This window comes from Microbacterium sp. Leaf203 (assembly GCF_001421275.1).
GTDB classification, from domain to species: Bacteria; Actinomycetota; Actinomycetes; order Actinomycetales; family Microbacteriaceae; genus Microbacterium; species Microbacterium testaceum_A.
Map to the genome: position 1 here is coordinate 1 of NZ_LMKF01000031.1, position 57,671 is coordinate 57,671.

A 57,671-nucleotide genomic window follows, 5' to 3' on the forward strand; every position below is an offset into this window, starting at 1 on the left:
AACGGGTCCGGGGGACTACCACATCGCCGGCACCTCCCTCTGCGTCCCCGGCGACGCCGCCGAGATCCGCAAGCAGGACAACGGCTGAACATCTCACGGCGCCCGCCGAAGCTCCGCTAGGCTGACCCCACAAGTCCACACCGGCCCCATGACCGATGCGGGAGAGCCCCGGCGAACGCAGCCGGGCACCGAAGGAGCAAGCCTCCCCGCCAATCTCTCAGGTACGCGTACCGCGTCGATCGGGCCACTCTGGAAAGAGGTTCGGGATGCCACGTCCCCGGACCCGCCGACGGTGAAAGCCGCGCGATCCGCGCGGTGAAACTCTCAGGCCCATGACAGAGGGGGAGTTCTTCAGGCGCCGTCCGGCGTCTGTCCGTCATCGCGAACGGCAGAACTCATGACCAAAACCCCCGCTCTACCGCGCACCTCCCCGCTGAATGATCGGCACGAGGCCCTCGGCGCCTCGTTCACCGACTTCGGCGGCTGGAACATGCCCGTGCGCTACACCTCCGACCTCGCCGAGCACCGCGCCGTGCGCGAGGCCGCGGGCCTGTTCGACATCTCGCACATGGCCGAGTTCCGTGTCGAGGGAGAGAAAGCGGCCGCGTTCCTCGACTACGTGCTCGCCGGCCGTCTGTCGACCATGAAGGTCGGCAAGGCCAAGTACTCGCTCGTGCTCGCCGAGAGCGGCGGCATCGTCGACGATGTCATCGTCTACCGCCTGGGGGAGCAGAGCTTCCTCGTCATCTCGAATGCCGGCAATCGAGATGCCGTGGCCTCGGCCTTCGACCTGGCCCAGCGCACGTGGGTCGCCATGTCGAGCGAGGTCCCGGAGCCTGTCGAGGAGGCCGGAACCCTCGCGGTCGCCGACGTCACCGACGACTACGCCCTCATCGCCCTGCAGGGCCCCGAGGCCCGCCGCATCCTGAACTCCATCCCCGGAGTCGAGATCACCGGCATCGCCCTCGACGAGCTCGGCTACTACGCCTGGACCGAGGGCACCTTCGACGGGGCGCCACTGTTCGTCGCCCGCACCGGGTACACCGGCGAAGACGGCTACGAGCTCATGATCCCCACCGCGCAGGCCGCCGCCCTGTGGGATGCCGCTCTCACCGCGGGCACCGACCGGGGCCTCGTGCCGTGCGGTCTCGCCGCGCGCGACACCCTGCGCCTCGAGGCCGGCATGCCGCTGTACGGCCACGAGCTCTCGCGCGACATCGTCCCCGCGCAGGCGGGTCTCGGTCGCGTCGTCGCCGTCGACAAAGAGGTGTTCGTCGGCAAGGACGGCCTGTCGTCCGGCCCCGCCGACGCCCCCGTGCTCGTCGGCCTTGTCTCGGAGGGACGTCGTGCCGGTCGCGCGGGCTACACCGTGCTGCACGGCGACGACACCGTCGGCGAGATCACCAGCGGCGCCCTCAGCCCCACCCTCGGCCACCCCGTGGCCATGGCGTTCGTCGCACCCGCGGCATCCGCCATCGGAACCGAACTGTCCATCGACGTGCGCGGAACCCGTATCCCCGCGACCGTCACCGCCCTTCCCTTCTATCGGAGAAACGCATGACCGACCTCACCGCCCTCAGCTACACCTCCGAGCACGAGTGGATCGCCCTCGAGGGCGACATCGCCACCGTCGGCATCACCGACTTCGCCGCCGACAAGCTCGGTGACGTCGTCTTCGTCGAGCTGCCCGGCGCCGACTCGGCCGTCTCGGCCGGCGACGTCTGCGGCGAGATCGAGTCGACCAAGTCGGTCGGCGAGCTCTACGCGCCCCTGAACGGCACGGTCGTCGAGGTCAATGACGCCGTGGTCGACGACCCTTCGTTGGTGAACGCCGAGCCCTTCGCCGGCGGGTGGCTCATCAAGATCCGCGTCGAGGGCGATCTTCCCTCCGACTTGCTCGACCGCGCCGCCTACGAGGACCTCACCGCATGACCTCCGTCCTTCCTCCCCGCACGGATGCCGGGACCCCGGCCGCCTTCACCGACCGCCACATTGGCATCGGTGCCGACGCTCAGGCGCACATGCTCGAGGTGGTCGGCTACGACAGTGTCGAGGCGCTCGTCGAGACCGCCGTCCCGGCCTCGATCCACGTGCAGGCCCGCGCCACGAGCGCGATTCCGACCGCGGCCACCGAGGCTGAGGCGCTGGCGGAACTGCGGGGGCTGGCATCCGCCAACCGCTCCGCCCGCCCCATGATCGGTCTCGGCTACTACGACACCTTCACGCCGTCGGTGATCGCGCGGAATGTCCTCGAGAACCCGTCGTGGTACACCGCGTACACGCCGTATCAGCCCGAGATCTCGCAGGGCCGGCTCGAGGCGCTCATCAATTTCCAGACGATGGTGACCGATCTCACCGGGCTCGCGACGGCGAACGCGTCGATGCTCGATGAGTCCACCGCCGTCGTCGAGGGCATGCTCGTCGCCCGCCGCGCCTCCAAGGCCAAGACCGACGTGTTCCTCGTCGATGTCGACGCCCTGCCGCAGACCAAGGCGCTGCTGCACCACCGCTCCGCGGCCGTCGGCATCCGCATCGTGGAGACCTCGTTCGAGGGCGATCTGCCCGAGGCGTTCGGCGCCTTCGTGCAGTACCCCGGTGCGACCGGTCGCATCTGGGACTTCTCGGCCGTGGCCGAGACGGTGCATGCCGCGGGCGGCCTCGTCGTGGCCGCCGCCGACCTGCTCGCCCTGACCCTGCTGCGCTCGCCCGGCTCGATCGGCGCCGACGTCGCGGTGGGCACGACCCAGCGTTTCGGCGTGCCGCTCGGCTTCGGTGGACCCCACGCGGGCTACATGGCCGTGCGCGCGGGCCTCGAGCGTCAGCTGCCCGGCCGCCTGGTCGGCGTGTCGCAGGATGCCGTGGGCGCCCCCGCCTACCGCCTGTCGCTGCAGACGCGTGAGCAGCACATCCGCCGAGAGAAGGCGACGTCGAACATCTGCACTGCGCAGGTGCTGCTGGCCGTGATGGCGGCGATGTACGCGGTGTACCACGGTCCCGACGGACTCCGCGCGATCGCGACGCAGGTCGCGCGCAGGGCCGACGCCCTGGCATCCGCTCTGCGCTCCTCCGACCTGACTCTCGCGAGCGACGCCTTCTTCGACACCGTGCGCGTCCACGTGCCGGGGCGCGCGCAAGACGTGGTCGACCGCGCCCGCGAGCGCGGCTACCAGCTGCTCTGGGTCGACGACGCGACGGTGGGCGTCTCGGTCGATGAGACGACGACGGATGCCGATGTCTCGGTCATCCTCGACGCCTTCGGCCTCGCCGCGGACACGCTGCCCGAGGGCGAGGCGCTGCGCGGGATCGATGCGGCCCTGCACCGTGACGACGCCTTCCTCACGCACCCTGTCTTCCACGCGCACCGCAGCGAGACGGCGATGATGCGGTACCTCAAGACCCTCGCCGACCGCGACTACGCGCTCGATCGCGGCATGATCCCGCTGGGCTCGTGCACGATGAAGCTGAACGCGGCCACCGAGATGGCGGCGGTGTCGTGGCCGGAGTTCTCGCGCGTGCACCCGTTCGCGCCCGGGGCCGACGTGCACGGCTACCTCGAGATGGTCGAGCAGCTCGAGCGTTGGCTCGCCGAGGTGACCGGCTACGACGCGGTGTCGCTGCAGCCGAACGCCGGGTCGCAGGGCGAGCTCGCGGGCCTCCTCGCGATCCGCGGTTACCACCTCGCGAACGGGGACACCGAGCGCACGGTGTGCCTCATCCCGTCGTCGGCGCACGGCACGAACGCCGCCTCGGCGATCCTCGCGGGCATGAAGGTCGTCGTCGTCGCGTGCGACGAGGCCGGCAACGTGGATCTCGGCGACCTGCGCGCGAAGATCGCGCAGCACGCGGCGGAGCTCTCGGCGCTCATGATCACGTACCCCTCGACCCACGGGGTGTACGAGCACGACGTGCTCGAGATCACGCAGGCCGTGCACGACGCCGGCGGACAGGTCTACGTCGACGGCGCCAACCTGAACGCGCTGCTGGGATTCGCCCGCTTCGGCGACCTCGGCGGCGACGTCTCGCACCTGAACCTGCACAAGACGTTCGCGATCCCGCACGGCGGTGGCGGACCCGGTGTCGGTCCGGTGGCGGCGAAGGCGCACCTGGCCCCGTACCTGCCCTCGCACCCGTTCTCGCAGCGCGCGGATCACGCCGGTGGCGTGTTCGACGGGGGGCCGGTCTCGGCCGCCCCGCACGGCTCCGCCGGCATCCTGCCGATCTCGTGGGCCTACGTGCGCATGATGGGCGCTGAGGGCCTGCGCCAGGCCACGGCCGCCGCGGTGCTCTCGGCGAACTACATCGCCACGCGCCTGCGCGAGCACTACCCGGTGCTCTACGCCGGTGAGGGCGGTCTCGTCGCGCACGAGTGCATCCTCGACCTGCGTCCCCTCAAGGAGCAGACCGGCGTCACCGTCGACGACGTGGCCAAGCGCCTCATCGACTACGGCTTCCACGCCCCGACGATGTCGTTCCCCGTCGCCGGCACCCTGATGGTCGAGCCGACCGAGAGCGAAGATCTCGCCGAGTTGGACCGGTTCGTGGATGCCATGATCGCGATCAAGCACGAGGCCCTCGCGGTCGCGGCGGGGGAGTGGCCCGCCGACGACAACCCGCTGGTCAACGCTCCGCACACCGCCGAGACGGTCGTGATGGGCGAGTGGGATCACCCGTACTCACGCGAGACCGCGGTATACCCCGTGCGCTCGCTCATCCGCGGCAAGTACTGGCCCCCGGTGCGCCGCATCGACCAGGCGTACGGCGACCGCAACCTGGTCTGCTCGTGCCCGCCGCCTGAGGCGTTCGCCTGACCCTTGCCCCTCCCTCGACGAGACGGCATCCCTCCGACGTCCCTTCCGCTCCGCGCGGGGGCTGAGCGGGATGCCGTTTCGTCGTTGTAGGGGGACGCGCAGCGGACCGGGAGATCCTCAGGGGGCGTTTAGTAAAGTGCCCCTGTGCACCACGGGCTGAACGACGTTCCTCGACCGCTTCGACGCCGTGGCGGCCCGGGACGGGTGATCGCCCTCCTCGTCGCCGCCGGTCTCGCGTTGGCCGGTTGTTCGGCGACCGACCCCGCGCCGGTCCCCGCGAAAGAGCAGCGGACGAGCCTGACAGTCGGTGTGGTCGGCTCGCTCACGAGCTTCAACGCCGCCAGCGCGACCGGGGACACCGCGGCGAACCGCGCGGTGTCGGCCCTCCTCGACGAGAAGCTCGGCTCCCTCGACGGAAACCTCCAGGTCGTGCCCAACAACGGTCTCGGGCGCATCACGCGGGTCGAGGGCGACCCGCTGACCGTCAGCTACGAACTCTTCTCCGACCGCGTCTGGTCCGACGGCGCCCCGGTGACCCTCGACGACCTGCTGTTCGGGTGGGCGGTCACCTCCCACTTCTTCGACGACGCCACCTACGACGCCAACGGCCAGCTCGTGTCGGGTACGCGGTACTTCGACACCGCGCTCCCCGCCGACCCCAACGCCCGCACGACGCGTCCGCGCCTCGACCGGGCGAACGACACCCTCATGCTCACCTATGACCAGCCCTTCGCCGACTGGAACCGGCAGTGGCTGCTCGACCGCCCGGTCCACGTCGTCGCGCAGCGGGCGGGCGTGAGCGTCAAGGATCTGCTCACCGCGATTCTCACGGCGCCGGAGGGCGACCCTCAGGCTCCGGCGGCTCCGAATCCGGTGCTGGCTGCGGCCGCGCAGGCGTGGAACACCGGTTTCGATGTCGCTCCGGGAACGACGCCGGACCCGGCCGGTGTCGTGTCGTCGGGCCCGTGGACGGTCTCGGAGATCACGGCCGACACGCTCCAATTGGCCCGTCGGGACAGCTACCAGGGGGCGCACTTCCCGGGTCTCGAGGGGCTGACGGTCCGGTTCTTCCCCGATCGCGCGGCGCAGCTGTCGGCGATCGAAGCGGGAACGGTCGACGTGGCCAATGTCGGCGATCTCGATGTCGCGGAGCGGAAGACCCTGACCGATGCCGGGTTCAACGTCCAGGTCGGGCCCACCTCCGAGACGCTTCAACTCCGGTTCGCCACGACGACGGCATCCGATCTCCGTCAGGCGACGACGCTGTCGCTCGATCGGGCCTCGCTCGTCCAGGACGTGCTGGGCGCCGTGCGTCCGGACGCCCAGCCCCTCCAGTCGTTCCTGTCGTCTCCGGCGACCGGGCAGCTCTACAACGACCTGGTCTCGGGGAACGGCGCTCCCGGCACGGGGGCCGACGTGAACGGCGCGCGCTCCGCGCTGAACGACCGGGCGGCCGTGCTCCGCGTCGCCTACGACACGACCGATCCGACGGCGTCGCTGGTGTTCCCACGCCTCGTGTCGATGGCCGCCAAGGCCGGGATCGCGGTCCGCGCCGCCACCGCGACGGAGATTCCGGATGCCACCCTCTCGTGGGTCGGCGAGGATGAGAGCCTCTACCGGTCGGCGCGTGACCGCATCGCGGAGGGGATCGACGGCGGCGACACCGAAGAGCTCTTCGACGACCTCACCACGCACACCGACCCCGTCGACGTGTTGTCGGAGGCGAAGCTCATCGACCGCTCGCTTTTCGCCGCGTACGCGGGTGTGCCGCTGCTCGAGCGCACGGGCGCCGTGGTCAGTGCCGCGGGCGTCGAGGGAGTGACGTACACCTCCGAGCCCAACGGGCTGCCCCCGGCGTTCTGGACCTGGTCGCCGCCCCAGTCCTGACGGTCACGACGTCGGCGACGGCGCAGGGGTCGGGGCGAAGATCCCCGGCCACCAGGCCGCGGCGAGCGGGTACCCCACGAAGGCCACGATGTCGATGACCGTGTGTGCGATCACCAGGGGCATCACCCGCCCCCATCGCTTGTAGCACCAGCCGAAGACGAGCCCCATGACGACGTTGCCCAGCGCCGAGGGCCACCCCTGATACAGGTGGTAGCTGCCGCGCAGCAGGGCGGTCGACACGATGATCCACGTCCACGACCAGCCGAGCCGGCGGAGACGGTCGAAGAGGAATCCGAGGAAGATCACCTCTTCGGTGAGGCCGGCGCGCAATGCCGCGAGGACCAGCAGCGCGATCACCCACCACGACGAGTCCAGGGGAGCGGGGATCACCGCGATGCTCTGCCCGAGAGCGCGGCCGATCGCGTAGACACCGATACCGGGCGCGCCGATGAGGACGACGAGCAGGAGTCCCCGCGCGGAGTCACCTCCGAAGCGGCGGAAGTCCAGCCCGATGCGGCGGAGCGCGTTGTTCGTCGGCTCCCACAGCAGGTAGACCGCCAGCGCCACGAGGGCCAAGGAGAAGAAGATGTCGAGGAACTGGTAGATCGCGTCCCACACCGGCTCGGCGCTGCGCGACGGATTCAGCTGCGTCTGCTGTTGCGAGATGGGTGCGCGGGTGGCGGCGCGGACGAACGAGACCACCGAGTAGATCGCCGACTGACCGACGCTGACGAGCAGCACGATCCCGATCTCCCAGCCGAGACGGCGGCGGGGGTAGGTGTCCGAGCGCTTCAGCGTCGGAGGATACGTCCAGTCCGCTGGGACCTGCAGCCGGGTGCGCTTGTCAGATTGCTCCATCGAGAGCCTCTCGAGTAAATGCTGTGTAACGTTTTTCAGAGGAGTTTGGGGCACCTGGGTAAACGTGCCTAGTGTGTTCTCATCCTGCCCGACGGATCTTTCACGCGCCTTGTGCTGCGCGAAAGCCCTGCGCGGGCGACGATCATCCCTTCCCTGGAGGAACTGTGAAGCGCAACAAGATTGCCCTCTCCGGTCTCGCCCTGCTGGGAGCCGTCGGGCTTATGCTCGCCGGCTGCTCGGGCGGCGGAGACAACGGCGGCGGCTCGTCATCGGGCGGCGACGCCACGGCGATCATTCGGACGAACGGCTCCGAGCCGCAGAACCCGCTGATCCCGACCAACACCAACGAGGTCGGTGGAGGAAAGATCCTCGACTCGATCTTCGCGGGTCTGGTCTACTACGACGGAACCGGCGCTCCGGTCAATGACATGGCCGAGTCCATCGTCACGAACGACCCCCAGAACCTCACGGTGACCCTGAAGAAGGGCCAGAAGTTCACGGACGGCACCGAGGTCAAGGCCGACAACTTCATCAAGGCGTGGAACTACGGCGCCCAGCTGTCGAACAACCAGGTGAGCAGCTCGTTCTTCGAGGACATCGTGGGCTTCAGCTACGACGCTGACTCCGAGCTCACCGGTCTGAAGAAGGTCGACGACTACACCTTCACGATCGCGCTCTCCAAGCCCGCCGCCGACTTCGCGCTGCGACTGGGCTACTCGGCGTTCTTCCCGCTGCCCGACGTCGCGTTCACCGACATGGCTGCGTTCGGCGAGAACCCGATCGGAAACGGCCCCTACAAGCTCAAGGGCGAGGGTGCCTGGCAGCACAACGTCCAGATCGACCTCGTCAAGAACGATGACTACCAGGGCGGTCGCACGGTCGAGAACGGTGGTCTTTCGATCATCTTCTACGCCACGCAGGATGCCGCCTACGCCGACCTCCTCGGCGGCAACGTCGACGTGATCGACAGCGTTCCCCCGTCCTCGCTGGCCACGTTCCAGTCCGATCTGGGCGACCGCGCGGTCAACCAGCCGGCCGCGATCTTCCAGTCGTTCACGATTCCCGAGCGTCTCGCGCACTTCAGCGGCGAAGAGGGCACGCTCCGTCGCCAGGCCATCTCGATGGCCATCAACCGTGACGAGATCACCAAGACGATCTTCCAGGGTTCGCGCACCCCGGCCAGCGACTTCACCTCGCCGGTCATCTCGGGCTGGTCCGACTCGCTCTCGGGCGCCGAGGTCCTGAAGTACGACGCGGACAAGGCGAAGCAGCTGTGGGCTCAGGCCGACGCCATCTCGCCGTGGAGCGGCTCGCTTCAGATCGCGTACAACGCCGACGGTGGACACCAGTCCTGGGTCGACGCTGTCACGAACTCGCTGAAGAACACCCTCGGTATCGACTCCTCGGGTGCCCCGTACCCGACCTTCAAGGAACTGCGCTCGGCGGTCACCAACCGCAGCATCGAGACCACGTTCCGTTCGGGCTGGCAGGCCGACTACCCGGGTGCGTACAACTTCCTCGCGCCGCTGTACGCGACCGGGGCATCGTCGAACGACGGCGACTACTCGAACCCCGAGTTCGACGGACAGATCTCGGCCGGTATCGCCGAGACTGATCTGGACGCGCAGAACGCGGACTTCGCCAAGGCTCAGGAGATCCTGCTGAAGGACCTTCCCGCTATTCCGCTGTGGTACCAGAACGTCACCGGTGGCTACGCCGAGGGCGTGAACAACGTCCAGTTCGGCTGGAACTCGGTTCCGCTCTACTACGAGATCACGAAGTAACCCTTCCGATCTCACCCGCGAGGCGGTGACGGATTCGTCACCGCCTCGCGGTCTGCCCGCCAGGCCTCATCACGACGTGTGATAGAACGGCACGGGTCTCTTTCGACCCACGCCCCCCATGAAACGTCTGATGAGGCGTTTCCCACGTTCGAAAAGAGAGCGGATGCTCGGCTACATCCTCAGACGTCTGCTGCAGGTGCTCCCCGTGTTCTTCGGGGCCACGCTGCTGATCTACTTCATGGTCTTCGCCATGCCGGGGGACCCGATCCTCGGCCTCTTCGGCGACAAGACCCCCGCGCCCCAGGTCGTCGAAGCCCTGCGGGCCCAGTACCACCTCGACCAACCCTTCATCGTGCAGTACTTCCTGTACCTCGGCGGGATCTTCCAAGGCGACCTGGGAACGACTTTCTCCGGTCAGTCCGTCAACGAGGTGCTCGCCCGAACCCTCCCCGTGACGGCGCGCCTGGCCGTGATGGCTCTGGCGATCGAGTTCGTCCTCGCCATCGTCATCGGCACCATCTCGGCGATCCGCAAGGGCAAGCTGTTCGACAACGTCGCGCTCATCGTCGCCCTGCTGTTCGTCGCACTGCCGATCTTCGTGGCGTGCTTCCTCGCGCAGTACTTCCTCGCCATCCAGCTGGGGTGGTTCCGTCCCACGGTGGGGGCGCAGAACAACTGGGGTGATCTTCTGCTGCCGGCCATCGTGCTCGGCTTCAGCCTGTTCGCGACGAGCATGCGCCTGATGCGCGGGTCGGTCATCGACACCCTCAACCAGGACTGGGTGCGCACCGCGTACTCCAAGGGCCTCTCACGCCGACGCGTGATCCCCGTGCACGTCCTGCGCAACTCGCTCATCCCCGTCATCACGAACTCCGCGACGAACTTCGGTGTGCTCCTCGTCGGCGCCACCGTCACCGAGGGCATCTTCAACATCCCCGGTGTCGGCAACACGCTCTACCAGGCGACGATCCGCGGTGAGGGCCCCACGGTCGTGTCGTTCGTGACCGTCTTCGTCATCATCTACGTGCTGGTCAACCTCGTCGTCGACCTCCTGTACGGCCTTCTCGACCCGAGGATCCGCTATGTCAAGTAGTCAGTTCCCGGCGCCCCACTACGTCGCGCCGATCAAGACCGAGACCATTTCAGTCGACGCCGTCCGCGTCGCCGCCCGCAAGAGCAACTTGTGGCTCGACGCGTGGCGCGACCTCCGTCGTCGCCCCACGTTCTGGATCGCCCTGGTCGTCATGGCCATCGTGATCCTGATGGCCGCGTTCCCGACCCTGTTCACGCAGGTGCCGCCGGACAACGACTGCCAGCTGTCCAACAGCAACGGCGGTCCCACGGCGGGACACATCCTGGGCTTCACGTTCCAGGGCTGCGACACCTTCTCGCGCATCGTGTGGGGTGCCCGCACCTCGCTGTCGGTGGGTCTGCTGGCCACCGCGATCGGCACGATCATCGGCCTCGTCATGGGCGCGCTGTCGGGCTTCTACGGCGGATGGCTCGACGCGGTCATCTCGCGCGTCGGCGACATCTTCTTCTCGATCCCCTACATCCTCGCGGCCATCGTCGTCATGAGTGTGTTTTCGCAGTACCGCAACGTCTTCACCCTGGCCTTCGCGATCGGCGGGTTCGCCTGGGCCTCGACGGCCCGTGTCGTGCGCGCCGAGGTTCTGCGCGTGCGCCAGGCCGACTATGTCGCGGCCTCTCAGGCGCTTGGACAGTCGCGTTTCCGCACGCTGCTGACTCACGTCATCCCGAACGCCATTGCTCCGCTCCTCGTGGTCACCACGATCAGCCTGGCCGCGGCGATCGTCGCGGAGGCGACTCTGTCGTTCCTCGGCGTCGGCCTCGGCGGCAGCACCATGTCGTGGGGTAACGACATCAGCCAGGCGCAGCAGTCGCTGCGCATCGCGCCGATGGCGCTGATCTGGCCGTCGATCGCCCTGACCGTCACGGTTCTGGCCTTCATCCTGCTGGGCGAGCTCATCCGAGACGCCATCGACCCGAGAGCGAGGGCCCGCCGATGAGCGACGCCACCCAGACACCGCTTCTGTCCGTTCGCGACCTCAAGGTCGCGTTCGAGGGACAGGGTGGCACGCGCGAGGTCCTCCACGGAGTCAGCCTCGACGTCTACCCCGGCCAGACCGTCGCCATCGTGGGCGAGTCGGGCTCCGGCAAGTCCACGACCGCCTCGGCGGTCATCGGCCTGCTCCCCGGTACCGGTCACGTCACCGCCGGCAGCATCACGCTCGACGGGCGTGAGCTGACCGATCTCAGCCAGACGCAGTTCGAGTCGGTTCGCGGTCGCGACATCGGTTACGTCCCGCAGGACCCGATGTCGAACCTCAACCCGGTGTGGAGCATCGGCTTCCAGGTGAAGGAGGCGATCCGCGCGAACGGCATCGCCACCGGTCGCAAAGAGGTCGAGAAGCGCGCGATCGAGGTGCTGAAGCAGGCTGGTCTCGCCGACGCTGAGCGTCGCCTGCACCAGTACCCGCACCAGTTCTCGGGCGGAATGCGTCAGCGCGCGCTGATCGGAATCGGCCTCGCCGCCGACCCGAAGCTGCTGATCGCCGACGAGCCGACCTCGGCCCTCGACGTGACCGTGCAGCGCGTGATCCTCGATCACATGGCATCCCTCACGCGTGAGCGGGGGACCTCGGTGCTCCTCATCACGCACGACCTGGGTCTGGCCGCCGAGCGCGCCGACACCATCGTCGTGATGAACCAGGGCGAGATCGTCGAGTCGGGTCCCAGCCGCGAGATCCTCGAGAACCCGCAGCACCCGTACACGCAGCGCCTCGTCGCCGCCGCGCCCAGCATCGCTTCGCAGCGCATCCAGGCGAAGGTCGAAGACCGCGGCATCCTGCGCGAGTCCGACATCGACGCTCCCGCGACGGTCAAGGTCACCGACCTCGTCAAGGAGTACAAGATCCGCCAGGGCGGATTCCGCAGCGAGCAGTTCCGCGCCGTCGACGGGGTCTCGTTCGAGATCCCGCGCGGCAAGACCCTCGCGCTGGTGGGGGAGTCGGGCTCGGGCAAGTCGACGATCGCGAAGATGGTCCTCAAGCTCGAGGATCCGACCTCGGGCTCGATCGAGGTCGACGGTGTCAACACCGGCAAGCTGAGCGCGAAGGACACGTTCAACCTGCGCCGCCGGATGCAGCCCGTCTTCCAGGACCCGTACGGGTCGCTCGACCCGCTGCGCAGCATCGGCAACCTCATCGCCGAGCCGCTCAACATCCACAAGGTGGGCGACAACGCGTCGCGTCGAGCCCGTGTGGAGGAGTTGCTCGAGCAGGTCGCGCTTCCGCAGGAGCTGGCATCCCGCTATCCGAACGAGCTGTCCGGCGGACAGCGCCAGCGTGTCGCCATCGCGCGCGCGCTCGCGCTCAAGCCCGACATCCTCGTGCTCGACGAGGCTGTCTCGGCCCTCGACGTGCTGGTGCAGGCGCAGATCCTCCAGTTGCTGGCGGAGCTGCAGTCCGAGCTCGGTCTGACCTACCTGTTCATCACGCACGACCTCGCCGTCGTCCGCGTCGCCGCCGACCTGGTGTGCGTCATGGAGCGCGGCAAGCTCGTGGAGCAGGGAACGGTCGACGAGATCTTCGCGCAGCCCTCGCAGGAGTACACGCAGCGCCTGCTCGACGCCATTCCCGGCGCCTCCCTCTCGCTGGGCGGCGCGTGACGCGCGACGAGCGCTTCCGGGGCACGGAACACCCGCGGGTGTTCCGTGCCCCGTCGTCGATCTTCGGCCTGATCCTGGGTGGGGTGCTCGCGCTGGTGCTCTTGGGGGATGCCGCGCTGCGCGCCGGGCTGGGCGAGATGCTCCTGCTGGCGCCCTGGGTGCTGTTGGCGCTGTGGGCGGTCTACGCCCTGCTGTTCGCGCCGCACGTGCGCATCGACGCCGAGGGCATCCGCATCCACAATCCTCTGCGCATCGCGGACATCGCGTGGGCGCGCGTCGCCGACATCGACATGCGCTGGCAGCTCGAGGTCCGCACCGACGAACCCCGCGTCGTGAAGGCCTTCGGTGGCCCCGTCGCCGGTCGTCCGGGTCGTCCGCCGATCCGTCGTGACGATGAGCGGGGGCGTCGCGAGCCTCCCGCGATTCGTGACCTGCAGCTCATCCAGGAAGCATGGGAGACGGCGCGGCCGACCGCGTCGAAGACCGGTGTCGTCCGCCGGTCGTGGGACATTCCCTCGGTCATTTCCCTGCTGGTTCTGATCTGCTGGGTTATTATCGCTTTGTTCATCTCAGGCGGTCTCGGCTGAGCGCGATGCTGCGCTCGACGGAGACCGCGGTGGCAAAGCGCCATGTAAGAGCTTTGTTACGGTCGTGAAAAGTGTGTTCCCCCGGCGCACGTTTCATGGGAAGCCGACGTAGGGTCGCTGAAGATCCTTAGCCAGGCAAACGAATAGGCGGGGATCTCGAAGGCGAGAGGACCACCATGACGCACATCCCCGACGTGTTCCGGACGGGCCCGCGCACCTCATGACGCTGTACGTTCTGCGACGGTTCCTGAACTACGCCGTCCTGAGCCTGTTGGCGACGTGCCTCGCGTACGTTCTCGGCAGCGCGCTGTTGCGACCCCAGGACCGCTTCTACGGCATGAATCCCCGGCCGCCGCAGGAGTCGATCATCGCGAGCCTCGATGCCCTCGGTGCCAACCCCGACCTGCCGATCCTCGTCCGCCTGTGGAACTGGCTGGTCAATCTGTTCACGAAGTTCTCGCTCGGCACCACCATCGGCGGCCAGGACGTCATGACCGAGATCGCGACGCGCGCCGGCACGAGCCTGCGCCTGCTGCTGATCGGCTCGCTCATCGGCGCGATCGTCGGCGTGCTCATCGGCGTGTGGGGTGCGGTGCGCCAGTACCGGGCTCCCGACCAGGTGACCACGTACGCCTCGTACCTCGTCTTCGCGACCCCCACCTTCGTCATCGGCGTGCTGCTGATGATCGGCGCGACCAGCCTCAACAACGCGGCCGGAACGCAGCTCATCCGCTTCACCGGCGAGTACACCGCCGGTGTCGAGGGGTTCTGGCCGATGATCGCCGATCGGGCGGTCCACCTGCTGCTGCCGACGCTGGCGCTCGTGCTCATCAGCGCCGCGTCGTATTCGCGGTACCAGCGGAGCATGATGCTCGACGTGCTCGGTGCGGACTACATCCGCACCGCCCGCGCGAAGGGACTGCCCCGCACGCAGGCGCTCTTCCGCCACGGCGTGCGCATCGCCCTGATCCCGATGTCGACGTTCTTCGCGTACAGCTTCGGCACGCTCATCGCCGGTTCCACCATGCTCGAGATCGTCTTCTCGTGGCGGGGCATGGGGCAGTTCCAGCTGAACGCCGTTACTCAGCAGGACATCAACGCCGTCGCCGGATCGACGCTCTTCGTCGCCGTGCTGGTGCTGTTGTCATCGACCCTGTCCGAGGTGCTCTACGCCGCACTCGACCCGAGAGTGAGGAGCTGACATGACCATGCAGGAAGAAGCCCTCGACGGAACGCTCGTCGCCACGAGCCCTGTCACCCGCGACCGCAAACCGCTGTCGCGCGGAGCGCTGGTGCGCTCGCGGCTGCGCAAGATGCCTCGCTTCTGGGTGGGCGCGAGCATCCTCGTCTTCATCGTGCTGTGGGCCTTCATCGGGCCGCTGCTTTACCCCTACGACTCGACCCAGCGCGACTTCCTGAACGTGGGCCTGGGACCGACTCAGTTGCACTGGTTCGGGACGAACGGCATCGGGCAGGACATCTACGCGCAGACGCTCGTGGGTCTGCAGAAGTCGCTCATCATCGGCGCTCTGGCGGGCATCGGCGCCACCCTCATCGCGGCGGCCGTCGGATCCCTCGCCGGCTACCTGGGCGGCAAGATCGACGCGGTCATCGGGTGGCTCATCCACCTTCTGCTCGTCATCCCGTCGTTCTTCATCCTGGTGCTGCTGAGTCCGCTGACCCGCGGACTGTCGTGGCTCGCCCTCACGTTCTTCCTCGCGGTGTTCAGCTGGATGATCCTCGCTCAGGTCGTCCGCAACCAGACCCGGTCCCTGCGCAACCGCGACTTCGTGCGCGCGGCGCGGTACATGGGCATGCCGACCCGGCAGATCCTCGGCCGCCACATCATCCCCAACATCGCGTCGCTGCTCATCATCGACGCGACCCTCGGCATCGTCGCGGCCATCATGGCCGAGACCTCGCTCAGCTACTTCGGTTTCGGCGTCCAGGCGCCCGACGTCTCGCTCGGCACGCTGCTGGCGTCGGGGACGTCGGCCGCGGTGACCCGCCCGTGGCTGTTCGTGTACCCCGCCGGCGTGCTGATCGTGCTGCTCCTGGCCATCAGCCTCATCGGCGACGCCCTGCGCGACGCCATCGACCCCACCTCGGGAGCGAACCGTGACTGACACCCGATCCGCCACCCTGCTGTCCTCGACCGGCCGCTCGCCGCTGCTGTCGGTCCGCGACCTCAGCGTCACCTTTCCGCAGCGCGACGGTTCTCCCGTCCGCGCCGTCCGCGGCATCTCGTACGACGTGCACGAGGGGGAGTTCCTCGGCATCGTGGGCGAGTCCGGCTCCGGCAAGAGCGTGTCGTCGCTCGCCGTGATGGGGCTGCTGCCCTCGAACGCGCAGGTCGAGGGCGACATCCTCTACGACGGTCGTTCGCTGCTCGGCATGAACGACGGGCAGCTGTCGAAGATCCGCGGCGCCGAGCTCGCGATGGTCTTCCAGGACCCCCTGTCGGCGCTGACCCCGGTCTACACCGTCGGCGACCAGATCTCCGAGGGACTGCGTCTGCACGACCGCGCCCTAAGCGCACAGGCTGCGCACGCCCGCAGCGTCGAGCTGCTCAAGCTCGTCGGCATCCCGGATGCCGAGCGTCGGGCGCGCGCGTATCCTCACGAGTTCTCGGGCGGTATGCGACAGCGCGCGATGATCGCCATGGCGATCGCCAACGACCCGCGCGTGATCATCGCCGACGAGCCGACGACCGCCCTCGACGTCACCATCCAGGCGCAGATCCTCGAGGTGCTGCAGAAGGCCCGCGAGGTGACGGGCGCCGCCGTCGTGCTCATCACGCACGACCTCGGCGTCGTCGCCGGCCACGCCGACCGCGTCGCGGTCATGTACGCGGGCAAGCTCGTCGAGCGGGGCACGGTCGACGAGATCTTCCACGACCCGCACATGCCGTACACCGTGGGGCTGCTGCGCTCGGTGCCGAACATGCAGACCGCGGGCTCGCACCGACTGGTCCCGCTCGAGGGGCGCCCGCCGTCCCTCGCCTCGCTGCCCAAGGGATGCCCCTTCGCCGCGCGCTGCCCGATCGCGATCGACGCGTGTCACGACATCGAGCCCGTGCTCGAGGTGCACGGAGCGGTGCCCGACCACGTCGCGGCGTGCATCCGCTCGGGCGAGATCGCCTCCGGTGCCCTCGCGCGGCCCGATATCTTCCCGCGGCCCGAGGCTCTCGGCGAGATCCCGCCGCTCCGCCCCGACGCGACCCCCGCGGTCGAGGTCACCGATCTCGTGAAGCACTTCCCGCTGATGAAGGGCGCGGTCTTCCCGCGCCGCGTCGGCACGGTGCGCGCGGTCGACGGGATCTCCTTCTCGATCCAGCCCGGTCGCACGATGGGACTGGTGGGGGAGTCCGGCTGCGGCAAGACGACGACGATCCTCGAGATCATGGAGATGGTCGCCCCGCAGAGCGGCAGCATCCGCATCAACGGCACCGACGTGGCCACGGTGAGCCGTAAGGACAAGGCCGTGCTGCGCAAAGGCATCCAGATCGTGTTCCAGGACCCGATGGGCGCGATCGACCCGCGCCTGCCGGTGGGCGAGGTGATCACCGAGCCCCTGCTGGTCCAGGGCGTGCCGCGTGCGGAGCGCGACCGCAAGATGCGCGAGCTGCTCGATCTCGTCGGGCTGGACCCGAACATGTCGGACCGGTACCCGCACGAGTTCTCGGGCGGTCAGCGTCAGCGCATCGGCATCGCCCGCGCCCTGGCGACCGACCCCGCCGTCGTCGTCCTCGACGAGCCGGTGTCGGCCCTCGACGTGTCGATCCAGGCCGGCGTCATCAACCTGCTCGAAGACCTCAAGGAACGACTCGGCCTCTCGTTCCTCTTCGTGGCGCACGACCTCGCCGTGGTCCGCCAGATCGCCGACGACGTGTCGGTCATGTACCTCGGCCGCATCGTCGAGCAGGGTCCCGTCGACGAGGTGTTCGACGACCCGCGGCATCCCTACACGAAGGCCCTCATCTCGGCCGCGCCCATTCCCGACCCGCGCATCGAGCGGGCGCGAACGCGCATCCTGCTCGACGGCGACCTCCCGAGCCCGACGCAGGAGATCTCGGGATGCCGTTTCCGCACGCGATGCCCGCTCTACCGCCTGCTGCCCGACGCCGACCGGCGCCGGTGCGACAACGACGACCCGGGCTTGCGCTCCCAGGCGCACTCCCAGGTGGCGTGCCACTACGCCGAACGGTCCGACCTCGTCCTCGAGACGGTGTCGGCCGGCTCCCCCCGAACGTCCCCGACCGACGGCACCATGTCGCCGGGGGCCCTCCCCGATCACCAACGAGAGGATTGATCACATGAGAATGCGTAAAGCGAAGGCCCTCAGCGCTCTCGCGCTGCTGAGCGCCGCCGCCCTGGCGATCGCCGGGTGCGCGCCGGGCAACACCGCCGCTCCGTCGGCGAACCCCGAGGATCAGAACTCGCTGCCGTCGACCGCGTGGGTGCGCGCCGATGCCGCAGACGTCAAGGACGGCGGCACGCTGACTCTCGCGGTCGACTCCATGCCCGTGAACTGGAACAACTTCCAGATCGACGGCAACGAGGCCAACACGAACAACATCGTCGCCGCGATGCAGGGTGGGCCCATCCGCATCGGCGAGGACGGCAAGCCGATCGTCGACCAGAACTACGCCTCTTCCGTCGAGCTGACCAGCAGCGACCCCCAGAAGGTCGAGATCAAGCTCAACCCGGATGCCAAGTGGGAAGACGGCACGCCCATCACGGTGGCCGACTACCAGGCGACCTGGAAGGCCAACAACGGCAGCAACCCCGCGTACGTGGTCATCTCGACCACCGGGTGGGACCAGATCTCGTCCGTCGAGCAGGGCACCGACCAGTTCGACGTCGTCATCACCTTCTCGTCGGTCTTCGCCGACTGGCAGAGCCTCTTCGGCCAGGTCCTGCCCGCGAGCGTCGCCAACGACCCGAACACCTTCAACACCGGCTATCTCACGAAGGCGCTTCCGTCATCGGGACCCTTCAAGCTCGCGAGCTTCGACTCGACGGCCGGTGTGGCGACGCTCGAGCCGAACCCCAACTGGTGGGGCGCCAAGCCCAAGCTCGACTCGGTCGTCTTCCGCGCCGTGAGCCAGGCCCAGCAGGGCACCTCGTTCAGCAACGGTGAGATCGACGCGCTGAACATCAGCTCCAACGCCGACCTCTACCAGACGGCCCAGAACGTCCCGGGTGCCGAGATCCAGGCGTCGAACGGTCTGACCTGGACGCACATCACGATGCGCGCCTCGAGCGGACCCCTCGCCGACGTCAACGTCCGCAAGGCGATCGCATCCATCGTCAACCGCAGCCAGATCGCCACCAACGCGAACTCGCCGGTCGGCGTCCCCGCCATCACGCAGGGCAGCTACATCTTCATGCCCGGCCAGGACGGCTACACCGACGACTCGCTTCCGTACGACGTCGACGCGGGCACCAAGTACCTCGAGGCCGCCGGCTACACCAAGGACGGCGACTCGTGGACGAAGGACGGCACCGCGCTGTCGTTCAAGGTGACGGTCCCGGCCGACACGACGACGAACATCCAGCGCGCCGAGCAGATCCAGGCGGACCTCGCCGAGGTCGGCATCCCGGTCGAGCTCGTCTCGGTTCCCGTCGGCAGCTACTTCTCGGACTACATCATCAAGGGTGACTTCGAGATGGTGACGTTCTCGTGGCAGGGCACCGCCTACCCGATCTCGTCGAGCCGTTCGCTGTTCACGCCGGTCGACTCGGCGCAGAACTACACCGGCATCGCCGACCCGCGCCTGGACGCCCTGTGGGAGAAGGCCAACTCCGAGCTCGACCCCGCCGCGCGTCAGCAGACCGCGCAGGAGATCAACAAGGTGCTCTGGGAGTCCGTGCCGATCATCCCGATCGCGCCGCTGCCGAACGTCTACGCCGTCAAGCAGGGCCTCGTGAACTGGGGAGCCACCCAGTTCGAGACCATCGACTGGACGATCGTGGGCTTCGCGAACTCCTGATCCACTGATGGAAAGGGGCGGGATCCTGCGGGATTCCGCCCCTTTTCCGTGCGTTCCCGTTACCTGTGCGTCTCCTGCCCGGGAGTGTCGTAGGCGCCCGGTAGACTAGGGACGCCCGATTCCGGGCATCACCCCGAATTTTCCTGGAGACCCTCCATGGCGCACGCCCTTCGTCCTGACCTCCGTAACGTCGCGATCGTCGCGCACGTCGACCACGGCAAGACGACCCTCGTCGACGCCATGCTCCGCCAGACCGGCTCGTTCGGCGACCACGCGCACGTCGAAGAGCGCGCGATGGACTCGAACGACCTCGAGCGCGAAAAGGGCATCACGATCCTCGCCAAGAACACGGCGATCACCTACAACGGCGTGCACAGCGACGTTCCGGTGACGATCAACGTGATCGACACCCCCGGCCACGCCGACTTCGGTGGCGAGGTCGAGCGCGGCCTGTCGATGGTCGACGGCGTCGTGCTGCTCGTCGACGCGTCCGAGGGCCCGCTGCCCCAGACGCGCTTCGTGCTGCGCAAGGCCCTCGAGGCCAAGCTCCCCGTCATCCTGCTGGTCAACAAGACCGACCGCCCCGACGCGCGCATCGCCGAGGTCGAAGAAGAGGCGCACGACCTGCTGCTGGGCCTCGCGTCCGACCTGGTCGACGACGTGCCCGACCTCGACGTCGACGCCCTGCTCGACGTGCCGGTCGTCTACGCCTCGGGCCGCGCGGGTGCCGCGTCGCTCAACCGCCCCGACAACGGCTCGCTGCCCGACAACGAAGACCTCGAGCCGCTCTTCGGCGCGATCCTCGAGCACGTTCCAGCTCCCGCCTACGACGACGAGGCGCCTCTGCAGGCCTGGGTCACCAACCTCGACTCCTCGCCGTTCCTCGGTCGCCTCGCTCTGCTGCGCGTGTTCAACGGCACGCTGAAGAAGGGCCAGACCGTGGCCTGGGTGCGCGCCGACGGCACCACCAGCAACGCTCGCGTGACCGAGCTGCTGAAGACCCGCGCCCTCGAGCGCTACCCGGCCGAAGACGCCGGCCCCGGTGACATCGTCGCCATCGCCGGTTTCCCCGACATCACCATCGGCGAGACCATCGCCGACCCCGAGGACGTGCGCCCGCTCAAGGCGATCACCGTCGACGACCCGGCCATCTCGATGACCATCGGCACCAACACCTCGCCCCTCATGGGCAAGGTCAAGGGCCACAAGCTCACCGCCCGCATGGTGAAGGACCGCCTCGACCGCGAGCTCATCGGTAACGTCTCGCTCAAAGTCGTCGACATCGGACGCCCCGACGCGTGGGAGGTCCAGGGCCGCGGCGAGCTCGCGCTGGCCATCCTCGTCGAGAACATGCGTCGCGAGGGCTTCGAGCTCACCGTCGGCAAGCCCCAGGTGGTCACCAAGCGCGGCGAAGACGGCAAGCTCAAGGAGCCCTTCGAGCACCTCACCATCGACGCCCCCGAAGAGCACCTCGGTGCGATCACGCAGCTCATGGCCGCCCGCAAGGGCCGCATGGACAACATGACGAACCACGGCACCGGCTGGGTGCGCATGGAGTTCGTCGTGCCCTCGCGCGGCCTCATCGGCTTCCGCAGCGAGTTCCTCACCATCACGCGCGGCACCGGCATCGCGAACGCGATCTCGCACGGCTACGACGACTGGGCCGGCTCGATCACGACCCGCCAGAACGGCTCGATCGTCGCCGACCGCATGGGTGTCGTCACCCCGTTCGCCATGATCGCCCTGCAGGAGCGCATGAGCTTCTTCGTGCAGCCCACCGAAGAGGTCTACGAGGGCATGGTCATCGGCGAGAACTCGCGCGCCGACGACATGGACGTCAACATCACCAAGGAGAAGAAGCTCACGAACATGCGTTCGTCGACCTCCGACTCCTTCGAGTCGATGACGCCCCCGCGCATCCTCACGCTCGAGGAGTCGCTGGAGTTCGCCCGCGACGACGAATGCGTCGAGGTCACGCCCGAGAAGGTGCGCATCCGCAAGGTCGAGCTCGACGCGACCGCGCGCGGTCGCTCCGCTTCGCGCTTGAAGCGCCAGGACGCCAACGCGTAAGCGTTCCCGTCTCGAACGGCCCCGCCTAGCCTCGTGCTCGGCGGGGCCGTTCGCTTTGCGGGGTCTGCGGGTGGGTGGCATCCGGATGCCGTGGCGTGCCTGACGGCGGGGGTTTTCGGCGACGCGGCTGGGGTAGGCGGCGCGTCGGGGGATTCGTCCGCGGGTGTGCGGGGACCGGCGGGAGTTCAGCTGTCTCCGGACGCCCCCGCGCGCATCACCTTCGCGAGCGCTTTGCCTTTCGCCAGTTCGTCGACGACCTTGTCGAGCAGTCGGATGCGGTACATCAGCGGGTCTTCGATCTGCTCGACCCGCACGCCGCAGACCACTCCGGTGATCTCGGCGGCCTGCGGGGTGAGCCGCGCCTCGTCGAAGAACTCGCGGAACGTGGTCGACCCCTGCGCGTGGCGGGCGAGGGCCGCCTCGTCGAACCCGGTCAGCCAGCGGATCACCGTGTCGAGCTCGTCCGTGGTGCGCCCTTTGCGTTCGACCTTCGCGACGTACAGCGGATACACCGACGAGAAGGTCATGTCGAAGACGCGGGACATGCCAGCACGATATCCCCGCGTCCGGCCCCTGTCGACGCGGTCGTCGGGTCAGCGGGACTCGACGACGCAGACGGCGCTCATACCCGCCGTGATCGCTTCGAAGACGTGGGGCGCGTCACCGGCGTACGAGAGGTAGTCGCCGGGTGCGAGCTCGAAGGGGGCGTCGGCCGGGCCGACGAGACCGCGACCCGAGACCATCACGAGGTGCTCGATCGTTCCCCGGGGATGCGGGTCGGATCGGCGGGGGGAACCCGGTTCGGCCGAGAGCAGGTAGATGTCGCGGCGAGCGTGCGGGGGGCTCGCCGAGAGCAGGACGGCGATGTAGTCGGATGCCGATGAGGCCACGGCCGTACCGGCTTCGCCGGCCCGGATGAGGGTGGGGGAGTGCGCGCCTTCGTCGACGAAGTCGGCGAACGTGATCTCGAGCGCCGAGGCCAGCGCCCACAGGGTCTCGACGCTGGGATTGCCGCCCCCGTTCTCGAGCTGCGAGACGGTGGCCTTGGCGACTCCGGCCCGCCGGGCGAGTTCCGAGACGCTGAGGTCACGTCTCTCTCGCTCGCGGCGCAGGCTCGCGGCGATTCGGGCGCTCAGATCGCTCATCTGTTCATTATGACCGTCGATCGTTCGACTTGACGAACGACGTCTTGAGCGTTCACGATGATGCCCATGCGTTCGCTTCACCGAACATCCGAGGGTGTCGCCGCTCGACAGGGCCTCGCCGTCGCCCTCGCCACGAGTGCCTACGGCATCTCTTTCGGGGCCCTGTCCGTGGCATCCGGTCTGGACATCTGGCAGACCTGCGTGCTGAGCCTGCTGATGTTCACCGGCGGATCGCAGTTCGCGTTCGTCGGCGTCATCGCCGCGGGGGGAGTGGCCGCCGCACCCGCGGCGATCGCGTCGTCGGCCCTGCTCGGCGTCCGCAACGCCGCGTACGCGATGCGCATGGCGCCCGTCGTGGCGGGCGGACCCTGGCGCAAGGCGTCGGCCACGCACTTCACGATCGACGAATCGGTGGCGGTCGGCCTGGCGCAGACCGAGCCGCGCGCTCGTCAGGTGGGCTTCTGGGTCACGGGTGTGGCGATCTGGGTCGGCTGGAACCTCTCGACTCTCCTGGGGGCGCTCCTCGGCGACGTCCTCGGCGACCCCCGTGCCTACGGTCTCGATGCGGCGGCGGCCGCCGCGTTCCTCGCTCTGCTGTGGCCGCGTCTTCGCGGACGTCAGCCCCTGGCAGTGGCCGCGGGAGCGGCGATCGTCGCGGCGCTGCTCACACCGTGGCTCATGCCGGGGATCCCGGTGATCGCGGCGGCGGGAGTCGCGATCGCGGTGGGACTGTTCGATCCCCGGCCCGCGAAGCCGGCGGCGACAGAGGAGCGGATGCCATGACCCTGTGGACCGCGGTGCTCACGGCATCCGTCATCTGCGTCGCCCTCAAGGCGACGGGCTACCTGCTTCCCGCTCACTGGCTCGACAAGCCGCGCCCCGCGCGGATCGCGGACCTTCTCACCGTCGCCCTGCTCTCGGCGCTCGTGATGGTGCAGACGCTCGGCGCGGGGTCGGCGGTGGTCGTGGACGCGCGACTCCCGGCGGTCGGCGTCGCGGCCCTGCTCCTCTGGGCGCGCGCCCCGTTCCTCGTCGTGGTCGCCGCGGCGGCCCTCACCGCGGCGCTGCTGCGGCTCTGGGGGTGGGCGGCGTGAGGGGTGAGCGCTATCGGCCGCGGCCGTCGCATAGCCGTCGCGCCTAGACTCGACCGGTGACTTCCACGATTCTCCGCGTCGTCGGCTGGGTGGTGGCCCTGCTCGTGGGGGCCTTCTACGGAGCAGCCGGCACCGTCGGCCAGGCCTTCCTCGTCGGCCCCGTGCCGGTGGGCTTGCTCCTCGCGACGATTGGCAGTGCGGCCCTGCTCATCGCCCTGCGCACACTCACGGGCGATCGCGTCAACGCCCTCGCCGGAGGGCTGGGGATCACCGCCGCCACCTACCTGTTCTCTCAGGTGGGGCCGGGCGGCTCCGCGATAGTCGCGGCCCCCACCGCGGGGACCGAGTGGATCCCGCTCGTGTGGACGGTCGTCGGACCCGCGCTCATGGTGCTGGTCGCGCTGTGGCCCGACTTCAGCAAGATGCAGGCGCCGGCGCGCCCGGCCGAATCCTAAGCCCGCGGCCCGGCGGCGGGGTCGGTCGCTCCGGCGCGATTAGACTGATGCGGTGACTTACGTGATCGCCCTCCCGTGCGTCGATGTGAAAGACCGCGCCTGCATCGATGAGTGCCCTGTCGACTGCATCTACGAGGGTGAACGATCGCTCTACATCCACCCCGACGAGTGCGTCGACTGCGGTGCGTGCGAGCCGGTCTGCCCCGTCGAGGCCATCTACTACGAGGACGACCTCCCCGAGGAGTGGTCCGACTACTACAAGGCCAACGTCGAGTTCTTCGACGACATCGGCTCGCCCGGTGGTGCGGCCAAGGTCGGCGTGATCGCCAAGGACCACCCCGTCATCACCGCATTGCCCCCGCAGGCGCACTGACCCGTGGGCGTCGCCGACCTCGCCGACTACCCGTGGGACGCGGTCGCCCCGTACGCGGAGCGCGCCCGACGCCACCCCGACGGCATCGTCGACCTGTCCATCGGCTCGCCCGTCGACCCGACGCCCGCCGTCGTCGCCGAAGCTCTGGCTGACGCAACCGACGCGCACGCTTACCCGCAGACGGCGGGGACCCCGGCGCTGCGCGAGGCGATCGCCGAGTGGTACCACCGCCGGCGCGGCGTCCCCGGCCTGGCCGCGGCGAACGTTCTGCCGACCGTCGGCTCCAAAGAGCTGGTCGCCCTGCTGCCGTTGCTGTTGGGGCTCGGCCCGGGCGATGCGGTGGTTCACCCGCGCGCCGCCTACCCGACCTACGAGGTCGGAGCGCGTCTCGTGGGCGCCGAGGCCGTGGCATCCGACGATCCGTCCTCGTGGCCCGCGAACGCGCGCGTGATCTGGATCAACTCACCCGGCAATCCCGACGGGCGCGTCCTCTCGACGGACGAGCTTCGGGATGCCGTGGCCCGGGCGCGTGAAATCGGTGCCGTCCTCGCGTCGGACGAGTGCTACGCCGAACTGGGCTGGGACGCCCCGTGGGATGAGCAGCCCGTACCGAGCGTGCTCGACCCGGGCGTCGTCGGAGACGACCTCTCCGGCGTGCTGTCGGTGTACTCGCTGAGCAAGCAGTCGAACCTCGCCGGGTACCGCGCGGCGTTTCTCGCCGGTGACCCCGCCCTCGTGGCGCGGTTGCTCACCGGTCGCAAGCACCTGGGCCTCATGCCGCCCGCGCCGGTGCAGCGCGCGATGACCGTCGCCCTCGGAGACGACGAGCACGTCGCCGCGCAGCGCCAGCGCTACGCCCGCCGCCGCGCGGTCCTCAAGCCCGCGGTCGAGGCCGCCGGCTTCACCATCGACCGCAGCGAGGGCGGCCTGTACCTCTGGGCGACCGAGGGACGCGACGCGTGGGAGAGCGTCGACCGCCTCGCCGATCTCGGCATCCTGGTGGGACCGGGGCACTTCTACGGCACCCACTTTCCGAACCACGTGCGCTTCTCGCTCACCGCGACCGACGAGCGCATCGCCGCCGCCGCGGAGCGTCTGCGCGCCTGACCAGGAGGTTCCCTCCATTCGATGGGGGCAACCTTTAGCGGTGTCATCTGTACGCCGGAGTGCCTACTAGGCTGTAAAGGCAGGTCGTTCGGGGTCATCCTCCGTGCGCCCCGCCGACCCGGATGCCATTCCCGTGGCATCCAGAGGGCGAGAAGATCGCGGGGTGCCGCAACCCCCCCGCGTTCGACCACACGGGCGACCAGAAATCGCAAGGAGGCGCGGTGAGCGACGCGGGCACGCAGCAGGACAAGGCCACTCTCACGGTAGGGGGCACCACCGCCGAATTCCCGGTCCTGCGAGGCACCGACGGCGTTCCGAGCATCGACATCGCGTCGCTGACGAAGCAGACCGGTCACACCACGCTCGATTACGGTTTCGTCAACACGGCGTCGACGAAGTCCGACATCACTTACATCGACGGCGATCAGGGCATCCTCCGCTATCGCGGGTACCCCATCGAGCAGCTGGCGAAGAACAGCACCTACCTCGAGGTCGCGTGGCTGCTCATCTACGGCGAGCTGCCCTCGGCATCCGAGCTCGCGTCGTTCGACGAGCGGATCCGCCGTCACACGCTGCTGCACGAAGACCTCAAGAGCCTCTTCTCGGCGCTACCGCCTACCGCGCACCCCATGTCGGTGCTCTCAGCGGCGACCGCGGCCCTCTCGACCTACTACGAGGCCGAGTCCGACCCGCACAACCCCGAGCACGTCGAGCTCAACACGGTCCGCATGCTCGCGAAGCTCCCCGTGATCGCCGCCTACGCGCACAAGAAGAGCATCGGACAGGCGTTCCTGTACCCCGACAACTCCCTGGGCTTCGTCGACAACTTCCTCAAGCTCAACTTCGGTGTGCACAGCGAGCCCTTCGAGGCCAACCCGGTCATGACGAAGGCCCTCGACCTGCTGCTGATGCTGCACGAGGACCACGAGCAGAACGCCTCGACCTCGACCGTGCGCCTGGTCGGTTCGACCGGAGCGAACCAGTTCGCGTCGATCTCGGCCGGCATCCAGGCGCTCTCCGGCCCCCTGCACGGTGGCGCGAACGAAGCCGTCCTGCAGATGCTCGCGCGCATCCGCGACTCGGGCGAGAGCGTCGAGCGCTTCGTCGAGCGGGTGAAGAACAAGGAGCAGGGCGTCAAGCTCATGGGCTTCGGTCACCGCGTCTACAAGAACTACGACCCGCGCGCGAAGCTCGTCAAAGAGTCGGCCGACGAGGTGCTCACCGCACTCGGCGTCAGCGACCCGCTGCTCGACCTCGCCAAGGAGCTCGAGCAGATCGCCCTCGAGGACGACTACTTCAAGGAGCGTCGCCTCTACCCGAACGTCGACTTCTACACCGGCGTGATTTACAAGGCGATGGGCTTCCCCACGCGCATGTTCACGGTGCTGTTCGCGATCGGCCGTCTGCCCGGCTGGCTCGCCCAGTGGCGCGAGGCGATCAGCGACCCCCAGACGAAGATCGGCCGCCCGCAGCAGCTCTACACGGGTGCCGCCGAGCGCAACTACCCCGGCATCTGATCCGGCCTGGAGCGCCCCGTCCCTCTCGCGAGGGGCGGGGCGTTTCGCTGTGTGCGGCGGGGTGTGTCGTTGGTTCTCCCCATGTCCCACTTCGTGCTGTCTGGGGCGCCGCCAGGGAGCCGATTGTGGGACATGGTCTGCGCAGATGGGGACATGGTCTGCGCAGATGGGGACATGGTCTGCGCACAGGGGGACATGGGGTGCGCCGGAGAAACCGGATGCCAGGCGGTTCCGCCGACGCCGATGACGCAACCAGTAGGGTCGGGGCATGTCGCGCCTGCTCGTTCGCCGTCCGTCGCCCCGCCTCGCCGAGGGCGAGCTCACCCACCTCGACCGCGTGCCGGTCGATGCCGAGCTGGCGCTGACGCAGTGGCAGGCGTACGTCGATGCCTTCCGCACCCGTGGGTGGGAGATCGTCGAGATCGACCCGGCCGATGACCAGCCCGACGGGGTGTTCGTCGAGGATGCGGTCGTCGTCTTCGGCGACCTCGCCGTGCTCTGCCGGGCCGGCGCCGTCTCGCGCCGCGGCGAGGCGGAGAGCGTGCGCGCGGGGGTCACGGCATCCGGAATCGATCTTGCCGAGATCGTGGAACCCGGAACCCTCGACGGGGGCGACGTGCTCAAGGTCGGACGGACCGTCTACGTGGGCGCGTCGTCGCGGACGAACGCCGAGGGCATCGCCCAGCTGCGGGCTCTGCTCGAGCCGCGTGGGTGGGAGGTGCGCGAGATCCCGGTCACGAAGGTGCTGCACCTGAAGTCGGGGGTGACGGCGCTACCCGACGGAACGGTCGTGGGGTTCGAGCCGCTGGTCGACGATCCGTCGATGTTCCCGGTGTTCGCGGGCGTGCCCGAAGAGCACGGCACGGCCGTGGTCGTCCTCGACGACGACACGGTGCTGATGTCGGCGGACGCTCCGGCGACGGCGGAGGAGCACCGGTTCCGCGGCCTCGAGGTCGTGACCGTCGACGTGAGCGAGTTCGAGAAGCTCGAGGGCTGCGTGACCTGCCTGTCGGTGCGGGTGCGCGACTGACGCGACCGGCGCGGAGGCGGATACGCGACGAGAAACGCTCCCTGCACGGAGAAACGCGCGCCGAGGGCGTTTCCTCGTGCAGGGAGCGTTTATCGGGAAAAGGGCGCAGGCGCCTGCCGCTCAGGCGTGCAGTGCCTCGTTCAGCGTGACGCCGACGCCGGCGCGGGCCGAGGCCTCGACGGCGCCGGTGAGGGAGTTGCGGCGGAACAGGATGCCGTCGCGACCCGACAGCTCGCCCGCCTTGACCGTCTCGTCGCCGACGCGCACTTTCGTGCCGGCGGTGACGTAGAGACCGGCCTCGACGACGCAGTCGTCTCCGAGCGAGATGCCGATGCCGGCGTTCGCGCCGAGCAGGGTGCGTGCTCCGATCGAGACGCGGTGCGTCCCGCCGCCCGAGAGCGTGCCCATGATCGAGGCGCCGCCGCCGATGTCGGTGCCGTCGCCGATGACGACGCCCTGAGAGACGCGGCCCTCGATCATCGAGGAGCCGAGCGTGCCGGCGTTGAAGTTGACGAAGCCCTCGTGCATGACGGTCGTGCCGGGGGAGAGGTGCGCGCCCAGGCGCACGCGCGAGGCGTCGGCGATGCGCACGCCCGCGGGCAGGACGTAGTCGGTCAGACGCGGGAACTTGTCGAGACCCTGGAGCTGGATGCCGTGACGCTTCAACTGCGGCAGCAGGCGCTCCGCGTCGTCGGGGTGCACGGGACCCGCGTTCGTCCACGCGACGTTGGGGAGGTGCCCGAAGATGCCGTCGAGGTTGATCTCGTTGGGCCGGACGAGCAGGTGCGAGAGCGCGTGCAGGCGCAGGTAGGCGTCGACGGTCGAGGCGGGAGCCGCGTCGGCGTCGATCATGAGAGACACCGTCTCGACGACGACGCCACGTCGCTCGTCGGGGCCGGCGGCGGATTCGAGCGCCGCCTGCTCGGCATCCAGGTCTCCGTGGGCACCGAGGACCGGCTTCGGGAACCAGGCGTCGAGCACCGTCCCCCCGGTGGTTCGCGTCGAGAGGCCGGCAGCGCTGATGCGTCGTTCGTTGCTCACCGTCCCAGGGTACTGGGGCACCGGCTGTGGGAAGATCGGGGCATGCCCGCGCTCGACCTCACCCAGTCCTCGGCCGCCCTGACGCGAGCCGTCTGCGACATCCACAGCGTCTCGGGAGACGAGACCCCTCTCGCGGATGCCATCGAGGCCGCCGTCTCCGCGTACCCCCACCTCGAGGTCATCCGCGACGGCGACACCATCGTCGCCCGCACCGCCCTGGGGCGCGACCGCAGGGTCGTCATCGCCGGGCACATCGACACCGTGCCGATCAACCGCAACCTCCCCGTCGAGGACCGCACGGTCGACGGCGAGGACGTCATCTGGGGCCGCGGGACGGTCGACATGAAGGCGGGCGTCGCGGTGCAGCTCAAGCTCGCCGCCGAGCTCACCGCGCCCCCGGTCGACATCACCTGGATGTGGTACGACCACGAAGAGGTCGACTCGGCGCTGAACGGCCTCGGTCGGCTCTCGCGCAACCGCCCGGACCTGTTCGAGGGCGACTTCGCGATCCTCGGCGAACCGAGCAACGGCGAGGTCGAGGGCGGCTGCAACGGCACGCTCCGCGCCATCGTGCGCACCGAGGGAGTCCGTGCGCACAGCGCGCGATCGTGGATCGGCGAGAACGCGATCCACAAGGCCGCGCCGATCCTCGCGCGCCTGGCCGAGTACCGTGCCCGCGAGATCGAGGTCGAGGGTCTTGTCTACCGCGAGGGCTTGAACGCTGTCAGCATCTCGGGCGGGGTCGCGGGCAACGTCATCCCCGACGCGTGCGCGGTCGAGGTCAACTACCGCTTCGCGCCGAGCCGTGACGCCGCCGCCGCCACCCGCGTCGTCACCGACGTGTTCACGGGCTTCGACGTCGAGATCGTCGACGTGGCCGAAGGAGCTCGTCCCGGCCTCGACGCGGCCCTGGCGAAGGACTTCGTGGATGCCGTGGGTGCCACCCCCAAACCGAAGTACGGCTGGACGGACGTGGCGCGGTTCTCGGCGCTCGGCATCCCCGCCGTCAACTACGGTCCCGGTGACCCGCACCTCGCTCACCACGACGAGGAGCGGGTTCCGATCGCGCAGATCGACGCCGTCGAGCGCGGCCTTCGTGCCTGGTTGAGCGGGTCGTGACCGCCGCGGCCACGACGCGCACGCGGGTCGGATGGTGGGAGCGCCTGCCCGTGCCGGCGCGCATCGCCATCGTCTACGGTGCGGCGCGCGTGGTCACGACGGGATTCTTCCTGCTGGCCTCTGCGCTGTCGGGGCCCGGGTCGCGGTACGGTGTGGCCCCCTCGCTCGATAAGCTCGCGCTCGGGTGGGATGCGCAGTGGTACTGGCTCGCCGCGGTGTCGGGATATCCCGTTGATCTGCCCCTCGCCGCGGGCGGTCACGTCGCCGAGAACGCGTGGGCGTTCATGCCGCTGTATTCGTACCTCTCGGCCGGACTCGGATTCCTGCTCGGCTCGTGGGGCGCCGGGGCCGTCACCATCTCGTTGGCCGCGGGGTTCGGTGCGTGCCTCGTGCTGCATTCGATGCTGCGGGATCGGATCGGCGACTCCGCCGCGATGTGGGCCGTGGTCTTCTTCGCGTGCGGTCCGCTCGCCGCCCTGTTCCAGGTGGGGTACGCCGAGGCGCTGTTCCTGTTCTTCCTCTTCCTGGCCCTCCGGTGCGTGCAGCGACGTCGATGGGGCTGGCTCTATCTGCTGGTCCCGGCGATGGGGTTCACGCGCCCCGGGATCCTCGCCTTCGCTCTGTTCCTCGGTCTCTACGGGGTATACCGCTTCGTGCGCCGACGGAAGGATCCGCTTACGACGCGCGACATCGCGCATCTCGTGGCCCTCGGCGGACTTTCGGTCGTGGTGGGCTTCGCGTGGCAGGTGATCGCGGGGATCGTCACGGGCGACCCGGGCGCGTACCTGGCGACCGAGTTGGCGTGGCGGCGCAACTGGCTCGGGGACTCGGGGCGGGGCTTCGTCCCCTTCGACGGGTTCGTCGAGGCCGCGGGGTTCTGGTTCACCCGGTGGGGGCTCGGCGCCGTCACGGGCTACGTGTTCCTCGCGCTGATGGTGGTGGCCATCGCCGCGCTGCTGCTGTTCTCGCCGCAGGTGAAGCGACTGGGCATCGAGGTGCGACTGTGGTCGGCGAGCTACCTCGTCTACCTGCTGCTGGTGTTCTTCCCGCAGTCCAGCATCTTCCGGTTGCTCGTGCCGATCTCGCCGCTGTGGGGCGCCCTCGCGGTGCCGAAATCGCGCGCGTGGCGGTTCGGCGTGCTCGCTCTCGCGCTGCTCGGACAGTGGTGGTGGATCTACAACATGTACGCCCTCGCGAACACGTATTGGCAGATTCCCTGACCCAGATCCGCCCCCGCCGACCCGCCTGTACGACCCGCCACGCGGGATACCGGTAAACTTCTCAGGCAGACCAACGACGAAAAGGGGGCCGCGATGGCAGCCATGAAGCCGCGTACCGGCGACGGACCGATGGAGGCCGTGAAGGAGGGCCGGTTGATCATCGTGCGCGTGCCGCTCGAGGGTGGCGGGCGACTCGTCGTCTCGGTGAACGACGCCGAGGCGAAGGAACTCTACGACGTGCTCGGTGGTGTCGTCACCGCCTGACGACCATCGACGCAGTGAAGGCCGGCTCCCGCGGGGGCCGGCCTTCTTCGTTCCCGCGTGCTTCGCGGGGAGAGGTTCAGGCCTCGGGTGGACGGGTCGTGAGCTGCAGCAGGCCTTCGCCCGTGGTCGACAGGGCGCCGATGACGGCGGGGGAGGACTGCACCTCTTGAATCAGCGAGCGGTAGGCCGTGGTCACCGCGTCGCGGCGCACCGGGTCGGCGACCGCGCCGTGCGCGAGGACGCGGGGGATGAGGACGGTCCCGCCGGCGCGCACCAGACGCAGGCCGTGCTCGACGTATTCGATGACGCCTTCGGGGTCGGCGTCGATGAAGACGATGTCGTACGACGCCTCGTTCATGCGCGGCAGGACATCGGATGCCCGCCCGGTGATGAATCGGGCACGCGCGGCGGGCACGCGGGCGTCCGAGAATGCGGAGCGAGCGGCCCCGAGGTGCTCGGGTTCGCTGTCGATCGTGGTGATCGTCGCGCGGGGCGAACCGTGCAGCAGCCAGAGGCCCGACACGCCGCCGCCGGTGCCCACCTCGACGATGTTGAGAGCACGGGATGCCGCCGAGATCACCGCGGCTTGGGCTCCGACCGCGGGGCTGATGGGCGCCGCTCCGAGCTCGAGCGCGTGCGCCCGGGCGCGAGCGATGTGCTCGGGCTCGACCGTCGACTCCTGCACGAACCGTTCGTTCGCCTCATGACCGCTCACGTGGACCTCCTCAGATCAGGCTAGACGGCGGATGGTCGCTGGACCCCCAGGCGAGGCCGGTAATCTGGAGGCATGTTCTTCGGCCTCACGATCGAGAAGCTGATGCTGATCGGCGTGATCGCAGCGGTCCTCGTCGGCCCCGAGCGCCTGCCGCGCTACGCGGAGGCGTTGGCCAAGTTCACCAAGCGCGCGAAAGAGACGCTGCAGGGTGCCCGTTCGCGCATGCGCGACGAGATGGGCCCCGAGTTCGACGACGTCGACTGGAAGAAGCTCGACCCGCGCCAGTACGACCCGCGGCGCATCATCCGCGAGGCGCTGCTCGACGACACCCCGACGGCGACGATGCGGGCTGCGGGCGCCGCAGCTCTCGCGGCGCGCGAGAAGCCGGCATCCACCCCCTTCGTGGCGGGCGAGCTGCCGCCGTTCGACGACGAGGCGACCTGACGCGGGAGCCCGTCACCGAAACAGGGGACGTGACGAGGACAGGCTGATTCCGGCGGGAACGCCCTGTTTCCGCTACAGCGTCATGTTCTCGTGACGGGCGTCCCGCTCTGCGTCAGACGTTGAGGCGCAGGGGCTTGCCGGACAGTCCGCGCGGGCGCACCGCCAGAGCCGAGGCCGCCGCGTCGATCGCCATCGCGGCCGGGTCGTCGGGCTGCGACAGCACGACGGGGCGTCCGTCGTCGCCCCCGGTGCGGAGGGCGGCGCTGAGCGGAACGGATGCCAGCAGCGGCACGTCCACGCCGTCGCTCGACAGGGCGCGGGCCACTTCTTCTCCGCCGCCCGAGCCGAACAGGTCGAGGACGGTCCCGTCGGCCAGGGTCATCGCGGCCATGTTCTCGATGACGCCGATGGGGCGTTGGCCGGTCTGGCGCGCGACGAGTCCGGAGCGCACGGCGACCTCGGCGGCCGCGGCTTGAGGTGTCGTGACGACCAGGACGTCGGCGTGGGGGAGCAGCTGACCGACCGAGATGGCGACGTCGCCGGTACCGGGCGGCATGTCGAGCAGCAGCACGTCGAGATCGCCGAAGAACACGTCGGTGAGGAACTGCTGCACGGTGCGATGCAGCATGGGTCCGCGCCAGGCGACCGCGCCGGCGGCATCCTCCCCGGGGCGCCGAAGGAACATGCCGATCGAGATGACCTTCACCCCGTAGGCGACGGGCGGAAGGATGAGGTCGTCGAGCTTGGTCGGCGCTGGAGGCAGACCATCGGCGTCGACGAGCCCGAGCAGCCCCGGGATCGAGAAACCGTGGACGTCGGCGTCGATCAGACCGACGCGCAGCCCCTTCGCCGCCAACGCCACCGCGAGGTTCGCGGTCACGGTCGACTTCCCCACGCCGCCCTTGCCGCTGGTCACCGCGATGACGCGGGTCAGCGAGTCGGGGCCGAAGGGCATCTCGCGCTTCGCGCGGCCGCCGCGGAGCTTCTCGGTCAACGCCCTCCGCTCGTCGGGCGACATCACCCCGACCCGCACATCGACCGCGTCGATGCCGGCGACCGAGGCCGCGGCATCCCGGACCTCCCGCTCGATGCGGTCGGCGGCGGGGCAGCCCACGATGGTGAGGGCGATGGCCACCTGCGCCGTGGTGTCCGCGACCGAGATCTCTCGCAGCATGTCGAGCTCGCCGAGGGGACGACGAAGCTCGGGATCGGTGACCGCGGCGACGGCCGAGCGAACCCTCTCGGTGAGGTCGACGCTCACGAGCCGGGCCGCGCGGGCTCGGTGTGCGTGCCGCGGCGCAGGTCGCCACGAGGGGCGTCCGCGCGTCCGGACTCCGCCCGCGGGGCGTCGTCGTCGGCGTCGAGGCGCTCCAGCGCCGCCCGGAGTTCGGCGCGCAGCGTGTCCTTCGTGATGACCTCGTCGGTCAGATCGCGAACGGCCATGCGCAACGCCACGATCTCGCGGGCGAGGTACTCGGTGTCGGCCAGGTTGCGCTCGGCGCGCTGGCGATCCTGCTCGATCTGCACGCGGTCGCGGTCATCTTGCCGGTTCTGGGCCAACAGGATGAGGGGCGCGGCGTAGGACGCCTGCAGAGAGAGCACGAGGGTCAGCGCGGTGAAGCCGATCGCGGCGGAGTCGAAGCGCAGCTCGTCGGGGGCGATCGAGTTCCAGCCCATCCACACCACGCAGAACAGCGTCAGGGACAGCAGGAACGTCGGGGTCCCCATCGCGCGCGCGACCCACTCGGTGAACCGACCGAAGCGGTCGCGCGAGGGCTGCGGGGCGCGAGGGGCGAGGACGCCGGTGCGGCCGCGCGGGGCGTCGAGAGCCGGCTTGCGGTTGTTGCGTGCCATCAGCGCCTCCTCGGGGTCTGGGGGATCTGGGTCGGAATGCTCGACGTATGCGTGGGTCTGATCGTGGCCCTGGGTCTCGGATCATCGCTGTCGTGCGTGCGCCAGTCATCGGGCAGCAGGTAGTCGAGCACGTCGTCGACGCTCACGCAGCCCACGAGTCGGTGCGCCTGGTCGACCACGGGGAGCGAGACGAGGTTGTAGCTCGCGAGCAGACGCGCGACCTCGGCGGCGGTGGCGTCGGCGGTGACCGGCTCGAGGGTGTCGTCGATGATCGCGCCGAGGCGCTCGTGCGGCGGGTAGCGCAGCATGCGCTGGAAGTGCACGGTGCCGAGCAGGCGCCCCGTGGGCGTCTCGTACGGCGGAAGGGTGATGAAGACGGATGCCGCGAGGGCGGGGTGCAGCTCGTGCCGGCGGATGAGGGCCAGGGCCTCGGCCACCGTCGCATCGGCCGACAGCACGATCGGCTCGGGCGTCATCAGACCGCCCGCGGTGTCGGGGCCGTACTGCAGGAGGGCGCGGACGTCGTCGGCCTCTTCCGGCTCCATCAGGTCGAGCAGCTGCTCGGAGCGCGACTCGGGGAGCTGACCGAGGAGGTCGGCCGCGTCGTCGGGCTCCATGGCATCCAGGATGTCGGCGGCGCGCTCGTCGCCCAGCTGCTCGAGGATGTGGACCTGCTCGTCCTCGGGCATCTCTTCGAGGGCGTCGGCCAGGCGGTCGTCGCTGAGCTCTTCGGCCACCTCGATGAGGCGCTCCTCGGGCAGGTCGAGGAGGGTGTTCGCGAGGTCGGCGGGCTTGAGCTCGGAGTAGGTCGCGACCAGCTGCTCGGCGGACTGCGCCTCGCCGGGAGTCTGGTTCTCGCGCACCTCGCCCCACGCGGCGAACGTCGTCGCGCCCTTGGCGAAGGGCGAGGCGCTCGTGCGCGGGCGGCGCAGGAACAGCTGCCCCACGTCCCACTCGCCGAGGCGGTTGCGCTCGATCGCGACGTCTTCGATGACCGCGGTGCCCGAGCCGTCGACGAGGCTCACGCGGCGTCCGAGCATCTCTGCCATGACGCGCACTTCGCCGCCGCGCTGCTGGAAACGGCGCACGTTGATGAGACCGGTTGTGATGACCTGACCGGCCTGTATGGAGGTGACGCGCCCGATGGACACGAACACATGTCGTCGTCCGGGAATCTCGACGACGAGCCCCACGACGCGCGGCGCCGCAGACGCGCGGTAGATCACCACGACGTCGCGTACCTTACCCAGACGGTCTCCCGCCGGGTCGAACACCGTGCAGCCCGCCAAGCGGGCGACGAAAACCCTTTGCGTGCTCACCGGTACAGCGTAGTCCGCGCCTCCTCTGCAACACCTCGGGAACGGTCAGGCGCGCGTGACAGGATGGTGAAATGAGTATGTTCGCGCAGCGTCCGGGTGCCGGTCGCGACGAGGTCGGCGAGAAGATCGCCTCGTTCCCGACGTATGAGCAGGCGCAGAAGGCCGTCTCGTCCCTCATCGCCGGCGAGGTGCCCGCGCGCGACATCGCGATCGTGGGTTCGGGTCTGCGCTCGATCGAGCGCATCACCGGCAAGCTCGGTTACGCCACGGCGGCCCGCTCGGGTGCGCTGAACGGCCTCATGCTCGGCCTGCTCTTCGCGTTCATCTTCGTGCTCGGGATGCCGACCGTGCAGATCTCCGCGTTCATCGGCGTCCTGCTGGTCGGAATGGCGCTCGGCATGATCTTGAGCATCGGGACGTACTCGATCGTGCGCCGCCGCCGCGATTTTGCGTCGGTGATGCAGGTCGCCGCCGATCACTACGACGTCTGCGTCGCGGCGCCCAGCGTCCACAAGGCCCGCGGGATCGTGGGCCCGGCCGGCTCCGCTGCCGCTCCCACCGTCGTGTCGCGTCCGGCGCCCTCGGACTCCGCGCCGCCGCAGTATGGCGAACGGGTCGCTCCGGGCTCCGCTGCTCCCGTCGCCCCGCCGCGCCCGCCGGCACCGAACCCGAACCCGGCCCCGCGCGACGACGAGCCCCCGCGGTACGGGGAGCGCATCGCCCCGCCGTCGTCGCCCGCGCCCGAGGCGTCGGAGAACGACGACCGCACCGCCGAGACTCCGCGCCCCGACGAGCGCCCCACCCCGACCGAGCGGTGAGCACCGAGCCCGTCCGCATCGCCGTCGCGCTGCCGGCGGGTGACACCGAGGTGTCGGGCCTGTGGTCCGCGGCACCGGCCGAGGCCGCGACCGTCGCTCTCGCGCACGGTGCGGGCGCAGGGATGGAGCACCCGTTCCTCTCCGGGCTCTCCGACGCCCTCGTGGCCTCGGGGGTGTCGGTGCTGCGCTTCGTCTTCCCCTACGTCGAGGCGGGACGCCGTATGCCCGGACCCGCGTCCCACGCGGTGGCCACCTGGACAGGCGTCGAGGCCTGGCTCGCCTCGGCCGCCCCCGGCCCGTACGCGGCAGTGGGGAAGTCGTACGGCGGGCGCATGGCATCCATGGCCTCCGCCGAAGGGGTGATCGCCCCGGCCGGTCTCGCCTACCTCGGGTATCCGCTTCACCCGCCGGGGCGTCCCGAGAAGCCGCGCCGCGAGCACCTGCCGGCCATCGGCGTTCCGCAGCTGTTCGTCGAGGGGGAGAACGACCCCTTCATCGCCCCGCGCGCGCAGTTCGACGAGGTCGTCGCCTCGTGCCAGGACGCGCGAGTGCATTGGATCACCGGCGGCAACCACTCGTTCGAGGTGAAAGGCGCCCGGCGCGCGGCCGACGAGATCGGTGCGGCTCTGGCCCCGGTGGTCGCGGAGTTCGTGCGCTCGCTCTGACGACCTGGGCGGCGGGTCGAGTTTCGATGACTGTCGGCGCCCTGCCGCGAAGCTCTGGGCTCCGCGCGGTCTCGCGCGGCAAACGCGTCGCAGGAATTTCGGCGCCGGGGCGGTGCACAACTCCTGCAGTTCCGCGACGGGGGAGGCGTGGATGCCGTGGGTGCGTCGATATCTCCTGAGTTGTGTCCGGGTGGTGCGGCCCCGTCGCGCGGTGGCGCGTCGGTCGCGGCTGCCCGCGTCGGGGCCTGGCCGCGAAGCTCTGGGCTCCGCGCGGTCTCGCGCGGCGAACGCATCGCAGGAATTTCGGCGCCGGCGTGGTGCACAACTCCTGCAGTTCCGCGACGGGGGAGGCGTGGAAGCCGTGGGTGCGTCGATATCTCCTGAGTTGTGTCCGGGTGGTGCGGCCCCGTCGCGCGGTGGTTCGTCGGGTCGCGGCTGCCCGCGTCGGCGCCCCGACGCGGGACGCCACACGTCTACGCCCCGCGAAGCCGGGCGCCCCGCCGCATGTAGCCCGGCGCGTCGGTGCGCCGACAGAGGTGGACCCGAGCGTCAGCGCCCCGCGGCGTAGCCCTGGGCTCCGCGGGGGTTCGCCGCGGCCCACAGCACGCCGTCGGCTCCGCGCCCGACGGCGGTGACGCGGCCGAGGGCCCAGTCGCCCGCGCGGCGCACGCGATGCCCGCGTTGCTCGAGCGCGGCGATGACGTCGTCGCCGATGCGGTCTTCGAGGGCGACGCCCGCGGGCACCCACGTGCGTGGCCAGAACGAATCGATGAGCGCGGTGATGTTGAGGTTCGGCGCGTCGATCGCCTGCTGCGCGCTGTAGCCGCCGACGAGCATGCGCAGCAGCACGGTCAGCTGCCACTGGTCCTGCTGGTCGCCGCCGGGGGAGCCGATCGCGATGACCTCCGCGCCGCGCGACACCAGGGTCGGGGTCAGGGTCGTCCGCGGTCGCCGGCCCGGGGTGAGCGATGCCGGGTGCCCCGGCACGAGCCACGTCGCCTGCAGGCGCGTGCCCAGGCAGAATCCCAGCGACGGCACGGTCGGCGACGACTGCAGCCAGCCGCCCGACGGGGTCGCCGAGACGACGTTGCCCCAGCGGTCGATCACGTCGAGGTGGCACGTGTCGCCGCGGGTCTGCCCCGAGCGGTCGACCGTCGGTTCGCCGGTCGAGCCGTCGGTGCTCGCGTGGTCGGTGCGCAACGGTGGCAGCACCGGGTCGCGGCCCTCGGGTGATCCCGGATGCCACTGACTCGAGGCCTCGGGCCCGATCAGCGCCCGCCGGGAGGCGACGTAGTCGTCGGCGAGCAGGGCGTCGAGGTCGACGGCCCCGCCGGCGTCGCCGAACCACGCGTCGCGGTCGGCGTACGAGAGCTTCTGCGCCTCGAGGAGCAGGTGCGCTCCCTCGACCGACGACGGGTCGAGGTCGTCGGAGGCCTCGATCAGCCGCAACGTGTGCAGCAGAGCGGGTCCCTGGGTCCACGTGCCGGCCTTGAACACGTCCCACCCGCGGAAGCTCGTCGACACGGCCGGCTCGAACGAGGCGCGCCAGTCCGCCAGGTCTTGAGCATTCAGGATGCCGGGGTGATCGGCACCGTCCGCGTGCCGGTGCGGCTGCGCGATGAAGGCGGCGGCCTCGGGCAGCACCGTGGTCATCCAGTGCGCGCGGGCGGCGTCGATGCGTGCGGCGCGGTCGTCGCGCGGCGCGCGGTCGCGAGACGCGTGGCCCGCTTGCGCGTCGTCGCGTTGCGAATGGTCCGCCTCCGCCTGGCGGCGCTGCACGTCGTCCGCCCGCGCGTGAGCACCCCGCACGGGGTCGACCCCCGCTCCCGCCGCCACGAGTCCGTCGAGCACGTCGGCATACGCAGGGTTGCTCACGAGCGTGTCGACGGCGGGTGGCGTGCCCTCCGGCATCCATCGTTCTGCCGAAGTCGGCCAGTGGTCGCGGAACAGGTCGGCGACCCGGGCGATGATCGCGGCCGCCCCCGCCACGAGCGGGTGCCCGTCGCGGGCGTAACCGATCGCGTAGGCGAGCACGTCGCCGAGCTCCCACGTGCCGTGATCGCGCAGCAGCAGCAGCCAGGCGTCGACGGCGCCCGGCACGGCGGCGGCGAGGCCTCCCGCCCCGGGCACGAGGTCGAGCCCGCGGCCGCGGAAGTGCTCGATGGTCGCGCGCGCGGGCGCCGGGCCCTGGCCCATGAGGACGACGGGCTCCGCCCGCCCCGCGGGTCGGACGAGGGCGACGAGGTCGCCCCCGGGGCCGTTCAAGTGCGGCTCGACGACGTGCAACACGAACGCCGCCGCCACCGCCGCGTCGAACGCGTTGCCGCCGCGCTCGAGCACGGACTGCGCGGTGGCGGTCGCTGTCCAGTGCGTCGAGGCCGACATCCCGAACGTGCCCCGCAGGGTCGGCCGGGTGGTGAAGGATGCCGCCGGCGTGAACGTCATCGCGACAGCCGGGCGATCCACTCCTCGACCTCGTCCGCCGTGCGGGGGATGCCCGCCGACAGGTTGACCGGGCCGTCGGCCGTCATGACGATGTCGTCCTCGATACGCGCGCCGATGCCGCGGTACTCCTCGGGGACGGTCAGATCGTCGATCTGGAAGTACAGGCCGGGCTCGATCGTGAAGGCCATGCCGGGCTCGAGCAGACCGTCGTAGTACATGTCGCGACGCGCCTGCGCGCAGTCGTGCACGTCGATGCCGAGGTGGTGGCTCGTGCCGTGCACCATGTAGCGGCGGTGTTGACCCCCGTTGTCGGCGTGGAGCGCCTCTTCGGCGGTCACCGGGAGCAGGCCCCAATCGGCGACGCGCGCGGCGATGACCTCCATCGCAGCCTCGTGCAGACGGCGGAACGGAACGCCGACCTTCGCGGCGGCGAACGAGGCGTCGGCGGCCTCGCGGACCGTCTCGTAGATGCGGCGCTGGATGTCGGTGAACGTGCCCGACACCGGCAGCGTGCGCGTGATGTCGGCCGTGTAGAGGCTGTCGACCTCGACGCCGGCGTCGACGAGGATGAGGTCGCCCGGCTTCACGGCACCGTCGTTGCGGGTCCAGTGCAGGTAGCACGCGTGGGGGCCCGAGGCGGCGATGGTGTCGTAGCCGACGCTGTTGCCGTCGGAGCGGGCGCGCTGGTGGAAGACGCCCTCCACGACCCGCTCGCCCCGGGGGTGTTCGATGATGCGGGGCAGCTCGGCGACGATGTCGTCGAAGCCGCGGCCCGTGACCTCGACGGCGAGGGCCAGTTCGGCGAGCTCGTACTCGTCCTTGACCAGGCGCAGCTCCGAGACGAAACGCGTGACCTCGTCGTCCTCGCCCACGGTGCGGTCGTCGTCGCCGGTCTGGAAGTCCGCGAGGTGGGCCGTGGCCAGGGCCAGGTCGGCGGCCACGCCGTCGAGGGCGGGGCGGGGGCCGATCCAGAATTCGCCGACGGTGGCGTCCGAGTAGAACTCCGCCGTCGTGCGGTCGGCCCGCTCGCGGAAGTACAGCACGGCTTCGTGACCCTGGTCGCGCGGCTCGAAGACGAGGACGGCGTCGGGCTCGGCGTCGCTGCCCCATCCGGTGAGGTGGGCGAAGGCGGAATGCGCGCGGAACGGGTAGTCGGTGTCGTTGCTGCGCTGCTTCAGCCCGCCGGCGGGGACCACGACGCGCTGCCCGGGGAAGGTCTCCGAGACGCGGGCGCGGCGACGCGCGGCCCAGGCGGCCTGCTCACGCGGCTCGGGGAGGGCAGCGGGGTGCTCGGCCCAGCCGGTCGAGATCGTGTCGAGGAAGCCGCGCGGGAACGGGGCCTTCCTGTTGCTGGGGGCGTCGAGTTCGGTCGTCTCGGCCTGGGGCTCGGCGGTCGTCGCGGTCGTGTCGCTGGTGGAGGGGGCGTCCATCGTTCCAGTCTCGCACCGTCGGGCGTCACGCGCACGACGACGTGCACGGCAGTGCGTCGGGCATCGAGGGGGCGCGGGGGAACAGCATCCCGTGCCTCTCCTCCACGCGCGGGAGGGGGAGCGGTCAGCCGCCGGTGCGCTCGAGCTGCACGACGATGGGGCGGTGGTCGCTTCCCGAGCCGTCCAGCGATCGCATGACGACGGACGCCGACACCGTCCAGTCGGGGGTGGCCATGACGTGGTCGATCGGTGCGCCGAGCAAGGCCGGGGCATCGGTCGGCCACGTTCCGACGCCGCCGTTGCCGCTCTCGGACGCCGCATCGTGGCACCGGCCGAGGGTGCCGCCCTCGACGCCCATACCGGTCATGTGGTCGAGCGTCGCGTTGAAGTCACCCGCGAGGATGACATTGTCGGTCGCGCACTGATCGGCCAGCCACTGCAGGTCGCTCCGCCACTGCGTCATGTACTCCTCGCGCGGGGCGACGGCGTGCGCGGCGACGATGATGGGGCCGTCGCCCGAGACGGGCATCGCGACGGCGCTCGGCACGGTCGAGGTGTTGCTCGATCCGTCGAGCGACGACTGGATGACGGAGTACTCGCCCAGCTCGGGCTTGATGAGCACGGTCGTCGAGGTGGCATCCCATCCGGTGATGCCGTACTCGCCGTACTCGGCGTGGTACGCCCACATCGGCTGGCCCATGTCGCGCATGAGCTCGGCGACCTGCGCCCCCGTCTCGATCGTGGTCTCGGGGAGGGTCACGACGTCGGCCTGCATGCCCACGGCGAACTGCGCGATCGACTCGGCCGAGGTGGCCGAGCCGGCGGTGTTCCACGTCATGATGCGCAGGCTCGACGCGGTCTTGGCCGGCATGTCTTCGGAGCCGAGTCCGCGCTGCGCGAGCATCGAGACGTTGACGCCGCCCGCGAGGGCGAACACGAACGCCAGGACGAGGGCGAGAGCGCGAACGGGACGTATCAGCGCGAACAGCAGCATGAGCAGTGTCGCGCCGACGAAGGCGGCCGCCAGGGGAGCCCGGAACGAGATGACCTGCGCCAGGGGAAAGGTGCGTTCGACCCCGAACGCCGAGGGCCACGTCAACACAGCGGCGCCCGCCGCGAAGGCGAGCGCGACCAGAAGACCGACCAGACGACGCACGCACCCGACCCTAGGGGAGCCGTCTGGGAGATCCACGGATGCCGGGTGGGCGCTGCCCCTGTGAAGCGGCGCGCTACGCTCGACGGGTGCAGCGTGAACGTCGATTCGAGGGTCCGAGTGACCTTCACCTGCACTCGTCGCACTCCGACGGCACCGAGCCTCCCGCTCAGGTGATGGCCGCCGCTCACCGACACGGTCTGCACACCGCCGCCCTCACCGACCACGACACCACGTCGGGTTGGGCCGAGGCCGCCGAGGCGGCGACCTCGCTGGGGATGACGTTCGTACCTGGCATGGAGCTGTCGGCGCGGCACCGGTGGCGCAGCGTCCACCTCTTGGCGTACCTCGTGGATCCCGACGATGCAGCGCTGCGGGCGATGACCGACCGGATCCGGTCGTCGCGACTGGATCGCGCGCAGATCATGGCCGAGCGCATCTCGCACGATTACGACATCGCCTGGGACGACATCGTCGCCCAGACCACCGACGGCGCGACCGTGGGCCGCCCGCACATCGCCGATGCGCTCGTGGCGCGCGGCATCGTGGCGGATCGCACCGAGGCGTTCGCCGGCATCCTGCACCCCTCCGGCGACTATTACGTAGCGCTGTACGCCCCCGATCCGGTCACGGCCGTCGAGCTCGTCGTGGGTGCGGGCGGCGTGCCGATCATCGCCCACCCCGCGGGGCGATCGCTCCTGCCGGACGGGGTGCTCCAGGCCATGCTCGAGGCGGGCCTGGCGGGCTTCGAGCTCGCTCACCGCGAGAACCTCCCCGAACCCACGGCCCTCCTCGCCGTCCTCGCCGCCGAGCGCGATCTGATCGTCACCGGTTCGAGCGATTACCACGGTCTCGGCAAGCCCAACCTGCCGGGCGAGAACACCACGGCCGATGACATGGTCGCGCGGATCTTCGCCCGGGGCCGCGGGACGGCGCCGGTCTTCCCGTAGGACGCTGCGCGGCCGCCGGGCGGGCTGTGACGCTGCGCGAGGGCGCGGTGCGGGGCGCGATAAACGCTTGGTGCGACGAGAAACGCTGTCCGAGCGCGTTTCCGGGTGCAGGAAGCGTTCATCGCGAGGGCGAGGGCCGGGCGGGTCCGCCCGCGGGGCGGGCGGGGGATTCCGGATGCCGGCCCCCCGGCGTACGTGAAACGGCGCCCACCCCCGCGGAGGGGATCGGCGCCGTTGTCGGTGTTCGCGTATCAGGCCACGGGAGCCGACGGCGTTCCCGAGCTGCCGCCGCTGCGGCGACGACGGCGACGGCGCGGGGCCGCGTTGCCGTCGTGGTGCTCCTTGCCGGCGCCGTCATGCGTTCCGGCGCCGCCCTCTTCGCGGGGAGCGGCGTCACCGGCGGGGGCGGTGCCCTCGGCCGACGACGATCCACCGCGACGGCGACGACGCGGGCCGCGGGTGCCCTCGGCATCTTGGCCCTCGTTCTTCTTCTCGACCTGCTTCGGCGCGACGGCCTTCGGAGCCGTCACGAGACGACCCTTGGTGCCCTCGGGGATGTCGAGGTCGGTGTAGAGGTGGGGGCTCGACGAGTAGGTCTCGGTGGGCTCGGGCTGGCCGAACTCGAGGGCGCGGTTGATGAGCGCCCACTTGTGCAGGTCGTCCCAGTCGACGAACGTGACCGCGATGCCGGTCTTGCCGGCGCGGCCGGTGCGGCCCGCGCGGTGCAGGTAGGTCTTCTCGTCGTCGGGGATCGTGTGGTTGATCACGTGGGTGACGTCGTTGACGTCGATGCCGCGGGCGGCGACGTCGGTGGCGATCAGGACGTCCTTCTTGCCGGCCTTGAACGCGGCCATCGAGCGCTCGCGCGCCTCCTGGCTCATGTCGCCGTGGACGGCGGCGGCGTTGAAGCCGCGGTCGCCGAGCTCGTCGACGAGCTTCTGGGCGGCGCGCTTGGTGCGGGTGAAGATGACGGCCTTTTCGCGACCCTCGGCCTGGAGGATGCGGGCGATGACCTCGTCCTTGTCCAGTGAGTGCGCGCGGTAGACGAGGTGCTTGATGTTCGCCTGCGTGAGGCCCTCATCGGGGTCGTTCGCGCGCATGTGAATCGGGTTCGACATGAAGCGGCGGGCGAGCGCGACGATCGGTCCGGGCATCGTGGCCGAGAACAGCTGCGTGTGACGCACCGGCGGCACCTTCGAGAAGATCTTCTCGATGTCGGCGAGGAAGCCGAGGTCGAGCATCTTGTCGGCCTCGTCGAGGACGACCTCGGTCGCGTTCGACAGGTCGAGCAGGCGCTGGTTGGCAAGGTCGATGAGGCGACCGGGCGTTCCGACGACGATCTGCGCGCCGGCCTTGAGCTGGTCGATCTGGCCCTCGTACGCCTTGCCGCCGTAGATGGCGACGACGCTGGTGGGGCGGTTCGAGGTCAGCATGTCCATGTCTTCGTAGACCTGCACCGCGAGCTCGCGCGTCGGGACGACGATGAGCGCCTTGACGCCCGGCTCGGGGTTCAGGCCGAGACGCTGGACGACGGGGATGCCGAAGCCGAAGGTCTTTCCGGTACCCGTCTTGGCCTGGCCGATGATGTCCTGGCCGGGAAGGCCCAGGGGGATCGTCTGCTCCTGGATGGGGAAGGCATCGACGATGCCCTTCGATGCGAGGGCATCGACGATGTCCTGATCGATGCCGAGCTCGGCGAATGTCGTCATGAGCGTGCCTGTTCCGGCGGCGAGAGACCGCCTGGGGGAGTCGTATCCACGCCTCACTCGTCCACAGGCGCGGGGCCCCGATCCGACGCCGGGGCTGTTCCACTCTACCCGGCGTGTCTCGCGGGCCCCCGACGCCTAGGCTGTGGTCTGTGTTCGAGTGGTTCCGTCGTCGTCAGCGCCCGGTGGGCCGCACGCTGCAGTTGCGTTCGCGCGGAGACCTCGGCGAGGCCATGCGGGTCGATTTCGCGGAGCTCGCTCCCGAGGTCGAGACCTTCCTGGGGCAGGCCGCCTATCTGCAGCTCGGTTTCTTCGAGACGCTGAGCGAGCTCATCGCCCTGACTCCCGAGCTGGCCGAGAAGGAGTCGCTGTCTCGCGCAGCGGGCGCGGCCCTCATCAAGCACCAGGAGCTCGTCGCCCTGATCCGCGAACGCGGGGCCGATCCGACGCAGCTCATGCTGCCGTTCCGCGAGTCGCTCGATGCCTTCCGCCGCAACACGCACGGCGTCCGCCCGCAGGAGACGATGCTCACGGTCCACATCACCGCCGGTCTTCTCGACGATTTCTACCTGGCACTGTCGTCGAGTTACGGCGACACCGGCCGCCGGGTCGCGCGCATCCTGCAGGCCGACGACGACCGTCAGGCGATCGTCGACATCCTGGGCGCGACGATCGAGAGCGACGAGGAGTGGCGCTGGCTGCTCGCGCTGTGGGGCCGCCGACTGGTCGGTGACACCCTGCTGGTCGCGCGCGCCGCGCTCCGCCACGGTCACCTCGATCGCGACGAAGAGGCCAAGGTCGAGCCCGTGTTCAGCGAACTGATGGGTGCGCACGCACGCCGAATGGATGCCATGGGGCTCGCCGCGTAACGACGGTCACCGCCTGCGGCGTGCACCTTTTCGCGGGGATGCCACGGGCTTCGTCGGGCGCCGGGGAGCCGGCATCCGGTGCTGTCGTCAGACGCCCAGGCGCGCGCGATCGGCTTCGTCGCGGGCGACGCGCGACCGCGTGAGCAGCGACACGAGCGCGAACGTCGTGACGGCCGGGGCCAGGACGGCGACGATCCAGAGGATCGGCGAGTCGACGCCGAGGCCCATCCACGTCAGCGCCGTCCACAGGATCGCCGCCGCGGCTGCCCCCGCCAGAGGGGCGAGGACGACGCCGCGGAGGTGACGGTGCGGAAGCGCGAAGTGCACGGCGAGGCCGATGACCGCGCCGATGATCAGTCCGAGCAGGATCTGCACGGCTCGAGTGTCAGGCGACGAAGCCGACGCGACGCGACTCTTCGGTGCCCAGTTCGACGAACGCGAGGTTGGCGGTCGGAACGAGGTAGGAGTTGCCCTTCACGTCGGTGAAGGTGACGTGGCTGGCGGAGTTGTCGAGGGCGGCGGCGACGGCCGACTTGACGGCGTCCGAGCTCTCGTTCGTCTCGAAGTTGAGCTCGCGGCCGGTGTTGGTGATTCCGATGCGGATCTCCACGATGCGTCCTTTCCCCGCGGGCCGCGGTCGGCCCGGCGCGTGATTCGACTCTAGGGCAGGCTCCCGACACCGCAGCCCGCGGGAGGGGCCGCTTCGCGGACGGCGAACGCGCGTGGCTGTACCGGGAGATCTCGCCGGGTCGCAGCGTCCCTTGGGGGCGGGGCGGGGCGCGCGCCCGGGGGTGTCTGCGGGGTGCGAACCGGTGCGGTCGCGGCGTCGCACACGGCGATGTCGGAGGTCGCGATTAGCGTGGAGACATGCAGATCCCGGATGCCGTCGCCCTCGACGCATCTCCCGCCCGGGGAGGTGCTCTCGACGCCGAGCAGCGCGTCGTCGTCGACTGGCCCGCTGCCGCGAGCGGCGTCGTCGTGGGGGCCCCGGGCTCGGGCAAGACGACCACCCTTCTGGCGCGCGTGCGCGAGCTCGTGGCATCCGGGGTCGATCCCGACGAGATCCTCGTGCTCACGCCGACGCGGCCCGCGGCGACGGCGCTGCGCGACCCCCTCGCCCTCGCGGTGGGGCGAGCCACGTCCGGCGCTCTGGCGCGGTCGGTGGCGTCGTTCGCCTTCCAACTCGTGCGGGCGGCCGAAGTGCGTCGTGGCCTCGAACCGCCGCAGCTGCTCACGGGCGGCGACGAAGACCAGATCATCCGCGACCTGCTCGAGGGCGACGCGCTCGACGAGCTCGAGGGGCTGTCGCGCTGGCCCGCGTGGCTCGGGCCGGCGATCCGCGCCACGCGGGGTTTTCGCGGCGATCTGCGCGCGTTCCTCGCGGAATGCACCGACCTGGGCGTCGTCTCCGACGATCTCGTCCATCTCGCCGAGCGGTTCGACCTGCCGGTGTGGGCTTCACTGGCGTCGTTCGCCGACGAGTACCGGGCGGTGCGCTCCGAGATGCGCGGCGCGCACCGCGACGCGGCCGATCTCGCGCGCGAGGCCGTCGCCGTCCTCGACGAGGCGCGCGTCGAGCGCGGGCTGCTCGGACGCTTCTCCGCGTTGCGCTGCATCCTCGTCGACGATGCGCAAGAGCTGACAGCCGGCGGCATCGACCTGCTGCGCGCGTGCCGCGGCCTGGGGATCGGCGTGGTCGCGTTCGGCGATCCCGACGTCGGGTCGGGAGCGTTCCGCGGCGCGACCCCCGAGAACTTCGCGCGTCTCGCCCGCGAATTGGGCACGACCGCCGCTCTCGGCGAGCCGCATCGGGGAACGCCCGAACAGATCGACCTCGTTCGTCGCGTCGTGACGCGGATCGGTGCGGCCGGGGTCGTCGCTCACCGACGCGCCCCCTCGGGCGCGGTGCCGCAGGGGTCGGTGCGCACGTACCTCCTCCGGTCCCCGGCCGAAGAGGCCGATGCCATCGCCCGTCTGCTGCGGGAACGGCACGTCCTCGACGGCGTGCCCTGGGGCTCGTGCGCCGTGATCGCGCACGATTCACGGCAGGTCGCCACCCTCGAGGCCGAGTTGGCCGCGCGAGAGGTGCCCGCTCGGGCGAGCGGGCCCGGGCTCGCCCTCGGTGTCCAGCGACCGGTCCGCGACCTCGTGGGTCTTGTCGAGCTCGGCATGAAAGACCCCGACGACTGGGCTCCCGACGAGGTGGTCGACGCTCTGCTCGGGACGTTCGGGGGTCTCGATCCCATCGAGCTCCGTCGGCTGCGCACGGCGCTTCGCCACGACGAGCTCGGCGCCGGGGGAGCACGCACGGCGACCGAGCTGCTCGTCTCCGGCGTGCGCTTCCCTCTCGAACTCGAGACCGTCGACACGCGCGAGGCACGTCGCGCCGCACGCCTGGGCGAGACCCTGGCCGCCCTCCGGGCGCAGGCCCTCTCCCGCGCGACACCCCACGAACTGCTGTGGACCGCGTGGGAGCGCAGCGGACTCTCCCGGTCGTGGCGCGAGGCCGTCCGCGGGCACGGGCCGATCGCCGAACAGGCCGACCGCGACCTCGACGCCGTCGTCGCGCTCTTCCAGGCGGCGAAGCGCTACACCGAACGCGAACCCGACGGCGAGGCCTCGGTCTTCCTGCGGGCCGTCCTCGACAGCGATGTCGCCGAAGACCGCATCGAGCAGCCCGCCGTCGTCGACACGGTCCGCGTGCTCACCCCCGCGGCTGCGGCCGGCACGGCGTTCGACACCGTCATCATCGCGGGGGTGCAAGACGGGGTGTGGCCCAACACCCGCCTGCGCGGTGGCCTGCTCGAGACCTGGCGTCTGGCCGACGCGGTGCAGAACCCCGACCTCCCCGCCGCGGGCATGCTCGACCGCCGTCGCGCGGCCATGCACGACGAGCTCAGGCTGTTCGTCCGCGCCCTGAGCCGGGCCGGTTCGCTTCTCGTCGTCACCGCCGTCGACGACGACGACACCGGGCCCAGCGTGCTGTTCGAGATGCTCCCGGCGCCCGAGCCGGCGGCATCCATTCCCGAACATCCGCTGTCGTTGCGGGGCCTCGTCGCTCGGCACCGGCGTTCGCTGACCGTGCCGCGGGTTCCCGCGACCGAGCGCGCCCACGCGGCGGGCCAGCTCGCGCTTCTCGCAACAGCCGGGGTCGCCGGTGCAGCGCCCGAGGAGTGGTACGGCGTGGCCGCACCGACCTCGTCGGCACCCCTGCGCGACCTGACGCGCGAAGACGTCCGCGTCTCGCCGTCGCGCCTGCACGCTCTCGAAGAATGCGAGCTCGACTGGGTCATCGCCGACCTCGGCGGCGACCGGGGCGGGACGACGGCCGGCATCGGCACGATCATCCACGCGGCGCTCGAGACGGCGGCGTCGTCGTCCGAAGACGACCTCTGGGCCGTGGTCGACGAGCGCTGGGGCGAGCTGGCCTTCGACGCCGTGTGGCGCGAGCGGGCCGAACGCACCCGTGCGCGCGAACTGATTCGTCGTCTGGCCGCGTACCTGCGTCGGTTCGATGACGCGGGCGGGCGCTTGATCGGCGCCGAGCGGCACTTCGAGGTGCCGATCCCCATCGCGGATGCCGGCGAGCACGGCGCCGTGCTGAGCGGCGACATCGATCGGGTCGAGGTGACACCCGCAGGAGAGGTCGTGATCGTCGACCTCAAGACCGGCAAGAGCGAGCCCCAGACCGACGCCAAGGTCGCCGACAACCCTCAGCTCGCGGCGTACCAGCTGGCGTTCTCGTCGGGCGCGATCGAGCAGGTCGCGGGGCTGCCCTCGGGTGGGGCGAAGCTGCTCGTACTGCGTCCGACCGCGGCCAAGAAGGACTACGCCGAACCGACGCAGAAGCCGTTTGACGACGCGCAGCGCGCGCAGTTCGTCGAGCGGGTGCAGCGCGCGGTCGAGGTGATGCGCGGCACGAGCTTCGCCGCCCCGTACGAAGTCCACTGCCGAGACGAATTCTCGTACGGCCTGTGCCGCATCCACACGGTCTCGGCGGTGAGTGCGTCATGACCGTTGTTCTCCCGGTCCTCGGGGGCACCCGCCGACGCTCGAGGAGGACGTCGTGAGCGCTGTGCTCTCTGCCGCGACGATCGCCGCGGCCCTCGGGCAGTTCCCGCCGACCGTCGAGCAGACCGCCGTCATCGAAGCCCCCCTCGCCCCCGCCCTCGTCGTTGCGGGCGCCGGCAGCGGCAAGACCGAGACCATGGCCGGACGCGTCGTCTGGCTCGTGGCGAACGGACTGGTCCGGCGCGACGAGGTGCTCGGGCTGACGTTCACGCGAAAGGCGGCCGGAGAGCTGGCCGAGCGTATCCAGCGCCGTCTGCAGCGTCTGTCGGAGTTCGAGACACGAGGGCTGCTGCCCGCGCTGCCCGCTCTTAACGAGGCCGGCCGGCTGTCGGTGTTCGCCGACGTCGCTCGACTCGAGGGGGCGAAAGCCGACGCGGCTCGGCGGGACGTCCTCGATGCTCTCGCCGCCGAGGTCGGGGCGGCCGACGCCGGTCTCGACGAGGCTGACCAACTCCTGCACCGGCCCACCGTGTCGACCTACAACAGCTTCGCCGACTCGATCGTGCGCGAGCACGGGCTGCGGATCGGTCGTGATTCCGAGGCGGCCGTGATGTCGGAATCGGCGGCATGGTTGCTCATGCGAAGGGTCGTCTTCGCCTCCGACGACCCCCGCCTCGAGGAGCGTCAAGAATCCCCGCGCACGCTGATCGACGCGGCACTGCGCATCGCCCGCGACGGCGTCGACAACCTCGTCGACCTCGAGAAGCTCGCCGCCTTCCCCGACGAGTTCGGTCGCATCGTCGAGCGCCCGTCGACCTCGGCCCGCGTCGGCGTCTACAAAGACGTGGCCGACGCCGCGACCCGGGTGTCGGCGTTGTCGCTGCTCGCGCGGCTCGCCGCCGATTACGACCGCGAGAAAGCGCGGCTGGGTGTCATGGACTTCGCCGATCAGGTGGCGGGTGCCCTGCGAATCGCCCAGGAGCACCCCGCGGTCGTCGAAGAACTGCGCGCGCGCTATCGCGTCGTGCTGCTCGACGAGTACCAGGACACCTCGGTCGTTCAGACCGACCTGCTGGCGACCCTGTTCGGCGGGACCGGCGTCATGGCCGTCGGCGACCCGCACCAGGCCATCTACGCCTGGCGCGGCGCCAGTGCCGGAAACCTCGGCGGCTTCCCCGACGCCTTCGCCCCCGCGGGCGGATGTCAGCGCTTCGCCCTCCTGACGAGCTGGCGCAACAGCGCGCGCGTGCTCGACGCCGCCAACGCCGTGCTGGCGCCGCTCGCCTCGCGGGCGGCCGTCGCGGTCGAAGAGCTCCGCTCGCGGCCGGGGGCTCCCGACGGGGTGGTCGTGATCGCGTTCGAGAACGACCTCGACGCAGAGGCCGACCGCGTCGCGTCGTGGTTCGTCGGCGTCCGCGCGGCTCGTGCCGCAGAGGGACGCGGCACCACGGGAGCGGTGCTGTTCCGCAGCAAGAAGCACATGGTGCGCTTCGGCGATGCGCTCGGGCGGCGTGGCATCCCTCATCGCATCCTCGGGCTGGGCGGCCTGCTGACCACTCCCGAGGTCGTCGACGTCGTGTCGGTCCTGCGGGTCATCAGCGACCCCGAGGCGGGGTCCGCGCTGATCCGCCTGTTGTCCGGCCCGCGCTGGGCCGTCGGTCTCGCGGATCTCCGCGCTCTCGCGCAGCTCGCCCGCCGCCTGGCCACCCACGACGTCGCCCTGCAGCCGCTCGCGCCCGAGACCGTGGACCGTCTGCGCTCGACTCCCGGAGCCGATCGGGCGTCGCTCGTCGACGCCCTCGACTTCGTCACGCGCCAGACCGACGGTCACGGCTGGCTCACCGACATCACCCCCGAGGGACGCGCGCGCCTCCGCGAGGCGGGGGCGGTGTTCGCCGCGCTGAGGCGCAGCGTCGGTGCTCCCATTCCCGAACTCATTCGGCTGATCGAGGCCGAGCTCCGTCTCGACATCGAGCTCGCGGCCAACGAAGCCCGCGGCCCGGCGCGCATCGCCTCGGCGCAGCTGCGCGCTTTCGTCGACGAGATCCGCGGGTTCCTCGCCGCAGACGAGTCCGGTTCGGTGCCGAGCCTGCTCGCCTGGCTCGACCACGCCGAACAGGCCGACGAATTCGCGCCCCGCACCGAGCCGCCCGAAGACGACGTCGTGCAGCTCCTCACGATCCACGGCTCGAAAGGCCTCGAATGGGATGCCGTGGCAGTCGTGCGTCTCGTGACCGACGAGCTGCCCTCACTGCCCCGCGACACGAAGGGGTGGCTGGGATTCGGCATCCTGCCGTCGGAGTTCCGGGGCGATTCTGCCTGGCTCCCGGTGTTCGGGTGGCGCGGGGCCGAGACGCAGCAGGACCTCAAGGCGGCGATCGACGCGTTCGTCGCCGACAACCGGGCGCGTCAGCTCGATGAGGACCGGCGTCTCGCCTACGTGGCATTCACACGCGCCAGGGATCACCTCATGCTGTCGGGGTCGAGCTGGTCGGGTACGAAGCGCCCGCGGAGACCCAGCATCTTCCTCGACGAGGCGGCCGAGGCGCTCGGTGTCGAGCTGACCGTCGATGAGGCGGGGGAGGACCCCTACGACGGCGAGAGGCGCCTGCTGCAGTGGCCGCTCGACCCGCTCGGCGCGCGGCGCACAGCGATCTCGGGCGCGGTGAGCGCCGTCACCGCGGCGCGCGCGGCGCCTCCGGCCGACCCCGACGACGACCTCGAACTGCTGCTCGCCGAACGCGCCGACCGCCTCCGGCCCGTGCACACGCCGGCTCCGACGCGTATCCCGGCGTCGCGGTTCAAGGATTTCGTCGCCGACTACGGGCGGGCGGTCGACGACCTGAGGCGCCCCATGCCGGAGCGCCCGTACCGGCAGACGCGTCTGGGTACCCTCTTCCACGCCTGGGTCGAGCAGCGCTCTGGGTTGGTCGGCGCGGGGATCGGGCTCGACGACGACGGCCTGTGGGACGACGACGAGCACGGAGCGTCTGCGGCGGATGCGGTGGAACTCGAGCGACTGCGCGCCTGCTTCGAGCGCTCGGAATGGGCGGGGTTGCGGCCCCTCGAGGTCGAAACCGAGATCGACTTCGTCACGACCCGCCTCGACGGTCGCGAGCACGTCGTCATCTGCAAGCTGGATGCCGTGTACCGCCGCGGCGAGAGGTACGAGATCGTCGACTGGAAGACGGGTCGCCCGCCCACCAGCGAGCCCGAGCGTCGCTCGCGCATGCTGCAGCTCGAGCTCTACCGCGAGGCGTACCACGCGAAACACGGCATCGACCTCGACCTGATCGATGTGGCCCTGTTCTACGTCGGTGACGAACTGGTGCTGCGGGGCTGACCCGGGCGCGGTCGCTTGCGCAGCGCGGTGACCACCTGATGACGGGTACGGGGTGATGTCGAGGTCGCGGAAGTACGCGCCTCAGGCCGGTCGCACGGCGGTCTCCTTGACCTGAAACGCGCCATTTGCGGCGCGGTTTGCGGTGTTGGCGCGCCCCTTGGATTTCCGTGGCGAGGTTCGCTGACCCGGGGCGGTCATCACGGATTTGGGGCGCGATTTTCCGATTGGGGCGTGAAATTGACGCCCCAAACGCCCAAAACCCGCCCCAAACCGCTGGCAACGCCGGGCCCAGTCCCCAAACCGCAGGCAACACCGGGCCTCGCCCCGAGCGGCGGAGCCCCGAGCGCAGTCGGTGTCAGCTGGATTTCTGCGGCGTGGTTCGCTGTGCCGGGGCGGTCATCGTAGGTTTGGGGCGCGATTTTCCGTTTGGGGCGCGAAATTCACGCCCCAAACGTTCAAACTCGCCCCAAACCGCAGGCAACGCCGGGCCCCGCCCCAATCGGCGCGGCCGCGAGCGCGGTCGGTGTCACCCCCGACGCAGGAGATCACCCCCGCGAACCGGAGAAACCCGTCAGGCCCCGTCGCCGGAGACGCCCCAGCGGCGAAGTGCGGCGCGGCTCGCGCGAGCGGCGTCTTCTTCGTCGTCGATGGGCGCGGCGTCACCCTCGGCGGGGTGCTGATCCTCGGATGCGTCGCCGCCGAACGTGTTCTCGTCGCGGACGGCGGGCCCGGCCGGGTCGGCGGACACCGCGGCGCGCGACCAGAGCGAGGTCGCGTCGGTGTCTCCGCTGAGTGCGGGCCCCTGAGTGCGGTCGTCCTTCGGCTCCCGGGCGTCACCCTCGGACCACCCGTCGAGGTCGAGCGGTTCGGTCGCGCCGGGCTCGACGCTGTCGGGGACGGGCAGCCGGTCGACGTGGATCGCTCCGCTGTCGGCATCCGATTCCTTCGCGTTCGCGAGGGCTTCGGCGAGGGCCTCGGCAGCCGTGGCGCGGTCGCGCTCGGCGGAAAGGTACAGCGAGAGGGCTTCGGGGTCGTAGGCGTCGGTCTGCATCGAGGTGTCGACCGCGGCCGGGGCGGAGACCGGGGGGACGCTCTCGACGAGGGCCATCGCGTCGTCGATGTCGCTGCGCGAGTCGGGCACGATGTGGTCGCCGCGCACGCCGTCGGCCAGGGCGTCGAGCAGGGCGACGGCGTCGGCGACGACGTCGGTCTCGCCGGCGTCGTGGCCGTGCACGAGCCACCGGGCGAACTCGAGCTCGGCGTACAGCCGGGCGCGCTCGCGCAGAAGGGGATCGGGGGAGCGGTCGCCCGCGGCGGCGTATCCGGCGTGCACGTCGTCGGCGGCCAGGGGAGCGGATGCCAACCAGCGCAGGTCCACGGCCGGGTCGCCGACACTGAGCCCGGCCCAGTCGAGGATGCCGACCACGTGGGGGATCTCGTCCTCGTCGTCGGCGAGGAGGATGGAGGAGCTGGTCGCTCCGCCCAGGACGACCGCCGATTCGAAGCGCCACAGGTCGTCGACGTCGAGCGCGCGGCGCCAGCGCAGCATGAGGTCGTCGCTGACGCGTCCGGTCGCATCGGCGCGGTCGAGGAGTCGCTTGACGTCGTCGCGCACCTGCTCGGGGGAGCGCACGGGGAGTCCGTCGGTGCGGACGATCGACACGGGGAGTGCGTGCACGGCGGCCAGGGCTCCGCCGATGGCGGGTGCGTAGCCGGGGCCCTTGGGCAGGTGCGCGGGGTCGATGCGGTAGCCGTCGATGCGGGAGACGATGAGCACGCGCTGCGTTCCGGAGCCGCTTTCTCCGATCACCTCGGGCACGGCGAAGGGGAGGAGGGCGCGGACGCCCGCCGTGAGCGCGTGCAGGGCGCGCGATTCGGCGGCGAGGTCGGGGGCCGCCTCTTCGCCGGCCGGCATGCGGATGACGACCTCGCGCCCGTCGGCGGTGCGCGCGAGAGCGGCATCGAAGCGACCGGCGGCGTTCTCGGTCAGGGCGCTGACGTTCGAGAAGGCTGCACCGGGCAGGGCCGTTGTCGCCGACGCGGCTAAAATGAGGGGCGAGCGTGCCATGCCCCCAGGGTAGGTCGGGCCTTCCTTCACCGGCCCGCGCCACGCCCTTGACCGAGGAGGTCGGTCGTCCGACCGCCGCTTGCCGCCCGCCGTCAGAGAGGTGTTCGATGCCGCGTCCCGCGTCTTCGTCGTCCGAGGTCCGTCCCCCGTTGACCGTGGATCGCGCGGGTGGTGAGCGTGACGACGAAACCTTGCTGGGCCGCCTCCGCGCGGAGCCGGGCACGCGTGTGCTCGCGATCCGTCGAGACGCCGCGCCCCTCCGCGACGGCCGCCTCGCACTCGTGTCGACCACGGAGGTGGACGACGGCGTCGTGACCGAGTGGGCATTCCTCGGACGCACTGCCGACCGCACCGCGGTCGTTCTGGCGGCGTTGAGCGATGGCGCGCCCGACGAGATCGTTCCGGATGCCGAGTGGTCCCCGCTCCGCGCCGCCGGTGGCGACCTGCCCGCCGGCGAAGCCGAACTGCTGACCACCGCCGTCGCTCTGGCGGGGTGGCTGCGCGATGCCGCCTTCTGCCCGGCGTGCGGCTCGGAGACCGAACTGCGCCACGCCGGCTGGTCGCGCCACTGCCCCGTGTGCGGGCGCGAGCACTTTCCGCGCACTGATCCCGCGGTGATCGTGCTCGTGACCTCCGCCACCAGTGACGACCGCATCCTGCTCGGTGCCAACGCCGCCTGGGGCGGGGACCGGTATTCGTGTTTCGCCGGCTTCGCCGAGGCGGGGGAATCGCTCGAAGACGCCGTGTCCCGCGAGGTGGGCGAAGAGGCCGGGGTGCGCTTGCGTGACATCGCGTACCGCGGTTCGCAGGCGTGGCCGTATCCGCGGTCGCTGATGCTCGGCTTCCGCGCGGTGGTCGTGGATGACGCCGAGGCGCAGGCCGACGGCGACGAGATCGTCGAGGTGCGCTGGTTCGACCGTGACGAGATCGGGGCGGCGCTGCGGGGCGAGGGCTCGGCGATGCTTCCGGGACCGGCGTCCATCGCCCGGCGGCTCATCGAAGACTGGTATCGAGGCGTCGCGTGACTTCGCCGCTCGAGGGGCTCGACGAGTACCAGCTCGAGGCCGCCCGCGCGCTGCGCGGTCCGGTGTGCGTGCTCGCGGGGGCGGGTACCGGTAAGACGCGCGTGATCACGCGCCGCATCGCCCACGGCGTCGACACCGGCGCGTACTCGCCGCAGCGCGTGATGGCGGTGACCTTCACGGCCAAGGCCGCGGGAGAGATGCGCGGGCGTCTGCGCGCTCTCGGCGTCTCGGGGGTGTCGGCCCGCACGTTCCACGCGGCGGCCCTGGCACAGGTCAACTTCTTCTGGCCGACGCTCGCCGGCGACCAGGCTCCGTCGATCATCGACAACAAGGTCCGCATGCTCGCGCACGCGGCCGATGGTGTGGGACTCGCTCCCGACACGGCGACCCTGCGCGATGTGGCCTCGGCGATCGAGTGGCGCAAGGTGACCCTGCGGTCGATCGAGCAGTACGCGGCGGACCGCCCCGATGGCGTCGGTCGCCTCGGGGTGGATCAGGTCGTCGCGCTGCAGCGGGCGTACGAGAAGCTCAAGGACGAGCGTCGTCAGATGGACTTCGAGGATGTCCTGCTCACGTGCGCCGGGATGATCGAGGCCGAACCGCGTGTCGCCGCGGCGGTGCGCGAGCAGTACCGGCACTTCACGGTGGATGAGTACCAGGACGTCTCTCCGCTGCAGAACCGGCTGCTCGAGCTGTGGCTCGGGGATCGTCGCGACCTGTGCGTGGTGGGCGACGCGAGTCAGACGGTCTACTCCTTCACCGGCGCCGATGCGCGGTACCTGCTCGATTTCGAGCGCACCCACGACGACGC

The 57,671-nt window shown here is 70.3% G+C and carries 48 protein-coding genes and 1 riboswitch (1 of these 49 running past the window's edge); of the genes, 33 read left to right on the plus strand and 15 right to left on the minus strand.

Features of this window, described 5'->3' with window-relative positions:
• Nucleotides 1–148: 148 nt before the first annotated feature.
• Nucleotides 149–243: riboswitch (glycine riboswitch) on the plus strand.
• 154 nt (nucleotides 244–397) lie between these two features.
• The 4 genes from gcvT (at nucleotide 398) to ASE56_RS12745 (ending at nucleotide 6,695) form a co-directional block, all read left to right on the plus strand.
• Nucleotides 398–1,561, plus strand: coding sequence for a glycine cleavage system aminomethyltransferase GcvT (gcvT, locus tag ASE56_RS12730; RefSeq protein ID WP_056230421.1), 1,164 nt, complete (start codon nucleotides 398–400; stop codon nucleotides 1,559–1,561).
• Nucleotides 1,558–1,932, plus strand: a complete 375-nt coding sequence (gcvH, locus tag ASE56_RS12735; RefSeq protein ID WP_056230424.1) for a glycine cleavage system protein GcvH — start codon at nucleotides 1,558–1,560, stop codon at nucleotides 1,930–1,932. The genes gcvT and gcvH overlap by 4 nt, the downstream gene beginning before the upstream one ends.
• Nucleotides 1,929–4,808, plus strand: a complete 2,880-nt coding sequence (gene gcvP / locus ASE56_RS12740) for an aminomethyl-transferring glycine dehydrogenase (protein ID WP_056230426.1) — start codon at nucleotides 1,929–1,931, stop codon at nucleotides 4,806–4,808. Before gcvH ends, gcvP begins: the two co-directional genes overlap by 4 nt.
• Before the next feature lie 144 nt (nucleotides 4,809–4,952).
• The gene (locus tag ASE56_RS12745) at nucleotides 4,953–6,695 is read left to right on the plus strand and encodes an ABC transporter substrate-binding protein (protein WP_082450616.1); all 1,743 of its coding nucleotides are present in this window, start codon (nucleotides 4,953–4,955) and stop codon (nucleotides 6,693–6,695) included.
• Nucleotides 6,696–6,698: 3 nt separating this feature from the next.
• On the opposite strand, the gene ASE56_RS12750 is transcribed toward ASE56_RS12745, so the two are convergent.
• Nucleotides 6,699–7,553, minus strand: coding sequence for a CPBP family intramembrane glutamic endopeptidase (locus ASE56_RS12750; protein WP_081349901.1), 855 nt, complete (start codon nucleotides 7,551–7,553; stop codon nucleotides 6,699–6,701).
• 164 nt (nucleotides 7,554–7,717) lie between these two features.
• Here ASE56_RS12750 and ASE56_RS12755 point away from each other — a divergent pair, with 164 nt between their 5' ends.
• The 10 genes from ASE56_RS12755 to typA all read left to right on the plus strand — a co-directional run bounded on the left by ASE56_RS12755 (nucleotide 7,718) and on the right by typA (nucleotide 21,680).
• Complete coding sequence (locus ASE56_RS12755) at nucleotides 7,718–9,337, plus strand: ABC transporter substrate-binding protein (protein ID WP_056230430.1); 1,620 nt, start codon at nucleotides 7,718–7,720, stop codon at nucleotides 9,335–9,337.
• A gap of 163 nt (nucleotides 9,338–9,500) precedes the next feature.
• The gene (locus tag ASE56_RS12760) at nucleotides 9,501–10,430 is read left to right on the plus strand and encodes an ABC transporter permease (RefSeq protein WP_056230432.1); all 930 of its coding nucleotides are present in this window, start codon (nucleotides 9,501–9,503) and stop codon (nucleotides 10,428–10,430) included.
• Nucleotides 10,420–11,367 carry an ABC transporter permease gene (locus ASE56_RS12765; RefSeq protein ID WP_056230434.1) on the plus strand — a complete coding sequence of 316 codons (948 nt, stop codon included), beginning with the start codon at nucleotides 10,420–10,422 and terminating at the stop codon, nucleotides 11,365–11,367. The genes ASE56_RS12760 and ASE56_RS12765 overlap by 11 nt, the downstream gene beginning before the upstream one ends.
• On the plus strand, nucleotides 11,364–13,028 hold the full coding sequence (locus ASE56_RS12770; RefSeq protein ID WP_056230436.1) for an ABC transporter ATP-binding protein: 1,665 nt from the start codon (nucleotides 11,364–11,366) through the stop codon (nucleotides 13,026–13,028). Before ASE56_RS12765 ends, ASE56_RS12770 begins: the two co-directional genes overlap by 4 nt.
• Nucleotides 13,025–13,615 (plus strand): PH domain-containing protein, encoded by a 591-nt coding sequence (locus ASE56_RS12775; RefSeq protein WP_056230438.1) that lies wholly within the window; start codon nucleotides 13,025–13,027, stop codon nucleotides 13,613–13,615. Before ASE56_RS12770 ends, ASE56_RS12775 begins: the two co-directional genes overlap by 4 nt.
• A gap of 220 nt (nucleotides 13,616–13,835) precedes the next feature.
• Nucleotides 13,836–14,816: an ABC transporter permease gene (locus ASE56_RS12780; protein WP_056230441.1), complete on the plus strand. Its 981-nt coding sequence runs from the start codon at nucleotides 13,836–13,838 to the stop codon at nucleotides 14,814–14,816.
• 1 nt (nucleotide 14,817) lies between these two features.
• The gene (locus ASE56_RS12785) at nucleotides 14,818–15,741 is read left to right on the plus strand and encodes an ABC transporter permease (protein WP_056230443.1); all 924 of its coding nucleotides are present in this window, start codon (nucleotides 14,818–14,820) and stop codon (nucleotides 15,739–15,741) included.
• Nucleotides 15,734–17,926, plus strand: coding sequence for an ABC transporter ATP-binding protein (locus ASE56_RS12790; protein ID WP_082450619.1), 2,193 nt, complete (start codon nucleotides 15,734–15,736; stop codon nucleotides 17,924–17,926). The genes ASE56_RS12785 and ASE56_RS12790 overlap by 8 nt, the downstream gene beginning before the upstream one ends.
• A gap of 4 nt (nucleotides 17,927–17,930) precedes the next feature.
• Nucleotides 17,931–19,610, plus strand: a complete 1,680-nt coding sequence (locus tag ASE56_RS12795; RefSeq protein ID WP_200914199.1) for an ABC transporter family substrate-binding protein — start codon at nucleotides 17,931–17,933, stop codon at nucleotides 19,608–19,610.
• A gap of 156 nt (nucleotides 19,611–19,766) precedes the next feature.
• Nucleotides 19,767–21,680 (plus strand): translational GTPase TypA, encoded by a 1,914-nt coding sequence (gene typA / locus ASE56_RS12800; protein WP_056230447.1) that lies wholly within the window; start codon nucleotides 19,767–19,769, stop codon nucleotides 21,678–21,680.
• Nucleotides 21,681–21,865: 185 nt separating this feature from the next.
• Here the strand turns inward: typA and ASE56_RS12805 are convergent, their stop codons facing one another.
• On the minus strand, nucleotides 21,866–22,225 hold the full coding sequence (locus tag ASE56_RS12805) for a DUF2200 domain-containing protein (RefSeq protein ID WP_056230449.1): 360 nt from the start codon (nucleotides 22,223–22,225) through the stop codon (nucleotides 21,866–21,868).
• 48 nt (nucleotides 22,226–22,273) lie between these two features.
• Nucleotides 22,274–22,825 carry a helix-turn-helix domain-containing protein gene (locus ASE56_RS12810; protein WP_056230452.1) on the minus strand — a complete coding sequence of 184 codons (552 nt, stop codon included), beginning with the start codon at nucleotides 22,823–22,825 and terminating at the stop codon, nucleotides 22,274–22,276.
• Between the two features lie 66 nt (nucleotides 22,826–22,891).
• Here ASE56_RS12810 and ASE56_RS12815 point away from each other — a divergent pair, with 66 nt between their 5' ends.
• The 7 genes from ASE56_RS12815 to ddaH all read left to right on the plus strand — a co-directional run bounded on the left by ASE56_RS12815 (nucleotide 22,892) and on the right by ddaH (nucleotide 28,401).
• Nucleotides 22,892–23,608, plus strand: a complete 717-nt coding sequence (locus ASE56_RS12815; protein WP_056230454.1) for an AzlC family ABC transporter permease — start codon at nucleotides 22,892–22,894, stop codon at nucleotides 23,606–23,608.
• Nucleotides 23,605–23,919, plus strand: a complete 315-nt coding sequence (locus ASE56_RS12820) for an AzlD domain-containing protein (RefSeq protein WP_056230455.1) — start codon at nucleotides 23,605–23,607, stop codon at nucleotides 23,917–23,919. Before ASE56_RS12815 ends, ASE56_RS12820 begins: the two co-directional genes overlap by 4 nt.
• A gap of 56 nt (nucleotides 23,920–23,975) precedes the next feature.
• The gene (locus ASE56_RS12825) at nucleotides 23,976–24,374 is read left to right on the plus strand and encodes a hypothetical protein (protein ID WP_056230457.1); all 399 of its coding nucleotides are present in this window, start codon (nucleotides 23,976–23,978) and stop codon (nucleotides 24,372–24,374) included.
• Between the two features lie 52 nt (nucleotides 24,375–24,426).
• Nucleotides 24,427–24,747, plus strand: coding sequence for a ferredoxin (gene fdxA / locus ASE56_RS12830; protein ID WP_055836218.1), 321 nt, complete (start codon nucleotides 24,427–24,429; stop codon nucleotides 24,745–24,747).
• 3 nt (nucleotides 24,748–24,750) lie between these two features.
• Entirely contained in the window at nucleotides 24,751–25,854 is a 1,104-nt protein-coding gene (gene dapC / locus ASE56_RS12835) for a succinyldiaminopimelate transaminase (protein ID WP_056230459.1), read from the plus strand.
• 221 nt (nucleotides 25,855–26,075) lie between these two features.
• On the plus strand, nucleotides 26,076–27,371 hold the full coding sequence (locus tag ASE56_RS12840) for a citrate synthase (protein ID WP_074696985.1): 1,296 nt from the start codon (nucleotides 26,076–26,078) through the stop codon (nucleotides 27,369–27,371).
• Nucleotides 27,372–27,639: 268 nt separating this feature from the next.
• Nucleotides 27,640–28,401, plus strand: coding sequence for a dimethylargininase (gene ddaH / locus ASE56_RS12845; protein ID WP_056230461.1), 762 nt, complete (start codon nucleotides 27,640–27,642; stop codon nucleotides 28,399–28,401).
• 120 nt (nucleotides 28,402–28,521) lie between these two features.
• Here the strand turns inward: ddaH and dapD are convergent, their stop codons facing one another.
• Entirely contained in the window at nucleotides 28,522–29,442 is a 921-nt protein-coding gene (gene dapD / locus ASE56_RS12850; protein ID WP_056230463.1) for a 2,3,4,5-tetrahydropyridine-2,6-dicarboxylate N-succinyltransferase, read from the minus strand.
• Between the two features lie 42 nt (nucleotides 29,443–29,484).
• On the opposite strand from dapD, the gene dapE reads away from it, so the two are divergent.
• The 3 genes from dapE to ASE56_RS16635 all read left to right on the plus strand — a co-directional run bounded on the left by dapE (nucleotide 29,485) and on the right by ASE56_RS16635 (nucleotide 32,045).
• Nucleotides 29,485–30,561, plus strand: a complete 1,077-nt coding sequence (gene dapE, locus ASE56_RS12855; protein WP_056230465.1) for a succinyl-diaminopimelate desuccinylase — start codon at nucleotides 29,485–29,487, stop codon at nucleotides 30,559–30,561.
• A complete protein-coding gene (locus tag ASE56_RS12860) occupies nucleotides 30,558–31,781 on the plus strand; it encodes a hypothetical protein (protein WP_235557003.1) in 1,224 nt (407 codons plus the stop codon). The genes dapE and ASE56_RS12860 overlap by 4 nt, the downstream gene beginning before the upstream one ends.
• Nucleotides 31,782–31,874: 93 nt before the next feature.
• Entirely contained in the window at nucleotides 31,875–32,045 is a 171-nt protein-coding gene (locus ASE56_RS16635) for a DUF3117 domain-containing protein (protein ID WP_074615842.1), read from the plus strand.
• A gap of 76 nt (nucleotides 32,046–32,121) precedes the next feature.
• Here ASE56_RS16635 and ASE56_RS12865 read toward each other — a convergent pair whose 3' ends face one another.
• Entirely contained in the window at nucleotides 32,122–32,760 is a 639-nt protein-coding gene (locus ASE56_RS12865) for an O-methyltransferase (RefSeq protein ID WP_056230467.1), read from the minus strand.
• 72 nt (nucleotides 32,761–32,832) lie between these two features.
• Between ASE56_RS12865 and ASE56_RS12870 the strand changes: the two genes are divergently transcribed.
• Nucleotides 32,833–33,204 (plus strand): hypothetical protein, encoded by a 372-nt coding sequence (locus tag ASE56_RS12870; protein WP_056230469.1) that lies wholly within the window; start codon nucleotides 32,833–32,835, stop codon nucleotides 33,202–33,204.
• 112 nt (nucleotides 33,205–33,316) lie between these two features.
• Here the strand turns inward: ASE56_RS12870 and ASE56_RS12875 are convergent, their stop codons facing one another.
• Genes ASE56_RS12875 through ASE56_RS12885 form a run of 3 tightly spaced genes read right to left on the minus strand, consistent with a single transcriptional unit; the run spans nucleotide 33,317 to nucleotide 36,377 of the window.
• On the minus strand, nucleotides 33,317–34,465 hold the full coding sequence (locus tag ASE56_RS12875; RefSeq protein ID WP_056230471.1) for an Mrp/NBP35 family ATP-binding protein: 1,149 nt from the start codon (nucleotides 34,463–34,465) through the stop codon (nucleotides 33,317–33,319).
• Nucleotides 34,462–35,058, minus strand: coding sequence for a DUF1003 domain-containing protein (locus tag ASE56_RS12880; protein WP_056230474.1), 597 nt, complete (start codon nucleotides 35,056–35,058; stop codon nucleotides 34,462–34,464). Before ASE56_RS12880 ends, ASE56_RS12875 begins: the two co-directional genes overlap by 4 nt.
• On the minus strand, nucleotides 35,058–36,377 hold the full coding sequence (locus ASE56_RS12885; protein WP_056230475.1) for a CBS domain-containing protein: 1,320 nt from the start codon (nucleotides 36,375–36,377) through the stop codon (nucleotides 35,058–35,060). The genes ASE56_RS12880 and ASE56_RS12885 overlap by 1 nt, the downstream gene beginning before the upstream one ends.
• A gap of 71 nt (nucleotides 36,378–36,448) precedes the next feature.
• Between ASE56_RS12885 and ASE56_RS12890 the strand changes: the two genes are divergently transcribed.
• Together ASE56_RS12890 and ASE56_RS12895 are read left to right on the plus strand one after the other, a co-directional pair.
• Complete coding sequence (locus ASE56_RS12890) at nucleotides 36,449–37,195, plus strand: general stress protein (RefSeq protein ID WP_056230477.1); 747 nt, start codon at nucleotides 36,449–36,451, stop codon at nucleotides 37,193–37,195.
• A complete protein-coding gene (locus ASE56_RS12895; protein WP_235557004.1) occupies nucleotides 37,192–37,860 on the plus strand; it encodes an alpha/beta family hydrolase in 669 nt (222 codons plus the stop codon). Before ASE56_RS12890 ends, ASE56_RS12895 begins: the two co-directional genes overlap by 4 nt.
• A gap of 549 nt (nucleotides 37,861–38,409) precedes the next feature.
• Here the strand turns inward: ASE56_RS12895 and ASE56_RS12900 are convergent.
• From ASE56_RS12900 to ASE56_RS12910, 3 genes are all read right to left on the minus strand, one after another.
• Nucleotides 38,410–40,305, minus strand: coding sequence for a gamma-glutamyltransferase family protein (locus tag ASE56_RS12900; protein WP_056232268.1), 1,896 nt, complete (start codon nucleotides 40,303–40,305; stop codon nucleotides 38,410–38,412).
• Entirely contained in the window at nucleotides 40,302–41,735 is a 1,434-nt protein-coding gene (locus ASE56_RS12905) for an aminopeptidase P family protein (RefSeq protein WP_056230479.1), read from the minus strand. Before ASE56_RS12905 ends, ASE56_RS12900 begins: the two co-directional genes overlap by 4 nt.
• Nucleotides 41,736–41,859: 124 nt before the next feature.
• Nucleotides 41,860–42,891 (minus strand): endonuclease/exonuclease/phosphatase family protein, encoded by a 1,032-nt coding sequence (locus ASE56_RS12910; protein WP_056230481.1) that lies wholly within the window; start codon nucleotides 42,889–42,891, stop codon nucleotides 41,860–41,862.
• 86 nt (nucleotides 42,892–42,977) lie between these two features.
• Here ASE56_RS12910 and ASE56_RS12915 point away from each other — a divergent pair, with 86 nt between their 5' ends.
• Nucleotides 42,978–43,838 carry a PHP domain-containing protein gene (locus tag ASE56_RS12915; protein WP_156371715.1) on the plus strand — a complete coding sequence of 287 codons (861 nt, stop codon included), beginning with the start codon at nucleotides 42,978–42,980 and terminating at the stop codon, nucleotides 43,836–43,838.
• 251 nt (nucleotides 43,839–44,089) lie between these two features.
• Here the strand turns inward: ASE56_RS12915 and ASE56_RS12920 are convergent, their stop codons facing one another.
• The gene (locus tag ASE56_RS12920) at nucleotides 44,090–45,547 is read right to left on the minus strand and encodes a DEAD/DEAH box helicase (protein ID WP_056230485.1); all 1,458 of its coding nucleotides are present in this window, start codon (nucleotides 45,545–45,547) and stop codon (nucleotides 44,090–44,092) included.
• A gap of 149 nt (nucleotides 45,548–45,696) precedes the next feature.
• On the opposite strand from ASE56_RS12920, the gene ASE56_RS12925 reads away from it, so the two are divergent.
• Nucleotides 45,697–46,413 (plus strand): ferritin-like fold-containing protein, encoded by a 717-nt coding sequence (locus tag ASE56_RS12925; protein WP_056230487.1) that lies wholly within the window; start codon nucleotides 45,697–45,699, stop codon nucleotides 46,411–46,413.
• Between the two features lie 87 nt (nucleotides 46,414–46,500).
• Here the strand turns inward: ASE56_RS12925 and ASE56_RS12930 are convergent, their stop codons facing one another.
• Both ASE56_RS12930 and ASE56_RS12935 read right to left on the minus strand, forming a co-directional pair.
• Nucleotides 46,501–46,788, minus strand: coding sequence for a hypothetical protein (locus ASE56_RS12930; protein ID WP_056230489.1), 288 nt, complete (start codon nucleotides 46,786–46,788; stop codon nucleotides 46,501–46,503).
• Between the two features lie 10 nt (nucleotides 46,789–46,798).
• Complete coding sequence (locus ASE56_RS12935) at nucleotides 46,799–47,023, minus strand: DUF3107 domain-containing protein (RefSeq protein ID WP_056230491.1); 225 nt, start codon at nucleotides 47,021–47,023, stop codon at nucleotides 46,799–46,801.
• Nucleotides 47,024–47,280: 257 nt separating this feature from the next.
• Here ASE56_RS12935 and ASE56_RS12940 point away from each other — a divergent pair, with 257 nt between their 5' ends.
• Complete coding sequence (locus tag ASE56_RS12940; RefSeq protein WP_056230492.1) at nucleotides 47,281–50,427, plus strand: ATP-dependent DNA helicase; 3,147 nt, start codon at nucleotides 47,281–47,283, stop codon at nucleotides 50,425–50,427.
• 52 nt (nucleotides 50,428–50,479) lie between these two features.
• Complete coding sequence (locus ASE56_RS12945) at nucleotides 50,480–53,767, plus strand: ATP-dependent DNA helicase (RefSeq protein WP_056230494.1); 3,288 nt, start codon at nucleotides 50,480–50,482, stop codon at nucleotides 53,765–53,767.
• 571 nt (nucleotides 53,768–54,338) lie between these two features.
• Here ASE56_RS12945 and ASE56_RS12950 read toward each other — a convergent pair.
• Complete coding sequence (locus tag ASE56_RS12950) at nucleotides 54,339–55,835, minus strand: phosphotransferase (RefSeq protein ID WP_056230497.1); 1,497 nt, start codon at nucleotides 55,833–55,835, stop codon at nucleotides 54,339–54,341.
• 107 nt (nucleotides 55,836–55,942) lie between these two features.
• Here ASE56_RS12950 and nudC point away from each other — a divergent pair, with 107 nt between their 5' ends.
• Nucleotides 55,943–56,860 carry an NAD(+) diphosphatase gene (gene nudC / locus ASE56_RS12955; protein WP_056230499.1) on the plus strand — a complete coding sequence of 306 codons (918 nt, stop codon included), beginning with the start codon at nucleotides 55,943–55,945 and terminating at the stop codon, nucleotides 56,858–56,860.
• Nucleotides 56,857–57,671, plus strand: the 5' end (the start) of a protein-coding gene (locus ASE56_RS12960; RefSeq protein WP_056230501.1) for an ATP-dependent helicase. The gene runs 937 nt beyond the window's last position; only the first 815 of its 1,752 coding nucleotides appear in the window; its start codon is at nucleotides 56,857–56,859; its stop codon lies off the right edge, out of view. The genes nudC and ASE56_RS12960 overlap by 4 nt, the downstream gene beginning before the upstream one ends.

Coding starts and splice junctions, on each gene's coding strand:
- gcvT (WP_056230421.1), top strand. CDS start 398: ATGACCAAAACCCCCGCTCTACCGCGCACCTCCCCGCTGAATGATCGG.
- gcvH (WP_056230424.1), top strand. CDS start 1,558: ATGACCGACCTCACCGCCCTCAGCTACACCTCCGAGCACGAGTGGATC.
- gcvP (WP_056230426.1), top strand. CDS start 1,929: ATGACCTCCGTCCTTCCTCCCCGCACGGATGCCGGGACCCCGGCCGCC.
- ASE56_RS12750 (WP_081349901.1), bottom strand. CDS start 7,553: ATGGAGCAATCTGACAAGCGCACCCGGCTGCAGGTCCCAGCGGACTGG.
- ASE56_RS12760 (WP_056230432.1), top strand. CDS start 9,501: ATGCTCGGCTACATCCTCAGACGTCTGCTGCAGGTGCTCCCCGTGTTC.
- ASE56_RS12765 (WP_056230434.1), top strand. CDS start 10,420: ATGTCAAGTAGTCAGTTCCCGGCGCCCCACTACGTCGCGCCGATCAAG.
- ASE56_RS12770 (WP_056230436.1), top strand. CDS start 11,364: ATGAGCGACGCCACCCAGACACCGCTTCTGTCCGTTCGCGACCTCAAG.
- ASE56_RS12780 (WP_056230441.1), top strand. CDS start 13,836: ATGACGCTGTACGTTCTGCGACGGTTCCTGAACTACGCCGTCCTGAGC.
- ASE56_RS12785 (WP_056230443.1), top strand. CDS start 14,818: ATGACCATGCAGGAAGAAGCCCTCGACGGAACGCTCGTCGCCACGAGC.
- ASE56_RS12795 (WP_200914199.1), top strand. CDS start 17,931: ATGAGAATGCGTAAAGCGAAGGCCCTCAGCGCTCTCGCGCTGCTGAGC.
- typA (WP_056230447.1), top strand. CDS start 19,767: ATGGCGCACGCCCTTCGTCCTGACCTCCGTAACGTCGCGATCGTCGCG.
- ASE56_RS12805 (WP_056230449.1), bottom strand. CDS start 22,225: ATGTCCCGCGTCTTCGACATGACCTTCTCGTCGGTGTATCCGCTGTAC.
- ASE56_RS12810 (WP_056230452.1), bottom strand. CDS start 22,825: ATGAGCGATCTGAGCGCCCGAATCGCCGCGAGCCTGCGCCGCGAGCGA.
- ASE56_RS12815 (WP_056230454.1), top strand. CDS start 22,892: ATGCGTTCGCTTCACCGAACATCCGAGGGTGTCGCCGCTCGACAGGGC.
- ASE56_RS12820 (WP_056230455.1), top strand. CDS start 23,605: ATGACCCTGTGGACCGCGGTGCTCACGGCATCCGTCATCTGCGTCGCC.
- ddaH (WP_056230461.1), top strand. CDS start 27,640: ATGTCGCGCCTGCTCGTTCGCCGTCCGTCGCCCCGCCTCGCCGAGGGC.
- dapE (WP_056230465.1), top strand. CDS start 29,485: ATGCCCGCGCTCGACCTCACCCAGTCCTCGGCCGCCCTGACGCGAGCC.
- ASE56_RS16635 (WP_074615842.1), top strand. CDS start 31,875: ATGGCAGCCATGAAGCCGCGTACCGGCGACGGACCGATGGAGGCCGTG.
- ASE56_RS12870 (WP_056230469.1), top strand. CDS start 32,833: ATGTTCTTCGGCCTCACGATCGAGAAGCTGATGCTGATCGGCGTGATC.
- ASE56_RS12880 (WP_056230474.1), bottom strand. CDS start 35,058: ATGGCACGCAACAACCGCAAGCCGGCTCTCGACGCCCCGCGCGGCCGC.
- ASE56_RS12890 (WP_056230477.1), top strand. CDS start 36,449: ATGAGTATGTTCGCGCAGCGTCCGGGTGCCGGTCGCGACGAGGTCGGC.
- ASE56_RS12900 (WP_056232268.1), bottom strand. CDS start 40,305: ATGACGTTCACGCCGGCGGCATCCTTCACCACCCGGCCGACCCTGCGG.
- ASE56_RS12905 (WP_056230479.1), bottom strand. CDS start 41,735: ATGGACGCCCCCTCCACCAGCGACACGACCGCGACGACCGCCGAGCCC.
- ASE56_RS12920 (WP_056230485.1), bottom strand. CDS start 45,547: ATGACGACATTCGCCGAGCTCGGCATCGATCAGGACATCGTCGATGCC.
- ASE56_RS12940 (WP_056230492.1), top strand. CDS start 47,281: ATGCAGATCCCGGATGCCGTCGCCCTCGACGCATCTCCCGCCCGGGGA.
- ASE56_RS12950 (WP_056230497.1), bottom strand. CDS start 55,835: ATGGCACGCTCGCCCCTCATTTTAGCCGCGTCGGCGACAACGGCCCTG.
- nudC (WP_056230499.1), top strand. CDS start 55,943: ATGCCGCGTCCCGCGTCTTCGTCGTCCGAGGTCCGTCCCCCGTTGACC.